59 protein-coding genes, 3 tRNA genes and 2 pseudogenes are annotated in these 56171 nt (G+C 53.5%); 14 read left to right on the top strand and 50 right to left on the bottom strand.

The window, feature by feature from the left end; all coding sequences use genetic code 11:
• The first annotated feature begins 2 nt into the window (after positions 1–2).
• On the top strand, positions 3–209 hold the full coding sequence (locus tag B1A75_RS15735; protein ID WP_011231175.1) for a hypothetical protein: 207 nt from the start codon (positions 3–5) through the stop codon (positions 207–209).
• Between the two features lie 154 nt (positions 210–363).
• Positions 364–1614 carry a trehalase family glycosidase gene (locus B1A75_RS15730; RefSeq protein WP_079936481.1) on the top strand — a complete coding sequence of 417 codons (1251 nt, stop codon included), beginning with the start codon at positions 364–366 and terminating at the stop codon, positions 1612–1614.
• A gap of 35 nt (positions 1615–1649) precedes the next feature.
• Here the strand turns inward: B1A75_RS15730 and B1A75_RS15725 are convergent, their stop codons facing one another.
• The 8 genes and pseudogenes from B1A75_RS15725 to chrA all read right to left on the bottom strand — a co-directional run bounded on the left by B1A75_RS15725 (position 1650) and on the right by chrA (position 8420).
• Positions 1650–2432: an ABC transporter ATP-binding protein gene (locus tag B1A75_RS15725; protein ID WP_011231172.1), complete on the bottom strand. Its 783-nt coding sequence runs from the start codon at positions 2430–2432 to the stop codon at positions 1650–1652.
• Positions 2429–3568: a nitric oxide synthase oxygenase gene (locus B1A75_RS15720; protein ID WP_371878469.1), complete on the bottom strand. Its 1140-nt coding sequence runs from the start codon at positions 3566–3568 to the stop codon at positions 2429–2431. The genes B1A75_RS15725 and B1A75_RS15720 overlap by 4 nt, the downstream gene beginning before the upstream one ends.
• 317 nt (positions 3569–3885) lie before the next feature.
• Positions 3886–4581: a YhgE/Pip family protein gene (locus B1A75_RS15715; RefSeq protein WP_254866647.1), complete on the bottom strand. Its 696-nt coding sequence runs from the start codon at positions 4579–4581 to the stop codon at positions 3886–3888.
• On the bottom strand, positions 4578–4823 hold the full coding sequence (locus B1A75_RS20375) for a YhgE/Pip domain-containing protein (RefSeq protein WP_254866646.1): 246 nt from the start codon (positions 4821–4823) through the stop codon (positions 4578–4580). The genes B1A75_RS15715 and B1A75_RS20375 overlap by 4 nt, the downstream gene beginning before the upstream one ends.
• A 117-nt stretch (positions 4824–4940) precedes the next feature.
• Positions 4941–6048, bottom strand: a pseudogene (tnpB, locus tag B1A75_RS15710) (IS200/IS605 family element RNA-guided endonuclease TnpB).
• A 269-nt stretch (positions 6049–6317) separates the two neighbouring features.
• Positions 6318–6752, bottom strand: coding sequence for a DMT family transporter (locus B1A75_RS15705; protein WP_074043731.1), 435 nt, complete (start codon positions 6750–6752; stop codon positions 6318–6320).
• 56 nt (positions 6753–6808) lie between these two features.
• Positions 6809–7009, bottom strand: a complete 201-nt coding sequence (locus B1A75_RS15700; RefSeq protein ID WP_239691237.1) for an acyl-CoA carboxylase — start codon at positions 7007–7009, stop codon at positions 6809–6811.
• 202 nt (positions 7010–7211) lie between these two features.
• Positions 7212–8420, bottom strand: coding sequence for a chromate efflux transporter (gene chrA, locus B1A75_RS15690; protein ID WP_079936479.1), 1209 nt, complete (start codon positions 8418–8420; stop codon positions 7212–7214).
• A gap of 74 nt (positions 8421–8494) precedes the next feature.
• On the opposite strand from chrA, the gene B1A75_RS15685 reads away from it, so the two are divergent.
• Positions 8495–9001 (top strand): QueT transporter family protein, encoded by a 507-nt coding sequence (locus tag B1A75_RS15685; protein WP_074043735.1) that lies wholly within the window; start codon positions 8495–8497, stop codon positions 8999–9001.
• A 10-nt stretch (positions 9002–9011) separates the two neighbouring features.
• On the opposite strand, the gene B1A75_RS15680 is transcribed toward B1A75_RS15685, so the two are convergent.
• Both B1A75_RS15680 and B1A75_RS20370 read right to left on the bottom strand, forming a co-directional pair.
• A complete protein-coding gene (locus B1A75_RS15680; RefSeq protein ID WP_074043736.1) occupies positions 9012–9269 on the bottom strand; it encodes a hypothetical protein in 258 nt (85 codons plus the stop codon).
• The gene (locus B1A75_RS20370) at positions 9266–9568 is read right to left on the bottom strand and encodes a hypothetical protein (RefSeq protein ID WP_074043737.1); all 303 of its coding nucleotides are present in this window, start codon (positions 9566–9568) and stop codon (positions 9266–9268) included. The genes B1A75_RS15680 and B1A75_RS20370 overlap by 4 nt, the downstream gene beginning before the upstream one ends.
• Positions 9569–9870: 302 nt before the next feature.
• Between B1A75_RS20370 and B1A75_RS15670 the strand changes: the two genes are divergently transcribed.
• Positions 9871–10314: an OsmC family protein gene (locus B1A75_RS15670; protein WP_074043738.1), complete on the top strand. Its 444-nt coding sequence runs from the start codon at positions 9871–9873 to the stop codon at positions 10312–10314.
• A gap of 191 nt (positions 10315–10505) precedes the next feature.
• Here B1A75_RS15670 and B1A75_RS15665 read toward each other — a convergent pair whose 3' ends face one another.
• The 17 genes from B1A75_RS15665 to B1A75_RS15585 all read right to left on the bottom strand — a co-directional run bounded on the left by B1A75_RS15665 (position 10506) and on the right by B1A75_RS15585 (position 23312).
• On the bottom strand, positions 10506–11717 hold the full coding sequence (locus B1A75_RS15665; protein ID WP_074043739.1) for an ABC transporter substrate-binding protein: 1212 nt from the start codon (positions 11715–11717) through the stop codon (positions 10506–10508).
• A 125-nt stretch (positions 11718–11842) separates the two neighbouring features.
• The gene (locus B1A75_RS15660) at positions 11843–12550 is read right to left on the bottom strand and encodes an ABC transporter ATP-binding protein (protein WP_074043740.1); all 708 of its coding nucleotides are present in this window, start codon (positions 12548–12550) and stop codon (positions 11843–11845) included.
• Positions 12543–13307 carry an ABC transporter ATP-binding protein gene (locus B1A75_RS15655; protein WP_074043741.1) on the bottom strand — a complete coding sequence of 255 codons (765 nt, stop codon included), beginning with the start codon at positions 13305–13307 and terminating at the stop codon, positions 12543–12545. The genes B1A75_RS15660 and B1A75_RS15655 overlap by 8 nt, the downstream gene beginning before the upstream one ends.
• A 3-nt stretch (positions 13308–13310) precedes the next feature.
• Positions 13311–14348, bottom strand: a complete 1038-nt coding sequence (locus tag B1A75_RS15650; protein WP_074043742.1) for a branched-chain amino acid ABC transporter permease — start codon at positions 14346–14348, stop codon at positions 13311–13313.
• Positions 14348–15211, bottom strand: a complete 864-nt coding sequence (locus B1A75_RS15645; protein ID WP_025039055.1) for a branched-chain amino acid ABC transporter permease — start codon at positions 15209–15211, stop codon at positions 14348–14350. Before B1A75_RS15645 ends, B1A75_RS15650 begins: the two co-directional genes overlap by 1 nt.
• 95 nt (positions 15212–15306) lie before the next feature.
• Entirely contained in the window at positions 15307–15897 is a 591-nt protein-coding gene (locus B1A75_RS15640; RefSeq protein ID WP_074043743.1) for a TetR/AcrR family transcriptional regulator, read from the bottom strand.
• Positions 15898–15917: 20 nt separating this feature from the next.
• The gene (locus B1A75_RS15635; RefSeq protein WP_074043744.1) at positions 15918–17087 is read right to left on the bottom strand and encodes a thiolase family protein; all 1170 of its coding nucleotides are present in this window, start codon (positions 17085–17087) and stop codon (positions 15918–15920) included.
• Positions 17088–17167: 80 nt separating this feature from the next.
• Positions 17168–17572: a MaoC family dehydratase gene (locus B1A75_RS15630; protein ID WP_079936478.1), complete on the bottom strand. Its 405-nt coding sequence runs from the start codon at positions 17570–17572 to the stop codon at positions 17168–17170.
• Positions 17569–18018, bottom strand: coding sequence for a MaoC family dehydratase N-terminal domain-containing protein (locus B1A75_RS15625; protein ID WP_074043746.1), 450 nt, complete (start codon positions 18016–18018; stop codon positions 17569–17571). Before B1A75_RS15625 ends, B1A75_RS15630 begins: the two co-directional genes overlap by 4 nt.
• Positions 18019–18036: 18 nt before the next feature.
• Positions 18037–18801, bottom strand: a complete 765-nt coding sequence (fabG, locus tag B1A75_RS15620; RefSeq protein ID WP_074043747.1) for a 3-oxoacyl-ACP reductase FabG — start codon at positions 18799–18801, stop codon at positions 18037–18039.
• A 36-nt stretch (positions 18802–18837) separates the two neighbouring features.
• The gene (locus B1A75_RS15615; RefSeq protein ID WP_074043748.1) at positions 18838–20016 is read right to left on the bottom strand and encodes an acyl-CoA dehydrogenase family protein; all 1179 of its coding nucleotides are present in this window, start codon (positions 20014–20016) and stop codon (positions 18838–18840) included.
• A gap of 180 nt (positions 20017–20196) precedes the next feature.
• Positions 20197–20940, bottom strand: coding sequence for an NAD-dependent protein deacylase (locus B1A75_RS15610; RefSeq protein WP_079936477.1), 744 nt, complete (start codon positions 20938–20940; stop codon positions 20197–20199).
• A gap of 189 nt (positions 20941–21129) precedes the next feature.
• Positions 21130–21879, bottom strand: coding sequence for an oxygen-insensitive NADPH nitroreductase (gene nfsA, locus B1A75_RS15605; protein ID WP_079936476.1), 750 nt, complete (start codon positions 21877–21879; stop codon positions 21130–21132).
• A gap of 135 nt (positions 21880–22014) precedes the next feature.
• Positions 22015–22848 (bottom strand): pirin family protein, encoded by an 834-nt coding sequence (locus B1A75_RS15600; RefSeq protein WP_079936475.1) that lies wholly within the window; start codon positions 22846–22848, stop codon positions 22015–22017.
• 203 nt (positions 22849–23051) lie between these two features.
• Positions 23052–23144: transfer RNA gene (locus B1A75_RS15595), tRNA-Ser, on the bottom strand.
• 11 nt (positions 23145–23155) lie between these two features.
• Positions 23156–23228: transfer RNA gene (locus B1A75_RS15590), tRNA-Ala, on the bottom strand.
• Between the two features lie 7 nt (positions 23229–23235).
• A tRNA-Pro gene (locus B1A75_RS15585) sits at positions 23236–23312 on the bottom strand.
• A 320-nt stretch (positions 23313–23632) separates the two neighbouring features.
• Here B1A75_RS15585 and B1A75_RS20010 point away from each other — a divergent pair.
• The gene (locus tag B1A75_RS20010) at positions 23633–23830 is read left to right on the top strand and encodes a hypothetical protein (protein WP_176202429.1); all 198 of its coding nucleotides are present in this window, start codon (positions 23633–23635) and stop codon (positions 23828–23830) included.
• A gap of 223 nt (positions 23831–24053) precedes the next feature.
• Here B1A75_RS20010 and B1A75_RS15580 read toward each other — a convergent pair whose 3' ends face one another.
• The 9 genes from B1A75_RS15580 to B1A75_RS15540 all read right to left on the bottom strand — a co-directional run bounded on the left by B1A75_RS15580 (position 24054) and on the right by B1A75_RS15540 (position 32451).
• Complete coding sequence (locus tag B1A75_RS15580; protein ID WP_011231139.1) at positions 24054–25034, bottom strand: ABC transporter permease; 981 nt, start codon at positions 25032–25034, stop codon at positions 24054–24056.
• On the bottom strand, positions 25027–25941 hold the full coding sequence (locus B1A75_RS15575; protein WP_011231138.1) for an ABC transporter ATP-binding protein: 915 nt from the start codon (positions 25939–25941) through the stop codon (positions 25027–25029). The genes B1A75_RS15580 and B1A75_RS15575 overlap by 8 nt, the downstream gene beginning before the upstream one ends.
• Complete coding sequence (locus B1A75_RS15570) at positions 25938–26735, bottom strand: SGNH/GDSL hydrolase family protein (RefSeq protein WP_079936474.1); 798 nt, start codon at positions 26733–26735, stop codon at positions 25938–25940. The genes B1A75_RS15575 and B1A75_RS15570 overlap by 4 nt, the downstream gene beginning before the upstream one ends.
• Before the next feature lie 9 nt (positions 26736–26744).
• Complete coding sequence (locus tag B1A75_RS15565; RefSeq protein WP_079936473.1) at positions 26745–27044, bottom strand: transporter suffix domain-containing protein; 300 nt, start codon at positions 27042–27044, stop codon at positions 26745–26747.
• Positions 27045–27268: 224 nt separating this feature from the next.
• Positions 27269–28225 (bottom strand): MBL fold metallo-hydrolase, encoded by a 957-nt coding sequence (locus tag B1A75_RS15560; protein ID WP_062898606.1) that lies wholly within the window; start codon positions 28223–28225, stop codon positions 27269–27271.
• A gap of 287 nt (positions 28226–28512) precedes the next feature.
• Positions 28513–29400, bottom strand: a complete 888-nt coding sequence (locus tag B1A75_RS15555) for a sulfite exporter TauE/SafE family protein (protein ID WP_011231133.1) — start codon at positions 29398–29400, stop codon at positions 28513–28515.
• A 266-nt stretch (positions 29401–29666) separates the two neighbouring features.
• On the bottom strand, positions 29667–31025 hold the full coding sequence (gene glnA, locus B1A75_RS15550) for a type I glutamate--ammonia ligase (RefSeq protein WP_013523716.1): 1359 nt from the start codon (positions 31023–31025) through the stop codon (positions 29667–29669).
• Between the two features lie 214 nt (positions 31026–31239).
• A complete protein-coding gene (locus tag B1A75_RS15545) occupies positions 31240–31629 on the bottom strand; it encodes a gamma-glutamylcyclotransferase family protein (RefSeq protein ID WP_021321941.1) in 390 nt (129 codons plus the stop codon).
• Between the two features lie 258 nt (positions 31630–31887).
• Entirely contained in the window at positions 31888–32451 is a 564-nt protein-coding gene (locus B1A75_RS15540; protein WP_021322406.1) for a thioredoxin family protein, read from the bottom strand.
• A 138-nt stretch (positions 32452–32589) separates the two neighbouring features.
• On the opposite strand from B1A75_RS15540, the gene B1A75_RS15535 reads away from it, so the two are divergent.
• The 3 genes from B1A75_RS15535 to B1A75_RS15525 all read left to right on the top strand — a co-directional run bounded on the left by B1A75_RS15535 (position 32590) and on the right by B1A75_RS15525 (position 35495).
• Positions 32590–33576: a coiled-coil domain-containing protein gene (locus B1A75_RS15535; protein ID WP_079936472.1), complete on the top strand. Its 987-nt coding sequence runs from the start codon at positions 32590–32592 to the stop codon at positions 33574–33576.
• A 261-nt stretch (positions 33577–33837) separates the two neighbouring features.
• Positions 33838–34842 (top strand): LLM class flavin-dependent oxidoreductase, encoded by a 1005-nt coding sequence (locus B1A75_RS15530; RefSeq protein ID WP_074043257.1) that lies wholly within the window; start codon positions 33838–33840, stop codon positions 34840–34842.
• 5 nt (positions 34843–34847) lie between these two features.
• The gene (locus B1A75_RS15525) at positions 34848–35495 is read left to right on the top strand and encodes an MOSC domain-containing protein (protein ID WP_079936471.1); all 648 of its coding nucleotides are present in this window, start codon (positions 34848–34850) and stop codon (positions 35493–35495) included.
• Between the two features lie 164 nt (positions 35496–35659).
• On the opposite strand, the gene B1A75_RS15520 is transcribed toward B1A75_RS15525, so the two are convergent.
• The 8 genes from B1A75_RS15520 to B1A75_RS15485 form a co-directional block, all read right to left on the bottom strand.
• Positions 35660–37462, bottom strand: coding sequence for an ABC transporter ATP-binding protein (locus B1A75_RS15520; protein WP_074043255.1), 1803 nt, complete (start codon positions 37460–37462; stop codon positions 35660–35662).
• Positions 37446–39182, bottom strand: a complete 1737-nt coding sequence (locus tag B1A75_RS15515) for an ABC transporter ATP-binding protein (RefSeq protein ID WP_074043254.1) — start codon at positions 39180–39182, stop codon at positions 37446–37448. Before B1A75_RS15515 ends, B1A75_RS15520 begins: the two co-directional genes overlap by 17 nt.
• Before the next feature lie 229 nt (positions 39183–39411).
• Complete coding sequence (locus B1A75_RS15510) at positions 39412–39837, bottom strand: STAS domain-containing protein (protein ID WP_079936470.1); 426 nt, start codon at positions 39835–39837, stop codon at positions 39412–39414.
• Positions 39838–39929: 92 nt separating this feature from the next.
• Positions 39930–40355: an ATP-binding protein gene (locus tag B1A75_RS15505; protein ID WP_074043252.1), complete on the bottom strand. Its 426-nt coding sequence runs from the start codon at positions 40353–40355 to the stop codon at positions 39930–39932.
• A 12-nt stretch (positions 40356–40367) separates the two neighbouring features.
• On the bottom strand, positions 40368–41813 hold the full coding sequence (locus B1A75_RS15500) for a SpoIIE family protein phosphatase (RefSeq protein WP_079936469.1): 1446 nt from the start codon (positions 41811–41813) through the stop codon (positions 40368–40370).
• A 228-nt stretch (positions 41814–42041) separates the two neighbouring features.
• Complete coding sequence (locus B1A75_RS15495) at positions 42042–43145, bottom strand: GerAB/ArcD/ProY family transporter (protein ID WP_079936468.1); 1104 nt, start codon at positions 43143–43145, stop codon at positions 42042–42044.
• 54 nt (positions 43146–43199) lie between these two features.
• Positions 43200–44402, bottom strand: coding sequence for a Ger(x)C family spore germination protein (locus tag B1A75_RS15490; protein WP_014195743.1), 1203 nt, complete (start codon positions 44400–44402; stop codon positions 43200–43202).
• Entirely contained in the window at positions 44399–46024 is a 1626-nt protein-coding gene (locus B1A75_RS15485; RefSeq protein WP_023634245.1) for a spore germination protein, read from the bottom strand. The genes B1A75_RS15490 and B1A75_RS15485 overlap by 4 nt, the downstream gene beginning before the upstream one ends.
• Before the next feature lie 125 nt (positions 46025–46149).
• Between B1A75_RS15485 and B1A75_RS15480 the strand changes: the two genes are divergently transcribed.
• The gene (locus tag B1A75_RS15480) at positions 46150–46377 is read left to right on the top strand and encodes a YczF family membrane protein (protein WP_014195741.1); all 228 of its coding nucleotides are present in this window, start codon (positions 46150–46152) and stop codon (positions 46375–46377) included.
• Positions 46378–46446: 69 nt separating this feature from the next.
• Here the strand turns inward: B1A75_RS15480 and B1A75_RS15475 are convergent, their stop codons facing one another.
• From B1A75_RS15475 to B1A75_RS15460, 4 genes are all read right to left on the bottom strand, one after another.
• Positions 46447–48156 carry an ABC transporter permease gene (locus tag B1A75_RS15475; protein WP_023634244.1) on the bottom strand — a complete coding sequence of 570 codons (1710 nt, stop codon included), beginning with the start codon at positions 48154–48156 and terminating at the stop codon, positions 46447–46449.
• Positions 48131–49030 (bottom strand): ABC transporter ATP-binding protein, encoded by a 900-nt coding sequence (locus B1A75_RS15470; RefSeq protein ID WP_014195739.1) that lies wholly within the window; start codon positions 49028–49030, stop codon positions 48131–48133. The genes B1A75_RS15475 and B1A75_RS15470 overlap by 26 nt, the downstream gene beginning before the upstream one ends.
• Positions 48996–49403: a GntR family transcriptional regulator gene (locus tag B1A75_RS15465; protein WP_015374759.1), complete on the bottom strand. Its 408-nt coding sequence runs from the start codon at positions 49401–49403 to the stop codon at positions 48996–48998. Before B1A75_RS15465 ends, B1A75_RS15470 begins: the two co-directional genes overlap by 35 nt.
• 120 nt (positions 49404–49523) lie before the next feature.
• Positions 49524–49802, bottom strand: coding sequence for a YetF domain-containing protein (locus tag B1A75_RS15460; protein WP_014195736.1), 279 nt, complete (start codon positions 49800–49802; stop codon positions 49524–49526).
• Between the two features lie 169 nt (positions 49803–49971).
• On the opposite strand from B1A75_RS15460, the gene B1A75_RS15455 reads away from it, so the two are divergent.
• The 5 genes and pseudogenes from B1A75_RS15455 to B1A75_RS15435 all read left to right on the top strand — a co-directional run bounded on the left by B1A75_RS15455 (position 49972) and on the right by B1A75_RS15435 (position 55574).
• A complete protein-coding gene (locus tag B1A75_RS15455) occupies positions 49972–51063 on the top strand; it encodes a GerAB/ArcD/ProY family transporter (RefSeq protein ID WP_042379468.1) in 1092 nt (363 codons plus the stop codon).
• Positions 51063–52598: a spore germination protein gene (locus B1A75_RS15450; protein WP_042379518.1), complete on the top strand. Its 1536-nt coding sequence runs from the start codon at positions 51063–51065 to the stop codon at positions 52596–52598. The genes B1A75_RS15455 and B1A75_RS15450 overlap by 1 nt, the downstream gene beginning before the upstream one ends.
• A complete protein-coding gene (locus B1A75_RS15445) occupies positions 52595–53743 on the top strand; it encodes a Ger(x)C family spore germination protein (RefSeq protein ID WP_079936466.1) in 1149 nt (382 codons plus the stop codon). The genes B1A75_RS15450 and B1A75_RS15445 overlap by 4 nt, the downstream gene beginning before the upstream one ends.
• Positions 53744–53803: 60 nt before the next feature.
• Positions 53804–54013: pseudogene (locus B1A75_RS20365) on the top strand (hypothetical protein); the annotation flags it as partial.
• Between the two features lie 268 nt (positions 54014–54281).
• Positions 54282–55574, top strand: coding sequence for a sensor histidine kinase (locus B1A75_RS15435; protein WP_079936465.1), 1293 nt, complete (start codon positions 54282–54284; stop codon positions 55572–55574).
• Positions 55575–55630: 56 nt separating this feature from the next.
• Here B1A75_RS15435 and B1A75_RS15430 read toward each other — a convergent pair whose 3' ends face one another.
• Positions 55631–55837, bottom strand: a complete 207-nt coding sequence (locus B1A75_RS15430) for a DUF6501 family protein (RefSeq protein WP_011231108.1) — start codon at positions 55835–55837, stop codon at positions 55631–55633.
• 233 nt (positions 55838–56070) lie between these two features.
• Positions 56071–56171, bottom strand: a 101-nt coding sequence (locus B1A75_RS19500) for a UPF0236 family protein (RefSeq protein ID WP_139761746.1), incomplete at its 5' end; no start/stop codon positions are given.

The following is a 56171-nucleotide window of genomic DNA, read 5'->3' as shown; positions in this document are numbered from 1 at the left end:
TCATGAGAGAGCCTTGGGAAGAACGCGGCGCCACTTCCAGCCTGCCGCGCTATACCCCGGGAATTGGCGTTCCCGATGAAATGAGCCCGATTCGCGACATCGCCCGCGGTTTTGAAAACGGTCGGCCGCCGGTCATGGAAGTCACGCCAGCTGACAGCCGCCAAACGGCGGATGATATCGATTTTCCGCCGGTTGACCGCGCGTTTTGAAAAAGTGGCAACAAGGGCGTCCTTGTTCGGTGGCCCTTGTTGCTCGGCTTCCGTTTTCTTCCTCTGCCATCGCCGTGCACTCGATTGGCGGCATGACCGGGTCGTTTTGGCCATATACATAGCCATATAGACCATTCCCATGGAGGGACAGCCGTTGCCGATTGAGCTTCCGGACATCACGGTCATTTGCCCGGATCCAGCCGTAGAGCATGTGTTTTCTTCCATTCACCAACGGTGGGAACAATTGGTCAAAACAAGCCCGCCTTACTCCAAAGGAGAACTGTTTTCCCTTCCGTTTCCATACGTCGTTCCCGGCGGGGTGTACCAGCAGCTCTTTTACTGGGACAGCTATTTCATTATATTGGGACTGAACATTTCAAGGCTGCACGAACTCGCCCGCAGCATCGTCAACAACTTCTTTTACGAGTTGAAAACGTTTGGAATCATTCCAAACAGTTCCGAACTGGCCCACTTAAGCCGTTCCCAGCCTCCGTTATTGACGTCGATGATCGAGGAGGTATGGCGCGGAGACAAAGAGTGGCTCCGCTCCGCTTACGAATGGACCAAAATCGAATACAAAGAAGTCTGGATGGACGAAACCACTCACTATCATCCCCAGATCGGCCTCAATAAATATTACGATCGGCTTGAGTCGATGCTGCGGGTAAAGGGGGAGGCGTATCTCCATTTTGACGAAATGTATATCCCGCCTGCGTTTTGGCATGAAAGGGTCGAGGCGGAGTCCGGTTGGGACTATACAGGCCGTTTTCACCGGCAATGCGGCTATTTCATTCCGGTGGATCTCAACGCTTTGCTTTATAAGTACGAAACCGATTTAGCGGCGTTTGCCCGCCTTTTAGCTTTAAACGGCGAAGCGGAACAATGGGAGCAGGCGGCTAAGCGGCGAAAAGACTTGATGAATCAATATTTATGGAACGAGTCGTTTGGCATGTATTTTGATTTTCATTTCCTCAACGGGCGGCAGCACTGCTATTATTCGTTGGCTGCTTTTTATCCGTTATGGGCTCGGGCGGCCTCTAAACAGCAAGCAGCGAAAGTCGTCCGGCATTTACCTTTGTTCCTTCAACCCGGCGGATTGGCTGCCTCCAATGTCCAAACCGGATTTCAATGGGATTTTCCGAACGGCTGGGCCCCGCTTCACTGGATTGTCATCAAAGGGTTGCAAAACTACGGCTATGACCTTGAAGCGCAAGAGATCGCCCGGCGATGGATTCGGCTTTGCACCAAAGTGTATTTGGAAACTGGCAACATGTATGAAAAATATAATGTGGTCGACATGAGCATCCGCACCATCGGCCGCTACCCTTCGCAAAAAGGGTTCGGCTGGACCAATGCGGTCTATCAAAAAATAGCGGTTGACCTTCTTGGGTGCACGGTATGTTGAGGCAGTCGGCCTAGGAACGGCTGCCAACGGCCGCCCTACCGATGGACGGACACCCACGGCCGGCCGTCTTCCCAATGAACGCGGATCGGAAGGCGAAACGCTTCTGAAAGCCGCTCGTCGGTTAACACTTCCTCTTTTTGGCCAGCCGCAAGGATGCGCCCGTCTTGCAAAAGCAAGACATGGGTAATGGAGTCGACGATTTCTTCGATATAATGGGTGACGTATAAGAGATGGCACGGCTGAGTGACGATCTGTCCGATCAATGCTAAAATTTCTTCGCGGGCCAATAAGTCAAGGCCGACCGTCGGCTCGTCCAAAATGAGCAGCTTCGGATTCGCCATCAACGCTCGGGCGATCAATGTTTTTCGCTTTTCTCCTTGTGACAACGTTGCGTACCGCTTTTCTTGGACAGCTTCGAGGCGGAAAGACTCGATTAACGATTGCGCTTTGGACCGATCGTCCTCAGTGACGGCATCGTACAGGCCAATCGTTGCAAACTTGCCGCTGATGACAATATCTTCGACTGTTTCGGCTTGCAAGGTATCATAAAACTGATCAAGCGAGCTGCTCACAAACCCGATATGCCGGCGCAATTCCCACAAGCTCGCCTGTCCAAACCGATAGCCCAATACTTCAACATCCCCGCGCGTTGGGTACTGATAGCCGGTGACGATATTGAGAAGCGATGTTTTCCCGGAGCCGTTTAGGCCAAGAATCGCCCATTGCTCGCCTTCTTTCACCTCCCAGTTTATATCACGCAAAATCATGCGCCCTCCTCTTGCCCATGACACATCGCGCATGCGGATGATGACGGTCATTGTTCCTCTCCCCTTTGTTGTTCGTATGGACGGTCCTGATAGAAAAAATTGGGCAACATGGTCGTGTTGTCATAAGTTCGGTGAAAAATGTGCGTTGTCGCCGGAGAAAGAGGCGGAATCAGCCATGTCCAATCGCCGGTGACATGGCGGCCGGCTGCTTTCTCTTGCTGTTCAAACAACTGAAATTGGCGCGCGGCGGTATGATGGTCAACGATGCTGACGCCCGCCTTTTTGTAGGAATACAAAACAGCGATATTCAATTCGACCAACGCCTTGTCTTTCCATAATGATGCGTTGGAGTTGGTGTCAAGCCCCATGCAAGAGGCCACTTTCGGAAGCATGTTGTAGCGATAATCATCGGCAAAATTGCGGGCTCCAATCTCCGTACCCATGTACCACCCGTTAAACGGTGCTGCCATATAGCGAATGCCGCCAATTTCTAGACACATATCTGAAATAATCGGGACCGCGTACCATTTTAACTGCAGATCGCGAAACCACGGAAACTCCGGATGTTCAATTGGCACCTCAAGCACCAATTCTTTAGGGATCGGTGTCCAAACAGGCTTCTGGCCGCCTACCTGGATCACCAAGGGCAACACGTCAAAAGGCGTTTTTTCCCCCTTCCACCCAAGCTGTTCACAGGCGCGGGTGAAAGTGAGGGAGGATGAGTCGCCGATGATCCCTTCTTCGGTTTCATAACCGGCATAACGAATCAGTTGATGATTCCAAATGCGCACTTCCCCATTTGGACGGAAGATCGTGATCGTCGGCCGGATTTTCCCACCATTGGTCGCAAACTCAATATGATGGAATAGATAAGAAAAAACCTCGTCTACGGTAACCGCCTCTCTCGCATCAATGACATAGAGCGATTGCCAAAACAAGCGGCCGATGCAACGGTTGCTATGACGCCAAGCCATCTTAGCCCCATAGCTTAACTCTTCGTACGTATGGCTGTATGTGCCGGTTTGTTCCACTTCCCAACGGATTTCGTTCAACCGCCGCTTCATTTCTTGCTCACTTTTTCCAAGCTCCCGATAGCTCACCGTGATAAACTGTTCTGCTTTTTTCATCAACTGCACATCATGCTGTCTGACCCTTGTTTGATTCATATCACTCTCGATGTTTACCATATATGCTTCTTTTTCCTCCACTTTCGATCGATTGGACTCTTCGCAGTCATTCCAATTCCAATCAATAAACAAATTCCCCCGACCCACCACATTTGCTCGATAAACATCGAAATCGCCAAAAAAATGAGCGCAAAACCAAGCAGTCGACGGATCGACATGATTCTCTCCCCTTTTCCCCGCCATCGAGCGCTCTCCCATCGCGCAAAAGCAGCAGTGAACAATGCTTGGGAGACGTCTATCCTACGGGGCAATTGAGAATGAAGCAACGCTCTCGTCCCTATTGTAACAGATGCTTCCATAAAGAGAACAGAAAATTTTCAATGAAACAAACCACTTTGAACAGCTTTTTCCTTCAGCACGCGCATCCATGGGTTTAATGAGCCTTTCAACAAAAGTCCGGCCAAAAGGGCGGCAACGGCAAACAAGAGAAGCCGCTTGACATCATGCTCAACATTTTCCCATACGATCCCGCCGACCGCCTCGCGCATTACATCAATGGCATAGGTAAACGGCAGCCAAGGGTTTAATTGCTGAAAGAACGGAGGAATCAGCTCAACGGGATACGTTCCTCCCGCTCCGGCAATTTGCAAGACGAGCAACACAATCGCCATCGCTTTTCCCACATTGCCGAACAAGGAAACAAGCGAAAAAACCACTGTCATAAAGACAAAACCGCACAAAAGGCCGAACGTCATGAACCATCCCGGCTCACGGACGAAAATATTCGGCAAGATGAAAGCAGCTCCAGCTGTCACGACCATCGCCTGCAAAGCATTCAGCGTCCAAAAGGTCAACAGCCGTCCGGCATATCTTTCCCGCTCATTCGCTTCCGAAAACGAAGAAGGATCCGTCGACAAGACGGAAACAAGCAACAAACATCCTACCCATATGGCCAGCACCGTGTAAAATGGATTCATGCCCGAACCATAGTTCGGCAACGGGAAAAGGTGGAACGTTTGCACGTCAACCGGGTGGGCCAAAAATGCACCTTTCGCCTGTGGATCTTGTTTCAACAAGCGAACTGGTGGTTGTTTTTTAAGGCCTTGACGATCTCATCGCCGGCGTGAAACCGGTGACCGGCCAACTCCGCCCCGCGGTCTTCGTTCACCACCCCAACCGGTAAATCATCTGTATGGGCATAAGGGTCAATCGAAGCCTCTACATTGATCCAAGCGTAAAGCGATGGAAGAACGATCAGACCGAGAGCCAATATGGCTGCGGCCCAGTTGGTCGTGAGATGTTTCAAATCGTTCACTTGAACGCTCTCCCACCTACGCTTATACTTAGAGGTGGGAGATTCTTGGGAACACCCGCCCCACGGCAGGCTATGAACCAAGCCATCCCCGTGCGTCCCACGGTTGAGCTGCCTTACTTACAAAGACAGCAAACGAAGCCCTTCATTCAGGATATTCCGGGCGGCGTTCTCGTCTCGATCGTGTTCGGCTTCGCATTTTGGGCACACCCACTCGCGGATGTCGAGCGATTTCACCTCAACCTGCCGATGCCCGCAGCACGAGCACCATTGGCTCGATGGGAACGTGCTCCCGACACGGACCACCGTCCGCCCGTACCATTTCGCTTTAGAGCATGTTGAGAAAGCGCCCCCACGCGGAATCGGAAATGCCCTTGGCCAACTTGTGATTCTTCTGCATGTTCTTGACGCGCAAGTCCTCCACGCACACCACTTGGTTTTCGCAGATGAGGCGGGTGGACCATTTGTGCAGGAAATCGTTCCGGCAGTTGGCGATTTTTTCATGAAGCTTGGCTACTTTTAAACGGGCTTTCTGCCAGTTCGAACCGCCCGGCTTCCGGCGGGCCATCACCCGCTGCCAGTAGGCGAGCTTTTCTTCATACCGGCGCCAATACTGGGGGTGTTCGATCTTTTCGCCTGTGGAAAACACCACGATATGTTTCAATCCCAAATCGACACCCACTTGCTTGTCCGTCGCCGGTAATGGAGGGATTTCCGTTTCCACCAAGATGGAGACGAAATACTTCCCCGTTCGGTTGCGACGAATGGTGGCGGAGAGAATGCAGCCTTCCACCGCACGGCTTTTGGCAAACTTTACCCATCCAAGCTTCGGGAGTTTCAAACGATGGCCATCCGCTTCAATCGATGGGCGTCCTTTCTTTGGGTAGTTGCACTGAGCGGTGTACGATGGATTCGGGTGTTTTTTGCTTTTGAAGCGGGGAGCGTTCGCCGTTCCATCAAAGAATCGGTCAAACGCCTCGGCCAACTGCTGCAGCGCGTTTTGCAAGGCGGTCGAATCGGGAACCTTCAGCCACGGAAGGGTTTTCTTCAACGCTGTCAATCGTTTGGAACACTCGTTGTAACCGAGTCCTTTTCCCGTGGTTTCATACGCCTGATTCCACTCGGCCAAAAAGTGGTTGTACACAAACCGGCAGCACCCGATCGTTTGGTTGATAAGCTCCTCTTGTGTTCGGGTGGGATACAGCCGAAAGCGATAGGCTTGATACATGATCTTCTCTCCTACATCAGGGAACGTGTGTTCTATTGCTATCCATTTTACACCTTCTGTTTTGTTCAGGCAAGAGGAAGATCGATGACGAATCCCGATTCCTCCCCCACTTACGCTCACGCGTGGAAGTGGGGGTCTTCTCGGTTCAGGATGATAAATGCGCCATGCCTGTTTCACTTTGATCCGCTTCCTTTTCTTTCAAGTCGATGATGCTGCTGTTAGTATGAGCGGATCACGGAAAACTAAACCAACTTGGCCAGTCCTGTTGTTCATTTGCGGAAAAAAAGCCAAAGCGCCAAAAACAAACAGGCTATAGCAGCGAGGCGCGTCATGTCAAACGGAATGCGCTGTCCCCCGAATAACCCGAAGTGATCAATGATCGAGCTCATGACGAGCTGGCCGGCGATCACGGCTGCCAGAGAGTTGGCGACGCCGACTTTCGGAACGATCAGCACCATGACAAACACATAAAAAGCGCCGAGAATGCCGCCCGTCAGCTGCCATTTCGGCACAGAAAACATGGCCAGCAATTCTCCTTTTCCGAAAAACAATTGCACTAAAAATAAGACGATCGTTCCGATTAAAAACGACACGAACGCCCCTTCCAACACACCAACCCGCTTGCCGAGGCCGCCGTTCACTCCTGCCTGTACGGAGACAGCCATCCCGGCCGTTAGAGCGAGCAGCATCCATACCCACTTCATCGGCTCCCCCTCCTTTTGCCTATATACGCCTGCGGATCAGGCGGCGAGCTTTCCTTTCAGCGCACAGCCCTACGCCATGCCGGCGCTCTTTTGTTTCTGCCGCCTCGGTATCGCTTCCATGCAAACGAAAACCATTTGATCAAGCTCATCACTAATACACTGGCGCCGGCCATTAAGGAAACGAGGTTGACGATCGACGCCATCGTGCTCGCCACGACGGTCGGCGGCGGCTGGCTTGCTTGCGGCGCAGATCGCACTCGGCGCCCTTGTTGTCTGGTTTGACCTCCCGCCTGCTATTGTGACCATCCATTTTCTCATAGCGTTTCTCTTGGCTGGCGCTGCTGTTGATCGATCTATGCATCTATTTGCATCTGCCGGCTATTGCAACGGCAAAGCCAAACACGTCGTTGTCCATTTTCGGACGATAATGAAAAGCCGCCATCATGGTGCTTAGGGCGATCAGCCGAGCCAAGCGCGCAGCCATCCGCCGACGAACGAAACAAGGACGACCGCCCATGCTGGCCACTTCCACACGACAAGAAGAAGAAAAGCCCCAAGGGAAAACGCCAAATCGGCCGGTCCCTTCACCGCTTTCGTCCAGATCGGGTCATACAGCGCCGCAAGCAAAATCCCGACCACAGCGGCGTTAATGCCAGCAAGCGCCGCTTGAAAGCGTGGATGATGGCGAAGCCAGTGCCAAAACGGAAACGCGCCAAGAACGAGTAAAAAGGATGGAAGAAAAATGGCTGTGGTAGCCACTAGCGCTCCCTTCCAGCCCAACGCCGCCATTCCAATATACGCGGCAAACGTAAACAGCGGCCCAGGGACGGCTTGGGCGGCGCTGTAGCCGGCTAAAAACTGGTTGGCGGTTATCCACCCTTGCGGCACCACTTCCGCCTCCAAGAGCGGCAACACCACATGACCGCCGCCAAACACGAGCGCCCCGGCGCGGTAAAAGCTGTCAAACAGCGCCAAAAACGGTGAATGGATCCAAGTGCGAATGAGCGGCAGCGCAACAAGCAACACGGCAAACAATGAAAGCAGCGTCAAACCGGTGGAACGACGAATGGAAGGCGGGATGCCTGCCGAAGACGAAGAAGGTGCGACGTTTTTTCGCAATCCAACAGCGCCAATGCCCCCCGCTGCGGCGATGACGGCTACTTGGCTCCACGCGCCCGGCACAAGAAGCACGGCGGCCGCCGCTATGATGGCGACCGTTGCCTCGAGGCGGCCAGAAGCGAATTTGCGCGCCATCTCCCATACGGCTTGCGCCACGACCGCCACGGCCGCCAACAGCAAGCCGTGCATCCAGCCGGCGTCACCCCAAGAATTGTGTTGCAGCCAAACAGCAACCAGGCTGAGGGCGACCGCCGACGGCAGCGTAAAACCAAGCCAAGCTGCCAACGCCCCCCAAACGCCGGCACGCATGAACCCGATGCCGATGCCGACTTGGCTGCTCGCCGGACCAGGGAGGAATTGGCATAAAGCGACCAAATCGGCATACGTTTTCTCATCAATCCATTTTTTTCGTTTGACGTACTCTTCGTAAAAATAGCCGAGATGAGCGACCGGACCACCAAATGACGTTAAACCGAGGAGAAGCGCTGTTTTTCCGACTTCCCAAACCGATCGCCGCCGGCTTGTTGCTTGTTGATCCGTCAAGGTCAACGAGATTCACTTCCTTTCGTTCATTCGTTTGTCGTGCTACAATCATATTATCATCAATGCGAGGAGAGGACGTTATGAACATTCGGATCATAGCGGCAAATGGCTTGATCGCCGCCGTGTATATCGCGGTGACGGCACTCATTCAGCCGTTTGGCTTTACGAATATTCAGTTTCGCGTGTCAGAAATATTGAATCACTTGGTCGTGTTCCGCAAAACATACGCCATCGGCATTGTGCTTGGCGTGTTTTTCGCCAACTGGTTTTTCTCGCCGATCGTCGCGTATGATCTCGTATTTGGCGTTGGCCAGTCGGTGTTGGCGCTGCTCATCACGATCGTCTCTATGCGGTATGTCCGAAATGTTTGGGCGCGCATGGCCGTCAATACGCTGTCATTTACTGTGACAATGGCCATTATCGCCTTCGAATTGAAACTGGCGCTCGGCCTTCCGTTTTGGCTTACGTGGCTCACGACGGCTATCGGCGAGTTGGTCGTCATGGCCGTCGGTGCACCGATCATGTATGCCGTCGGCCGTCGGATTGCTCCAGAAGCCTTCCGGGCCGCTGACGGCCGCAACGACTGACCAAGTGTTCCTACGGCATCGAGCGCACCGCCCACTCGATGATCAATGAACAGACGGCAAGCAGCACCGACGTCGCTGTCATCGTTTTTAACATGTACCGCAGCTTTGGCTGAATGTTTTGGCAAAAACGAAGGATGATGAAGCTCGTGACCATCCCGCCAGCCCATACAGCGAGGCCAATTTGGGTCGTGAGCACAGTCCAGTCGCTTATCCAGCAGCAAATGACAGCAACATGACAAGCCAAAAGCAAATACACGATCGTCCTCATGGTTCTTTTCCCACCTGATAGGAGTGCCGGGTTTTCGGAACGGAGGGCGACGACCGTTTCACCGTCTTTGCAGCCTCGAAGCTATGCCAACAAATCCCAACGACAATGATCGTTAAGCCGACGAGCGCCCAACCGTTTGGAAGCGGGGCGGATAACACGCCAAGCAAAATAAATAAGGAGATGAAAAGCGCCCGTTTTTCAATTGGGCGGCGCACAGTGACGGTTCCGGTTTCCGTCTCGATTTGTTCGGTGATCGCAAAAAAGAACGAAGCGGCAAGGCCGAGGGCCATTTCCCGCATGGTCGGTCTCTCCCCTCCTGTGATTAGATTCATCATGTGGCAGAGCAGTTTTATTTTATCGCATTATTGAAAATTTTTCTATTTGTTTTTTTGATTATTTAGAACATAGTTTTTTACGATAAGAAGTACACAATAAGAATTTATCAACCCGAAACAGTTCCGCCAGGCGGCAATCCTATCATCACCGCATCCATTCTTCTTTCCGTCACCTCCGTTTTCTTTAAATTCTTACTTGTCAAATAGGAATTTATGTATTATTCTTAATTTATCCATTATTCTTATTTTGTCAGGAGGTTTTTTTCATGCCTAAGCTTACCTTTTCCTCTGATGTCAAATGGTCTGGCGAAGGAGTACGCTCGGTGGCTGACATTAACGGCAAACAAGTCATCATTGACGAACCCCCAGTCTTGGGAGGCACCGATCAGGGACCGAATCCCGTAGAGCTGGTCCTAGCTGCACTAGGCGGTTGCATCAATGTACTGGTCTCTCTGTTTGCCAGCCATCACGGGGTCGAACTGAAAGGAGTTCAAGTACACGTAGAAGGGGATTTAGATCCCGATGGCTTTATGGAGAAAGCGGACGTTCGGCCTGGATTCTTAGAAATTCGTTACCATATTGATATCGACTCTCCTTCCGATCCAAAAAACGTCCAAGCTTTGATTGAACACGTTGAACGTGTCTGCCCGGTAAAAGACACCCTAAGGGGCGTACCCACGGTACCTATAACGAATCAAAAAACGTCATAATGCGAAAATGGAAAAGGCTGTCTGGAAAAAGTCGTGCGATGACCTTTTCAGACAGCCACTCTATTGCTCCATCCATATACCGCTCCATCTACGGATCCTTGAGAAGATGCACACTTCAGGGCTCATGCAAAGAACATTCCCATTGAAAGCCCGATGATAGGGTTCCTCTGCTTGTCAGTCTGCATCGTTTATTATTGTTTTAACTCAATCGGCACAATTTTTCCATTTTCCACCGCGGCAACGACGATTTCCGATTCAAAGCCGCCATCGTCGCCGATGCTTGGGACGTTATACACTTTCTTTTCTGCCGGAATGTTTTTCAAGCCGTCGTTCATATGTTCGCGGATGGCTTGCGGGTCATCGACGGTGCCTGCGGCTTTCATCGCTTCGACGAAAGCGTAAAGCGCCAAATAGTTGTAAGCGGCTTCCGATCCCGGATCTTCATTGAACTTCGCCCGGTAGTTTTTCACAAAATCCGGAACAGCCGGTTCGTCCGATTCGACCAGCGGCATGACGCCGATCGAACCTTCAAGCATGTCATAAGAGCCGGTCACTCGTTTCATCTCATCGAGTTTCGCTTGGTCCATAATGATAAAGCCGCCTTTAAAGCCAAGTTCGCGCGCTTGTTTCGCCACTTTTGCCGTCGGTTCCGACGGTCCACCGATAAACAAGACATCCGGCTTTTCTTTCAATGCATTCGTCACGATCGTAAAGAAGTCGGTGTCTTTCGTAAAGTCAATCGATGATTTGTAGACGACTTTTCCTCCTTGTTTTTCCCAATACGGCAACAGCTTTTCTGTCCAGTCTTTCCCGTATTGCGTAGCCGTCGGCAAGGCGGCGAGTTTTTTGCCAAACCGCTTCATGGCATAGTCGGTAAACGTCGGAATGTAGCCGTCATAGCGCGGCGGGATGCGCACGGTCAGCTTATTGCCCGTTTGTGTAATTTTCGGCTCACTCGTATACGCCGCGATGATGAAATTGTCCGTTTGGTTGAACACTTGCAGCGCCATGACGCCACCGCTGTGCGGCGTGAAAATGATCGGCGTATGATGCTCTTGCACAAGGCGTTTGGCGTTCGCCGCCGTTTCGTTTGGCAAATATTTGTCATCTAATGGGACGAGGTTAACTTTGTATTTCTTTCCTTTCACCTCAAAGCCGCCGCTGTTGTTGATTTCCTCGGCCGCCATTTTCAAGCCGTTTAACGTCCGTTGGCCATAATAGGCGGCCGGGCCGCTCAGCGGGCCGCTGTAGCCGATGTTGACCGTGCCCGTTTCACCGCCGCCTCCTCCGCTATTGTTTCCGCCGTTGGCGTTATTGCTGCTTGGCGAATTGTTGCACGCCGCAAGCATAAACATCATGATGGCCGCGATCATAGCGGCGATTGACCATTTTCTTTTTTTCATTCTACTCCCCCCTATCGATTATTTATTATTGTGAATATTTAGATAATATTTGGCACACCCGTTATTCACCCCCTTTCAGTGCCATCTCCTCTCCTTGCTTTCGCTGATGGACAGGATGAGGCCTATCATGCACCAATGTACGCCTTGCGGACATCGTCGTTGGCCAACAGTTCCTCCGCCGTCCCTGAGGCAACGATCGTTCCATTTTCAAACACATAGCCTCGATGGGCAATCGACAGCGCCGCATGAGCGTTTTGTTCCGCCAACAAAATCGTTGTTCCTCCCTCATTGATTTGCTTAATCGTCGCAAACATCTGCTCGACAATCAACGGAGCGAGTCCGATTGACGGCTCATCAAGCAGCAGCACGCTTGGGCGTGACATTAAGGCGCGGCCGATGGCGAGCATTTGCTGCTGGCCGCCGCTTAACGACCCGGCTGGCGCGTTTTGCTTGTCGCGCAAAATCGGAAACAGTTCGTATACATGTTCGATCGAGCGGCGGATGCCTTCTTTGTCCTTCCGATGGACGTAAGCGCCCATCAGCAAGTTTTCGTATACACTCATGCGCGGAAACAGTTTGCGCCCTTCCGCGCATTGCACGACGCCGCGCCCGACGATACGGTCAGGCGGCAGCGAATCAATGCGCTCGCCATCGAGGCGGATTTCCCCCCGCACTGGTTTGTGCAGCCCGCTGATCGTGCGAAACAATGTGCTTTTCCCGGCCCCGTTGGCGCCAAGCAAAACGGCGATCTCCCCTCGCTTGACGGAAAACGTCACATCGCGAATGGCCGTAAAACTCCCGTAGCGGACGGATACGTTCGCAACTTCAAGCAATGGCGCTCCCTCCTAAATACGCTTGAATGACCGCCTCGTTGTTTCGCACTTCCTCGGGCGTTCCTTCAGCGATTTTTTCCCCATAGTTTAACACCATAATGCGGTCGGCAATTTTCATGATCATCGACATTTTGTGCTCAATCAGGCAAACGGTCAGGCCGCCTTCTACCATTTTGACGATCAACTCCTCAAGCCCTTCCGTTTCATCCGGGTTGATGCCGGCTGCTGGTTCATCAAGCAGCACGAGCTCCGGATCGGTCGCCAAGGCAAGCGCGAACGCCACCCGCTTTTTCTGCTCCTGCGACAAGTTGGCCACCATCCGATCCGCCACATGGGTTAAACCGACAAAGTCGAGCACTTCCATCGCTTTTTCTTTGCATGCCTGTTCCTCGCGGCGGTGCCGTTTCGTGCGCAAAATGGCATCAAATAAGTTGGATGACGTGCGGAGACGATGGCCGATGATCACGTTGTCAATGACCGTCGATTGTTCAAACAAATGGGTCGTTTGAAACGTGCGGGCGATGCCGAGCTTCGCCCGTTCGTTCGCCGGCAAGCGGGTAATATCGCGCCCTTTGAACGTAATCGTCCCTGACGTCGGCCGGTACAAGCCGCTGATTAAATTGAAAAACGTCGATTTTCCGGCGCCGTTTGGGCCGATGATGGCATTGATTTTCCCTTGTTCGACGGAAAAGGTGACATCGTTGACCGCCAGGAGCCCGCCAAACCGCTTCGTCAATCGTTCAACGTGCAAAAGCATAGTTTATCCCTCCTCTGCGTGCCGCTCGCCTCGTCCTTGGCTCGAAACTGCCAGTTCCGCAGCAGCTCGGTTCGCTTCCGGCTCGAGACGGCGCGCTTCCTTCCGCTTCGCTTGATAGCGGATGAAGCCGCCGGCGATGCCATGCGGATAAAAAATGATGAGCAACGTCAAAATCGGGCCAAAAATAAGCATCCGATAGTCCTGCAAAAACTGCAGCTGTTGAGACAAAAACGTAACGAGCAACGTCCCGACGACCGGACCGGCGAGCGTGCCAATCCCACCGACAAGCAAATATGTCAAAAAGTCAAACATGACGCTTATATACGCGATATCTGGGCCGAGAAACCGGATGAACGATGCGTACAGCGCTCCGGCAAGCGATGTAAAAAAGACCGACAAGACAAATGAGGCGAGCTTGTTTTTCATCGTCGAGATGCCAAGCGTCAACGCGAGCTCCTCGCTGTTGCGAATGGCGATATACGTCCGCCCGGTCAGCGAGTAGACAAGCCGATACATGACAAAGATGACGGCAAACAAGAAAAACAACACCAAATAATATTGGGCGACCGGCGTTTGAAACGAGAGCGGACCGATGTCAGCCGGCGCCGGAATGCCGATGAAGCCGCGCACTCCGCCGGTTAAACTGTCCCATTTGTCAATGACCAAATAAATGATATAACCAACGCACAGCGTGTAAATGGCGAAAAAGTGCTCTTTCGTTCGCAGCGCGACAAGCCCGATGACGGCGCCAAGCAGCGTGGTGAACAAACAAGCAAGCACGAAAGCCAGCCAAAACGGCACGCCGACTTTCACCGTCAAAATGCCGAGCGCATACGCGCCCATCGCAAAAAACCCGGCGTGGGCAAGCGACAAATAACCGGTATAGCCAGCAAATAAATTCAATCCGTAAACAGCGATCATCCAAATAAAGGAGATCGTCATTATGTGCAAGTAATAGCTGTTAGTGACAAGCAACGGAAAGGCAAGCGCCAGCGCCGCAAGGACGGCGATCCATAAGCGCCGGTTAGCGAATACCGCCATTAATGTCCCTCCTTGGCAAACAGTCCGTTCGGTTTGACCGTTAAAATGATGACGAGGATGGCAAAAGCGATAATATCTTTGTAGTCGTTCGACACATACGTCGCTCCTAAGCTTTCGCTGAATCCTAAAATATAGCCGCCGACAATGGCGCCCGGAATGCTTCCCATGCCGCCGAGAATGATGATGACAAACGCCTTCAAGATAACAAGATGGCCCATGCCGGGAAACACGAGGTTGATCGGCGAAGCGAGCGACGCGGCAAGCGCGGCCAAACTGCCGGAAAGAAGAAATGTCATCATGGCGACTTTATTCGTGTTGATGCCGACCAAATTCGCCCCTTCGCGGTTTTGCGCCATCGCGATGATGGAAGCGCCGATGAACGTCTTTTTCAAGAAGAGGTAAAGCAAGATCATGATGATGACAGCGGATGCGATGATGAGGATGCGTTGAATAGTCAAGGTCAAGCCGAAAATGCTGACAACGTCGCCGTATGGGGTCGGCATCGTCTGATAGTCCGCCCCCCAGACGAACTGGGCGAATGCTTCCAAAAACAACAAAATGCCGATCGCCGCAATTTTGTCATGGAGCGGCGGTGCGTCGCGAAGCGGATAAAACACAAGCCGTTCCATCAATACACCGAGCATCCCGACCGCGGCCATCGACACGACAACGGCCAACCCGTACGGCAGCCCGGCTTTCGTCATCGCAGTGAGCGTGACATAACCGCCCATCATATATAACGCGCCGTGGGCAAAGTTTGGAATGTGCAAAATGCCATAAACAAGCGTCAAACCTAACGCGACAAGGCTGTAAACGCTTCCAACTGTCAGCCCGTTTAACAGCTGCTGGATGAATAGCTCCATCCCGATCCCCCTTTTTGTTTGCCGTTTGGCCAGACCATCAAAGCGGCGCGCCGATCTTTCATTCGGTCTGGCCGCCCGGATTGCCTGGCTCCGCCTCATTTCGACCGCTTTTCTCCAGCTCTTGGCGCCTTTATGCCGTGCAAAATGAAATCAACGAAAATGTCCGTCAGTTCTTCTTCAGAGATGTCTCCGTCAGGCCGGAACCAATAATAGCTCCAGTTGGTGATGCCAAGCAGGCCAAACGTGATCATTTCTGCATGAAGCGATGGCTTGAATTCCCCGCGGGCGATCCCTTCTCGAACCAGCTGTTCATACCGCTTGCGAAACAACCGCCGCTTTGCGCGGATTTCCGCCAAATGGTCATCAGCCAAATGCCGCATTTCGCGGAAGAAAATGCGGGCGCTTTTCTTCCGTGTGCGGATATTGCAGATGACCATATGGACGATGGCCCGCAATTTCTCCGTGCAGCTTTTCTCGGGATCTTGGACAATGCAGGCTTGCTGCCGAAGCAAATCGTCCAGATAGGAAACGCAAATGTCACATAGCAACTCCTCTTTGCTTTTGTAATAGTAGTAAAAAGCCCCTTTCGTTGCCCCGATCGCTTCGACGATTTCCTGCACCGACGTTTCTTTGAATCCTTTGCGTTCGAACAACTCTATGGAAACTTCCCTTAATTTTTCTTTCATCCTCCACGGTCTCCAATGCGTCATTCTCTTTCAATGATGGTCGCAATGCCTTGACCGCCGCCGATGCACGCGGTAATGAGCGCGTATTTCCCGCCGCGGCGCTTCAGTTCATACACCGCTTTTGTGATCAAAATCGCCCCCGTCGCGCCGAGCGGATGGCCATGGGCGATGGCGCCGCCGTTGACGTTCACTTTTTCGGGATCCATCTCAAGCTCACGGTCACAGGCGATCACTTGCGCGGCAAACGCTTCATTGATTTCAATGATGTCCATATCATCAAGCGTCAGCCCCGCCTTTTCAAGCACTTTTCTTGTCGCCGGCACCGGGCCGATGCCCATGATGTTCGGATCAACTCCGGCGACCGCATGGGCGCGGATGACGGCAAGCGGCTTTAAGCCAAGCTCCTCTGCTTTTTCCCGCGACATGATGACGAGCGCCGACGCCCCGTCGTTCAATCCGGAACTGTTCCCGGCCGTCACCGTTCCGCCTTCCAAAAACGCCGGCGGCAGTTTTGCGAGCGCTTCCATGGTTGTGTTTGGTCGCGGATGTTCGTCCGTATCGAAGATGAACGGCTCCCCTTTTTTCACCGGCACGGCAATAGGCACGATTTGCTCGTCAAATCGCCCTTCCTGCATGGCGCGCGCCATGCGCTGCTGGCTGCGCAAGGCGAATGCGTCTTGTTCTTCACGGCTGATGCCGTATTGTTTCGCTAAGTTTTCCGCCGTAATCCCCATCGGCGGATCGCCGATTTCTTTCGGAGATAGCTGCGACTTTCGAAAGCTCGGCGGCGTCGAGCTGTACGGTTTTTCCGGGCGGTCCATCAAATACGGCGCGCGGCTCATGCTTTCCACGCCGCCGGCAATATACACATCTCCGTCGCCGGCCCAAATGGCTTGCGCCGCTAAATTGACGGCGTTAATGCCCGAACCGCACTGCCGATCGACCGTCACCCCCGTCAGCTCAAGCGACAATCCGGTTTGCAGCGCGGTCAGCCGGGCGATATTGCCGCCGCCGCTTAGGACGTTGCCCATAATGACATCATCGACATGCTCCGGACCAATATTCGCCCGCCGCATCGCTTCTTTGATCACTTCCGCGCCGTAAATATGCGCCGGCAACGTCGCTAAAGCGCCACCTTGGCGGGCGATGGCCGTTCGTACGGCCGACACAATGACGGCATCCCGTCTCATCCTGACTCCTCCTCATCCCCTTTGTAGTACGAAACCCGGCAACTGGGCGTTCTCGATGTTACCGGGCTCGCTGCCTTGCTTCACTCATACAGAGAAAACACGGCTTCGCCCTTAATGACTTCTTTTCCATGCTGGTTGACGGCGGCGACGGCAAAGCGGATCGCTTTCTCGTCTTTTTCCTTCACCGTTGCTTTTAAGGTGATGACATCGTTTAAAAACACCATCGACTGGAAGCGGACGAAATAGTCTTGGACAAACCCTTCTTCGTAGTACGGCGTAAACAGCTTCGCGAGGTTGCCCATCGTCCACATGCCGTGGGCGATAATGCCCGGCAGGCCGGCTTTTTTCGCCTCTTCATCGATCGTATGAATCGGGTTGTAGTCGCCTGATGCGCCGGCGTATTTGATTAAATCGAGCCGGGACACCGGTGCGAGCGTTACTTCGGGAAGCGACTCTCCGACTTGCCATTTGCGGATGCTCGTCATACGCTCATCGCCTTTCTAACCGCCTCGTTAATGATAATCGTCGAGGTGGAAGTGAATAGAAGACGTCCATCAGCGTCCTCGCCGTTGTTCGCGATCACTAAAAAGCCAAGCAAACCCATGCTGCTTTGTTTTTCGTAATAATCTTTCACTTCGGCATAGCAATACAGCTCTTCACCGACAAACAACGGGCGCTCATAATGGAAGTGCTGTTCGCCATGGATGAGCCCTTTGGACGGCAATTTCAGCCCTTCAATGACGCCGTAGTCAAACACGCGCGGAAACGTCGGCGGCGCAATGTTGCGCCCGTAGCGCGACCGTTTTCCCGTCTCTTCGTCCCAATAAATCGGGCTCAGATCGCCGATCGCTTCAGCGAATTTTTTCACCGCTCCGCGCTCAACGACGTTTTTCACTTTCGCTGACCGTTTCCCGATGTCATTTTGGTACATGCCCCGTCCTCCTTGTTTTCAGCATTTCGGACCGCCGGCGACATACAGCACTTGGCCGTTGACAAACGACGACCGCTCATCGGCGAAAAAGGCAACCGCATGAGCAATGTCTTCCGGACGGCCGCTGCGCCCGACCGGGATGTTGGCGACGCTCGCTTGGATGAGCTGCTCAAACGAAATGCCAAGCCGCTCCGCTGTCGCTTTCGTCATGTCGGTTTCAATAAATCCAGGGGCGACGGCATTCGTCGTGATGCCAAACTTGCCAAGCTCAATCGCCAGCGTTTTCGTAAATCCTTGGATGCCGGCTTTCGCCGCCGAGTAGTTCGCCTGGCCGCGGTTGCCGAGCGCCGAGGTCGACGAAATGTTGATGATGCGGCCGTACCCTCTTTCCACCATATATTTTTGCGCGGCGCGGGCGCAGTAAAATGCGCCTTTCAAATGGACGTCCATCACCGTTTGCCAGTCGTCATCAGTCATTTTAAACAGCAAATTGTCGCGGATGACGCCGGCGTTGTTGACGAGAATATCGAGCGAACCGAACCGTTCGACCACTTCTTGGATCGTCGCTTCTACTTGTTCGCGGTCGGTGACGCTCGCGACTTTGGCGTAAACGTCATACCCTTTTTCCCGCAGCTCGGCAGCCGTCGCTTCAAGGGCTTCCGCGTTTAAATCAATGAACGCCACTTTCGCCCCTTCTTCGGCAAAACGGGTGACAATCGCTTTGCCGATGCCGCGGCTCCCCCCGGTCACAAACGCTACTCTTCCTGCAAACCGTTGACTCATCGGTTTTCTCCTCCCTTTCGGTAACGCTTTCATTTTTTAGAGAAACTGTCCAAGTTTGACATGCCCCTTAATTAAGTTGCGGGCGATAATGAGGCGCTGAATTTCATCCGTGCCGTCGTAAATGCGCCACAATCTCGCTTCACGATACCAGCGCTCGATCGGCATTTCTTTCGTGTAGCCCATGCCGCCGTGGATTTGCATGACGCGGTCGACGACGCGGTTGCCCATGTTCGCGCCAAACAGTTTCGCCATCGAGGCTAAATGGCGGTTGTCCTCCCCTTGGTCAAGCGTAAACGCCGCGTTTAACACAAGCCATTTCGCCGCTTCGATTTCTACCGCCGAATCGGCAATCATCCATTGGATCGCCTGCCGCTCCGCGATCGGTTTGCCGAATGTGACGCGCTCCTTCGCATAGTCGATGGCCATTTGCAACAGCCGCTCGGCCGCTCCGACCGCACGGGCGCCGACGACCCAGCGGGCGTAGCCGATCCACTCAAGTCCAAGCTTATAGCCGTGATGCAGCTCGCCTAAAATGTTTTCTTCCGGCACGCGCACGTTTTCGAAAATTAAGCTGGCTGGAGTGGAAGGTCCCATCGTATGTATCGGTTCCGAACGCCAGCCCATCTCGCGGTCGACGATAAAGCACGTCACCCCTTCGCGCCCGTTCGAGGCTTGGTGACGCTCTTTGTCGGTGATGGCGATCACCATGACGAAATCGGCGTCGTTGCCGCCGGTAATGAACGTCTTCTCCCCGTTTAACACCCACTCGTCCCCGTCTTTCACTGCCGTCATTTTAATGTTGCGCGTATCCGATCCTGCTCCCGGCTCGGTCATGGCAAAGCACGATTTTTTCTCGCCGTTGATCGTCGGGATCAAATATTTTTTCTTTTGCTCTTCATTCGCGTAATACAAAATGTTGTCCGCCGATCCGCCAAACTGGAACGGAACAAGCGTTTTCGACACTTCCATCAACACAATCGCCTGCATGACATGGCCCAAATTCGCGCCGCCGTATTCCTCCGGCGTGTTGATCCCCCAAAACCCCGCTTCTTTCGCTTTGAGCTGCAGCTCTTTTAATTTTTCGGGCGGGAGCCCAGGCTTCCCTTCGCGCTCATTGCGCAATACTTCATTTTCGAGCGGCATCAATTCTTTTTCGACAAACTTGCGGATCGCTTTTTGCACCATGCGCTGCTCGTCCGTTAAGCGCAAATACATGATTGTCCCCTCCGTTTTCCGTTACGCCTTTACGCTCGGCTCCACTCATCAAAATACCAACCGGTTGGTATGTTATCTTTATTATATTCGAATGTTCTGAAAAGTACAATACCTTTTTTTAATTTTTGTCCAACGGGAAAACACCATATGCGTTCTCCCGTTGGCATGGAATCTATCGATCTATTCCGCACGTATTTGCTCGCGCACGCTAGCGACCGTTTCCCCTATTCCGTCATAAATGACAAGGTCAAATATTCCGTCCATTCTTGTCGCTGTTTTGTTGATCAATACTTTCCTTGTTGCCGGCGATTCGGCGGCGACATAAAACGGGATTTGATTCACGGGCGCCACTTCCAAACTCGTTCCCATCGCCAGAAGCAAGTCGCTTGCAGCCGCCGCGGCAAACGCTTCTTCCATGTGCGGCACGAGTCCGCCAAACAAGACGACATCCGGTTTGACAATCGTCTGGCACTTTTCGCAGCGCGGCACCTCGTGGCGGTTGATAAACGACAGATCATACTTGTTGCCGCATGACGGACATGTCGCCGTCTGCAGCGTGCCGTGCAGCTCAATGACATTCGTGCTTCCTGCTTTCGTATGCAGCCCGTCAATATTTTGCGTCAAAATCGTCACCGTTTTGCCAATGTCCTCAAGCCAGCGGAGAAACCGATGCCCGTCATTCGGGGCAAAGCCGCCCATCAGTTTTAACGAAAACATCCGCTTGAATCGACGCCAAAAATCAACTGGATCTTTTTTGTAGTAATGCTCTGACAAATAATATTCAACATTGTCTTCTTGGGCGTAAAGGCCGTTTTCGCTGCGAAAATCAGGGATGCCGGACTCCGTGCTCATCCCGGCCCCGGTCAGGACGGCGATCGTGTTCGCCTCTTTGATCCATTGCGCCAGTTGCCGGATTTGGCCCACTCTCGTTCTCTCCTTTCCTACGAACCTCCTGGTTTTTCCAGTCTCGCCTTCGGTTCTTTTCGAGGCCATAACGTATAGCTGAAACTCCAGACAAAATCAATCACCAAAACCAATGTCCAACGGGCTGGCATAGTTTTCTCACAAATGGAATCGCCTGCAAGAAAAACCCCTCTTCCGAACGAAGAGAGGCTACCGTAAATTGAACCCTTTCCCTTTCACAAATTCTTTCATGTACATTCGAACCGGACGGCTTAACATACCGGCTATTTGCCCGGTCCATGTATCACGGCGGCGGCCGTTCGTCCGCTGCTCGTAGTATGCAGAAACGATTTCGTTGTAGCGCTGCAGATGCTCGATGAACCTGTCACGGTCTTGGTCGTATTCGTCCTCGTGATAAACGTGTTCAAACGGCAACCGCGGCTTTTTACCCGGCAGCTCAGCCGGATAGCCGACAGCAAGCCCAAACAGCGGAATGACCCGTTTTGGCACGTTTAGTAGCGCACACACTTCCGGCAAGTTGTTGCGCAACCCGCCGATATAGCAAATGCCAAGCCCCATCGACTCCGCGGCAATGGCGGCGTTTTGCGCCGCAAGCGCCGTGTCAATCAGCGCGACCATAAACTTTTCGGTGCTCTCAAGCGATGGAATAACGTCTTTTCCCTCGATTTCACCGATTAGCTCATGGCGATGAAAATCGGCGCAAAAGACAAAGAAATGGCCGTTATGCTCGACATAGGATTGATTTCCCGCCAACTCGGCGAGCTTCCGTTTTTTCTCCGGATCTTTCACGCCGATGATCGAGTACGCTTGAACGTAGCTTGATGTCGACGCCGCTTGGGCGCATTCAACGATCGTGCGGATTTGTTCGTCCGTCAACGGCCGGTCTTCAAAACGGCGGATCGAACGGTGTTGCAAAATCGTTTCGATGACTTGGTTCAATGTGTATCCCCCCTATTGCAAAAAACTGCCTCGTTCTCGGTGGACATGATAGTAAAAAGAGCCGAAACATGATCGGCCCCCTATTGACCATCTTGGCCGAAGGATCTCCACTCCAAAGCGAAAGTGGAAAGGAGGTCAATGTCCAAACCGCCCTTCTTGATAGTCGCGAATCGCTTCGCGGATTTGTTCCGGTGTGTTCATGACGAACGGCCCGTAGGCGACGACCGGTTCGTTTACCGGCTCGCCGGCGTAAAGAAGAAGACGGAGTTTTTCGCGGGCGGTCACTTGCAGCTCCGTTTCCTCGCCGCGGTTGTGGCGGCTGAAAAACAGCGCTTGCCCGGCCTTTCCTTCGGTGTTGTCGGCACCGAACGTGCCGCTCCCTTCCAAAATGTACAAAAAGCCGTTATAATGGCCCGGCAGATCTTGCACGATCGTCGCTCCGGGTTCGACGGTCATTTCCACCATCGTGACGGGAACGATGTTTTTCGTCGGCGCTTTGACGCCTTTCGATGAGCCGGAAAAGACGCGGATCGTCGCTCCATCTTCCTTGCGCACCGGCATGTCCTCGGCGCGCAAGTTTTGGTAGCGCGGCTCGGTCATTTTGTGCGCGCTCGGCAAGTTGACCCAAAGTTGCAAGCTGTGCACCGTCGAACCAGGAGCCGGGTCTTCTTTGTGGACAACGCCGCGACCGGCGGTCATCCATTGCACATCCCCAGGGCCGAGCGTGCCGTGGCCGGCTTTGCTGTCGAAATGTTCGAGTTCGCCGCTGATCACATACGTAACCGTCTCAATGCCGCGGTGCGGATGGGCGTCAAACGTTCCCCGCTCAAAAATGTCTTCCATCAGCAACAAAAACGGATCATACTCTTGCCAGTTCCCGGGCTCAAGCACCGGACCGCTGCGATGAATCGGACTGTTGGTCGTCATTTGCACGGTTTTCACGCGGCGAATGCGGCGTTGAATCGCCATAACCTCTCCTCCCTCATTTTTCGCAATCCCGGCCGCTGCCGGAAGGAGTGCGGCTCAATCGGCAAACCGCTCCTCCCCCTTCATCGTACCCGATTCAACCAAAAACAGGCAAATCATCCGCCTGAAAAATGGTTGCCATACAGCTCGCAAAAAAAAAACAAAAAACCTGCCGACAATCGGCAGGCTGGCGTTCATATGTATCATGGCGGAGGAGGAGGGATTCGAACCCCCGCGGGCTGTGACACCCCTATCGGTTTTCGAAACCGACCCCTTCAGCCGGACTTGGGTACTCCTCCGCAAAAAGAAGTGGAGCCTATCGGATTCGAACCGATGACCTCCTGCGTGCGGGGCAGGCGCTCTCCCAGCTGAGCTAAGGCCCCATATCAGTGGTCGGGAAGACAGGATTTGAACCTGCGACCTCACGGACCCGAACCGTGTGCTCTACCAAGCTGAGCTACTTCCCGACATAGGCTGATTTACCTTGCGACAATCTATATTCTATATGAACCTCAAAAGGAAAGTCAATAGTTTTTTTATCTTTTTTTCGCCACAACGGATGAAAATTTGTCTTTTTTCTGAAACGACCTGCATAGCTGCCGCTCCTCTTTTCCTATACTAATACTAAAAACACAGCAACCGTTTGACACTCCACACGGCTAAAGCCGTGGGATTCTTGGGTCGTTCGCGCCCTCATCCATTTCTGGTTCGGACAACGCCCAAGTTCAAGGGTGTGTCATCACCCCGTCCCATCGGGTTAGACTGTACCCCGATGGGCGGCGCACCTGTGACCAGTGCGCTAGGTTATGCGCCAAAACCTGAAATGGCTTTGGCGATATTGATCGCTCCGTTGAGTGATAGTGAAGTAACGATACTGTTGTTTTTGTTTTTCGATATTTTTGTTCCATATTATGGATTGTATCAGATTGGTGGTTATACCGCAACACTTAAAAACAAAAATTGTGGCTCGAATCAATCCCATTAAGTTAAGGGATTGCCGAGCACGCCGTCTTTCATCCCACGATGGAAACCGTGGGCTTTTCAGACGGCTTTCTCCGTAAAGTTTCAAAAGAAAGTTGCTATGGAGCCATCACGCGCTTGGACTCGCCGGCGTTCACGACGAGCAGCCGAACAGATAATGGCACCCCATCCCCTTTCACTGAAAAACCCGAGGAACGCCCCCTCGGGTTTTCGCCGCTCTGCCGTTTTCAATAGACATCTCGCCGCATAAAGACAAAAAAGGCGACAAGAAGCCCTGCAAGCCCCCAGACAGCCAGCACGGCCATCGAAAAGCCAAGCGTCATCCCCTCAATCGGCGGAGCCGCTCCTTTTATGTAATCCGTCAGCCGCAAATTGACCATAAACAAATATTTTGCCGAATGCCACGACGACACCATGTTCGACAAAATCGCGCCAGAAATCAATGCTGCCAGCATGATGCCCATCACCGCCGCCGTGCTCCTAAGCAGCACGGAAAACATAAACGTCAGTGTGCCGACGACAACGCTCACAAACGCTGCCAGCCCGAGCTCGATCAAAATGTATTTCCATTGCGGAATCATGTGGACATTCGCTGTATTGAGATCCTCTCCTTGCTGGACAAATCCGGTCAATAGCGGCAGACGGAAGCCGCCATATCCAAACACGAGTCCGGAGATGGCATACGACAGCACCGCCGCCATCAGCATAATGAGCGACACCGACAGGAGCAACGCGATATATTTGCTCAACAAAATTTTCCACCGCTTCACCGGCCGAACGAGAAGCAGCTTGATCGTTCCAGCGCTTGCCTCGGACGACACTAAATCGGCCGCAACCACCATCACTAAAAGCGGCAAAAACAAGTCGATGGCGTTTTCGATAAACGTGCGCATAAACGTCGGCGCTCCAGGGGCGGACGGATTAATGTTGTGCTCTAAGTAGTACTGCTGCTGCTTGAGGCGGATTTGCAAGTATTTCCGCCATTCCTCAGACATGCTCGGCGACTGCAAGCGGTTTTGCAAATCGACGATTTGCTGCTGCAGCTGCGTCCGCCAGTCGGTCGTGCCAAGCCGTTTTCTCAACTCTTCCGTCTCGCGGTATTGGGCGTATGTAAACAAGGCGACGAGCACCGCAATGATGGCGGCGATCACCCATAGCCGCTTTTTGCGGACGATTTTCAACATTTCATTATACACGAGCTTACTCAATCGTTTCGCCCCCTGTCAGCTCGATAAACAAGTCCTCGAGCGTCGGCAGCCGCGGTTCAATTTCCGAAACCGAGACGCCGGCTTGGACAAGCTTGGCGTTCCAAGCGGCTAGTCTCGACGGCTCATATGGCGTGACGATCGTCTCTTCATCGGCGCGCAACACCTCGGTTTCCGCCGCTAACAGCGCCCGCGCCCGATCCGTTGGAGCGGCTTTCCAGACGACGCGCGCCTGTTGGTTTAACAGCCGCTCAACCGTGTCCACGGCCAAGAGCCGTCCTTTCGCCATAATGGCGACGCGGTCGCACATCAGCTGAATTTCGCTCAATAAATGCGATGACACGAGAACGCTCAACCCTTCCGTTTCCGCCAAAAAGCGGATGAAGGCGCGCATTTCGCGAATGCCGGCCGGGTCAAGGCCGTTGGTCGGCTCGTCCAAAATGAGCACCTTCGGCTTTCCAAGCAGCGCCTGAGCGATGCCGAGCCGCTGCCGCATGCCGAGCGAATACGTGCCCACTCGGTCATGGATGCGCTGTTCAAGGCCGACGAGCTTCGCCACTTCCATGATCCGATCTGCACCAATTCCCGGCATCATGCGGGCGAAATGTTCAAGGTTTTCCCAGCCTGTTAAATACGGATACATTTCTGGGTTTTCGACGATGCAGCCGATCTGGCGGATCGCGTCGGTAAACTGGCGGTGAAGATCATACCCGCAAATCGCCACCGTCCCCGACGTCGGCCGAATGAGCCCGACGAGCATGCGGATCGTCGTCGTTTTTCCCGCGCCGTTCGGCCCTAAAAAACCGAATACTTCCCCCTCATGCAACTCAAACGAAATGCCTTTAATAATTTCCTTGCCGCGAATCGTTTTCCGCAGCTCTTTGACCGCTAACGTCACCTGTTTGGTCATTGCTCACCCTCCTCCGTCAACGTGATGAGCGAGGCGACGCGCTCTCCAATCCGCTTGTAGCCTGCCGCGTTTGGATGAAAATGGTCGCTGTACAAATAGTCGTTGACATGGAGGGCAAACAAATCAAACGTCGGCACCGCGACGATGTTCGGATAGCGGGCCGCCACTTCCGCTGATGCAAAATTCCAATCGCGCACAACCGCCGACGTCCATTTGGCATCGTCTAAATCGCCAAACGGGTTGTACAAACCGATCGCAAAAATGACCGCTTCGCTGTTGAAGCGGCGCAGCGCGGCGAAAATGCGGTCTAGGTTGGCTACATATCGCCGTTTCGCCTCATTCAGCTGCTTTCGATCCAGTTTCAACGCTTCCCCGCCTTGAAACAAGTCGTTGCCGCCGATGGTCATCACAATAAGATCCGCCATGGCGACTTGCCGCTGAATCTCAGGCTGGCCAAGCTGGCGAAGCAGTCCGTCAGAGCGAAGGCCGCGGATGGCCAAGTTCGTCACACGGATCGGCTTATCCGTTTGCCGGCGAAGCGCATCGACCATATAGCCGACATACCCTTTTCCGCTTTCATCGCCCGTTCCTCTCGTCAACGAATCGCCAAGAGCAACAATATCCATTTTCTCGTCATGTTGCCTTGTTTCAGCCGTCGGCGGCCGTTGTTCTTTCGTCGGCGGCTTGGCGGCCGAAAAAAACTGGTCTTGCACCGCCAATGCCAGGCCGCCAAGCCAAAGCACTCCAGACAGGGCGGCAACGGCTATGAGAAGCGCAACTGTGCTCCGTCGCATGCAACCACCTCATTTCTTCATCGTTGTCATCTCTCGCGATCCGTCTTGGCATTGTTCGCCATCATTGATTTGATCCGACAACCGCCGTTTTATTCGCCAATGTTTCAGATCCCAATACTTCTTCAGCTTCGACGCCGCTTCCTTTCCAACCAACAGCGCCCCGATCCAAAACATGATTTCCGCCGCCACAATGGCAACCGCAACGATCGACGCTTTGGCCGCAGTCGAAAACGGTAAAAATGGCGCGATGGGCGGAATGACCCAAACGACGAACGATGCGATGATGAACCCGACGCCAATGTGATGCATGACGGACCGCCTCTGTTTCACTCTTCCGTTCCCCCTTGCTCATTGACGCTCTTTCCAACAGGAATCAGGATCGCTTATTTCCACTCTAACATATACACCGCGATTTCACGAAATGATCCGCCTAAAAACCGAACACACACAAAAACAGTTTTTCCCGTTTTTCCAATTTTCGCTTTCCCGTCAAAAAAAGAAACCCAGCCGAATCGGCCAGGCCAATCGAATGATCACCGTTGTTTCTGCCAATAATCGATCAACCCCATCGCGCACACTTGCAAATCAAGCTCGATCGCCGCATGCGCCGACGACGAAGATGGAGCGCCATGATCATCAAGAAACGCCATCACTTCGCCGCGCAACCGGTGCGCTGCCATTTTCGCCTGCTCGGCAGCCGGCGCTTCCGGATGACGGTCGACCGCTTCTTTTCCCGCCGCCACGAACTTCGGCAGCCAAACGCGAAGCTGGCGGAACGCCTCCTGCGGGTCATCCAGCATGCCAAAATGGCCAAAATAAATGCGTTCCGGTCTCAGCTTCTCAAGTCTTGCCGCCGACTGCTCCATTGCCTCGGGATCAAATTGGTTCGGAGATGTTGAAGGCAGGCAAAACGTAAGCCCCGCTTCTTGCAGCTGCGGATAAAAAACGCCGATCGTATCGCCGGTGAACACGCCGCGGCTGTACGAATCATAAATCGAAACGTGATGGTTCGCATGCCCCGGCGTATCATAAAACACAAGCGTCCGCTCCGCACTCAACTCCAACGTTTCCCCGTCCTCTTTCACGATCAATCGCTCTTCTGGCACCGGAAGAATCGGATCAAAGAGCGACTCAAACTGCGCGCCGTACACCGCCTTCGCTCCAGCGATGAGGCGCGATGGATCAGCCAAATGCCGCTTCCCTTTCGGATGGACGACAACCATCGCATTCGGGCAATGCTGAAGAAGCAACCCCACGCCGCCCGCATGATCCAAATGAATATGGGTGACGATGATATAGCGAATATCAGACGGATCAATATGAAGCGCTTTCAACCCAGCAAGCAAATGCGGCACCGACGGGCTTGGCCCTGTTTCCACGATCGCCAAGTTCTCTTCGTGAAGCACGTATGTACCGGTGCGCTGCGGCATGCGCAAATCATACAAATCGATGAGTGAAATGCGGCGGCCGAGATCAAGCGGCTGTGCCATGTTCCCTCTCCCCCTTTGGTTGATGATGCAGAATATTTTAACATAGAAACCGGCTTCCCGCTACAGGGGTTGATAAAAAAGCAGCCCCTGCCCAGAGGGCAAGAGCCGCCTTCTCGTTTCAACTGTCGTCAACGGGGCAACAACTGCTCCGCGCGCTATTTTTGAGGGCAGGCGCTGTCGACCGTTGCCCTCCGCAGCACGAACAAGCTCCCTGATGCTCAACCCGATCGCATCCAACGCTGCCGCCAACGGAAAGACACTGTCGTTTGCCAAGCGCCCCCTAATGCTTACGACGCCAACTCCCTGCCAGTCGCCTTTCCTTTCCGCCCGTTTCGGATCGCCAGCCATACCGCCGCGGCCCAACCGATGACGATGAGGCCATAAACGGTCGGATACACCGGCGCAGGCGCCTCCCAAGCGTGCAGGAGCGTGCGGACGTTCGTCAAAATAATCAACCCGCCGACCAACACTCCAAGCAAATGGGACGGCAGTTTGCGCACAAGCCAAGCGGCGATCGGTGCAGCGACGACCCCGCCAGCCATGAGCGTCAGCACCCAGTGCCAGTTCACTTGCTCCCAACCAAGCGAAATGACGAATCCTAGCGTCGCCGACAGCGCGACGGCAAATTCGGATGTATCGACTGTGCCGACCACCTTGCGCGCTTCCATGCTTTTATTGGCCAACAACACCGGCGTCGCAATCGGCCCCCATCCTCCACCGCCGGTCGCATCAAGGAAGCCAGCCACCAATCCGAGAGGGACGAGCTGCTTATTGGACCACTGTTTTCCGGGCGTCGACGGCGCGCGGCCGTTCAACACTAAAAATCGATAAATAATGTAAAAGCCAAGCGCCAACAAAAACAAGGATACATATGGTTTAATCAAATCTCCCGGCAAGTTGCTTAAAAAGCATGCTCCGACAAACGCGCCGACCGACCCGGGAATGATGAGCCTAAAGGCCATGCGGCGGTCGACGTTGCCGAACTTCCAATGAGAGGCGCCAGACGCCGCCGTCGTCACCACTTCCGCCAAATGAACGGACGCCGAGGCGACGGCCGGAGCAATGCCGAACGTCAATAACAACGTCGACGACGTGACGCCATACGCCATCCCAAGCGAGCCGTCAATCAGCTGGGCGATAAATCCTACAAACACAAAAACGATCAGTTTTTTCATTGGTTTCCCTCCGTTTGCAATGGTTGAGCGCGTTACTTATAATTTAAATCTCATTATTCATAGATGTCAACTATGAATTTTAAAAAAATAAAAAATGCGATCATTTATTTTAGTCCCTGCTCGCAAGATGACGTTGCGAACACCGACGGCTTGGCGGCCGACGGACGGAAGGCGCCGCGCGGCCGTCCATAAAGACAAACAGCCGCCTGCAGAAAAAAGGCGCCCCGAATATGGCGACGGGACACCTTTTGGATGCTGGCTTTCGATCAGAACTTCCCTTGATACCGCTCGACTTCCCAAGCGTGGACCGCCGTGCGGTAGCTGTTCCATTCGTCTTTTTTCATCGCGACGTATTCGTTGAATACGTGCTCGCCAAGCGTCGCGCGGCCGATTTCTCCGCTTTCGAACGCAGCGATGGCCTCGCCCAAGTTTTCCGGCAAGTTGTCAATGCCAAGCTCCGCACGGCGTTCTTCCGACATATGGAAGATGTCTTCGTCAATCGGCGCCGGAGCGGTTAAGCCTTTTTCGACACCGTCAAGGCCAGCGGCAGCGATGATGGCATACGCCAAATACGGATTGGCCGACGGATCCGGGCAACGGAGCTCAACGCGTGTCGCAACACCGCGTTTGGCCGGAATGCGGATGAGCGCCGAACGGTTGGAAGCGGACCAAGCGATGTAGCAAGGCGCTTCATACCCTGGCACAAGCCGTTTGTACGAGTTGACAAGCGGGTTCGTGACCGCTGCAAAGTGTTTTACGTTTTTCAACAAGCCCGCGATGAATTGGTACGCTGTTTCTGACAACTGGTTCGCATCGTTCGGATCAAAGAACGCATTTTCCCCATCTTTGAAGAGGGAAATGTTGACATGCATGCCTGAACCGTTGATGCCAAACACCGGTTTTGGCATAAACGTCGCATGGAGACCGAACTTGCTGGCGATCGTTTTGACAACCCATTTGTACGTCGTCGCATTGTCAGCCGCACCGAGCGCATCGGCATATTTGAAGTTGATCTCATGCTGGCCTTCCGCCACTTCATGGTGCGACGCTTCAATCGTAAAGCCCATCGCTTTTAAGGCGCGGTAAATTTCAAGGCGAACGCGCTCGCCCAAGTCTTTTGGAGACGGTTCGAAATAACCGCCGCCATCATGAAGCTCGAGCGTCGGATTGCCGTTTTCATCAGCTTTGAACAGGAAAAACTCCAGCTCCGGACCGACCGAGATCGTATATCCTTTTTCCGCCGCCCGCTCGATCGTTTTTTTCAGCACGTTGCGCGGGTCGCCTTCAAACAGCGTGCCGTCCGGGTTGGTCACCGAGCAGAGAAAGCGCGCTTCCGCATAGCCTTCCTCGACCGTCCACGGCAAAACAGCAAACGTATTCAAATCCGGCAGAAGATACAAGTCGGAACGGTTGATCGGCGAGAAGCCTTTGATCGACGAACCATCAAACATGATTTTCCCTTCGACAACATCATCAAGCTGTTCAGCCGTCACGGTCACGTGCTTTAAAATCCCTTCAATGTCGACAAACTGCAAATGAAGAAGCTCAACGTTTTTTTCTTTGATCTTCTCTTTGATTTGTTCTAACAACTCCGTTTGTGTAGAGGAAACGAACGGTTTTGACATGTTACATTACCTCACATTCGTGCGTTTATTTTTCTAACATGATTTTATTATAGAAAAAGAGAAGCCGTTTGGCAACACTTTTTTATCAATTTTTCTGTATTTTTATAATGAATTTTTTTGCAAACGGTTTCAAATTAGACGAATATTTATACAAAAAAAGCCAGCCGAGGAGATAATCGTCTCCTCGGCCGACTTTTTCTATCCACTATTGATGTTACGTTTTCTCCTCACGCCGACGCCACGAGCCGGACGAAATGATCGGCAGGCCGGCGGCTTTTTCCGGCAAGTAAACGTAGACGTACCCTTCGATCGGCTGGTGGGCGTCGCGGACCCATATCCGCTCATATTCGTTATCGTCCCGTCCTTCGGCGTAGTCTTCAAGCTCATCCATCGCTTTGAGCCCTTCCTCCGCCACCGTCAACCATTCCCCTTCCACTTCCCCTTCTTCTCCGAGCACAAGCGCAGGGTACGGGCCGACGCTGTACAAACGGCCGTTCACCTTCCCTGGGCATACGGCGCGAACATAAGGAGCTACAACACAATGGTTGTCCTCGCCGGTCAGCAACGTTCCATACACAAACACTCGATATCGTCTTTCCGCCATCTCACTTTTCTCCTTTTGTTTACATAACATAGATTATGAAAACTTGAAGAAGAAAACAAAAACAATGGAAGCCCTGCCTCTCATCCATCCTTGCCGCTCCGTGGCGGCGCCAGTGTGAATTTGTCAAGCGGACAGCGGACAACGAAAAAGCCGCGCCAGCTCCATGAGCGGCAACGGCACGGCTTGCGATGATCCCGCAGCAAACGAATGACGCTTTCTTCATCATATCCGTTCGACAACGAGAAGTCAAGCAACAGTTTACGCGGATGGCTTCCATTTAATGCTGCAGCCGATGCTCGGCTTTTGCTTTTCCGGCACCGGACGGCCCTCCAACAAAGCATCCAGCGCGGCGCGGATCGATTCCCCGGTCACCGGAATGCCGTTGTTCGGCCGCGAATCATCAAGCTGGCCGCGGTAAACGCATTTCAGCTCACGGTCGAAAATATAAAAATCCGGGGTGCAGGCGGCGTCGTACGCCTTCGCCACTTCTTGCGTTTCGTCATACAAGTATGGGAACGGGTAGCCAAGCTCTTTAGCCACTTTTTTCATGTTTTCGGGCGAATCTTCCGGATATTGTTCAGCATCGTTGGAGTTGATGGCGACAAACGACACCCCTTTGGGCATATAATCGTTTGCTAGGCGAACAAGCTCGTGCTGTACATGCTTTACAAACGGGCAATGATTGCAAATGAACATAATGACAGTCGCTGCGTCCGATTTCACATCCTCAAGACGAACGACGTTGCCATCGATGACATTCGTGAGGGCAAACGGGGGCGCTTGTTTGCCAAGCGGAAACATATTCGATTCGACAGCTGGCATACCTAACACCCTTTCTTCCATTTTTTCTCTTTCTATTATACCAAAAGAGAGCGGAACGCCACAAATAAACCGCCCAAACCGACCGAGCGGCAGCGGCATATGATGCCACATAGACGAACGGAAAGGAGGCTTTTCCCATTGATTTACATGAACAAACAGATGACCCCGCGCGTGTACGGTGCAACTCCGCCTCCCTCCTCGCATTCGGTGTTTTATTACCGACGCGCCAAAACGGAACAAATGATTGAAGAGCAAACCCAGCTGCTTGAACAGTTGGCCGAGGCGTTCCTTCGCCTCAAGCTGGCGGTGGAGGAAGGACGAAAGCAGCAAGCCGATGATCGTGAGAAAATCGCCGATGCCTTGACTCGGCTTGAGCGTTCGCTTGCCGCCGGGCAAACGGAACAAGCCGAGCATAGCGGGCGTCTCGTCAAGGCGCTGGACGGCCTCAAGGGGATGGTGGCGGCAAGCCAAACCGAGCAAACGGAACTGTATCGCGAACTAACTGAAACCGTTTCGCGCTTCATTGATGCCTCTAATGCCGGGCAAAACCTGCAGGCGGAGCAAAGCAAGCAATGGGCAGCAGCGTTCGCCCGGCTCGAGCAATTGCTCGCTGCCGGACAACGAGAGCAAGCGGAGCTCGCCGAAACGCTGGCCCGCCTTGAACGATCGGTCAACGCCCACGAGCAGATGGAGCACGAACAGCGGCGCGCATGGGAGGAGCAGTTCGCAAAAGAAGAAACAGCGCGCCAAGCGGTCATCGAAGCGTTGATGGTGCAAAGTGAAGCGATGCACCGGCTTGAGCGGCAATCGACTGAGCGGGAACAAACAACCGAAGGAATGGCCGCCCGCCTGGAAGGGCAAGAAAAACTGTACCAAAAATTAGTGGAACAGCTCGAGTTGCAGCACGTCTTTCACCAGACAGTCATCGAGCGGCTTGAAGCGCAAGAGGCGGCGCAATACAAAGTGACCCGCCAGCTCGATAGCTTAAAAGAAGCGCTGTATGAACGATGCTCCTTTATCGTTGACAGCGTCAAACAACTGTTTTTCTCGTTCTTTTCCGGGCGGGGGCGCAGCCAAAAAATCGACCGCCAAGCCGCTGAACCAAAAAACCCGATCCGCTTGTAGAATGTCATCCTCTTTCGGCGTCTGCCGCCATCCGCCGGCTGAAACGGCGGACTGTTTTTTTGGCTGGCTGCCGTCGGATGGCAAAAGCAAATCAATGGACAACAAGAAACGAAACATCCCATAATAAGAACTAACCATTTTTATCATCTCGCGCCGAGAAGACCCCCACTTCCACGCGTGAGCGTAGGTGGGAGAGCGTTCAACCGCAAGGAAAAGAAAGCCTTGATACAATCAACATTTCTAGAGGGAGGAGAAATGATCATGCCGCTAAAGCTCAGCGTTCTTGATCAATCGCCAATCGCCGAAGGCATGACCGCGGAAGAAGCGCTTGAAAACACGGTCCGGCTCGCCCAGTTTGTCGAAGAGCTCGGCTACAAGCGTTTTTGGGTGTCCGAACATCACGACGCGAACAGCCTCGCCGGCTCGTCTCCAGAAGTGCTGCTTGGACACATCGGGGCGAAAACGTCGCGCATTCGCATCGGCTCAGGCGGGGTGATGTTGCCGCACTACAGTGCCTATAAAGTGGCAGAAAACTTCCGCGTGTTGGCTGGTCTAGCCCCCGGCCGCGTCGATCTCGGCATCGGCCGCGCGCCTGGCGGCATGCCGCGGGCGACGATGGCGCTCCAAGACGCCCGGCCGCGTTCAGCGGACCGCTATCCGGAACAAATCGATGACTTGCTTGGGTATTTGCACGATGCGCTTCCGCCCGTCCACCCGCTTTATGGCGTCAAGGCGACTCCGATTGTGCAATCGCCTCCGGACGTGTGGCTGCTCGGCTCCAGTTCGGAAACAGCGAAGCTGGCGGCGGAAAAAGGTCTGCCGTACGCCTTCGCGCAATTTATTAACGGCGAAGGCGGCGAAGAGTACATGCGGCTGTATCGCGACCGGTTTACCCCATCGCCGCTTTTGAACGAGCCGCGTACACTCGTGGCTGTATTTGCCATTTGCGCCGAAACGGATGAAAAAGCGGAATGGATCGCGGGAAGCCTTGACTTGACGCTGCTCATGATCGAGCAAGGGATGGCCGTCAACGGTACGCCGAGCCCAGAAAAAGCAGCCGCCTACCCATACAGCCCGTATGAACGCAAACGGATTGAGGACAACCGGAAGCGGATGATCGTCGGCAGTCCAGCGCGCGTCAAAGACGAGCTGTATCGGCTGAGCGAAGAGTATGAAACAGAGGAAATCATGCTCGTGACGATTACATACGACTTCAAAGATAAACTCGCGAGTTTCCGGCTCATCGCCGACGCTGTATGGGGGTGAACGCGATGCAGATTCTCTCCATTAATGTCGGGAAGCCGAAAACGATCCACATCGGCGGCCAGCGGATCACAACCGGCATTGACAAAACGCCGGTCACTCATCCCGTTGCGGTCGGCAAACAAAACTTGGCTGGAGATGGACAAGCCGACCTCGTCCATCACGGAGGAGAAGATAAAGCGATTTGCGCCTATCCGTCCGAGCATTTCGTCTATTGGGAAGAGCGATACGGCCGCCCGTTTACGGCGGGGGCGTTTGGAGAAAACTGGACGCTTCTCGGTTTGACGGAAGACGATGTGTGTCTTGGCGACATTTATGCCGCCGGCACGGCGCTCGTACAAGTGTCACAGCCGCGCCAGCCGTGCTCCAAATTGGCCTTCAAACATCAGCTGCCCGATTTGCCGAAAGCCGTCTGCCAGACAGGAAAAAGCGGGTTTTACTTTCGCGTTCTCAAAGAGGGCGTCGTCGCTCCAGGCGCGCCACTCGTTCTCGTCGAGCAGGGCGCGTGGGCGCTATCCATCGCGTATATCAATCACATTTACTATCACGAGCGCGACAACACCACCGCCATGAAGCAAATCGCCAGCCATCCGGCCTTATCCGCAAGCTGGCGCGAAGCGTTTCAAAAGCGCCTCTCCGAGCGAACGCGTCCTTAAGCCTATGTTGGCAAGACACGCCCGACACAAGCCGGCGTTTCACACAGCGATAGAAAGACGCCCTGATCGTCGACCCTCGCGACACATGGCTTTGTTCAACGATCGGGGCGCTCGTTTTCGGTTCGGTTCAGCGGAAGAGCGACGTCGCCGCGCAGGCCCACTCCTCATCGGGCCACATGCACACTGCGCAACCAATAGCGCTGATACAATTGGAAATAAAATCCTTTTGCAACCAGCAGCTCTTCATGCGTCCCTTGCTCGATCACTTTGCCTTCGTTGAGCACAAGGATGCGGTCGGCATGTTGAATCGTGTTCAACCGATGGGCAATGACAAAGCACGTCCGGCCGTTCATGAGCCGCGCGAGCGCTTCTTGAATGCGCACTTCGGTCACCGTATCGATGTTGCTCGTCGCTTCGTCCAAAATCAAAATGGACGGGTCGGCGATCATCGCCCGAGCGATGGCCAACAGCTGCCGCTGCCCTTGGCTGATTCCGCCGCCTCCTGGGGCCAAAACGGTGTCATAGCCGTCCGGCAGCTTCATAATAAAGGAGTGGGCGTTCGCCTGGCGCGCCGCCTCCTCGACTTCTTCATCGGTCGCCTCAAGCCGGCCGTAACGAATGTTGTCGCGGATCGTTCCGGCGAACAAAAACGTATCTTGAAGCACAAACGCCATATGCCGGCGCAAACTCGCCCGCTTGATCGTCCGGCTGTCGCGCCCGTCAATCAAAATCACTCCTCGATCTGGATCGTAAAAGCGGGTCAACAGCTGCAATACGGTCGTTTTGCCGGCTCCAGTTGGGCCGACAAGCGCGACCGTCTCCCCCGGGGCGACGGAAAAGGTGACGCCGTCGAGCGCCGGGCGCTGTTTGTCGTAGGAAAAGACGACTTGACGAAACTCGATGCGTCCATCAAGCCGGTCCAAGACCGCCGCTTCCCGCTCGTCTTCCTCTTCTTTCGGCAAATCCAAAATTTCCAACACCCGCTCAGCGCCAGCCAACGCCGACAGCAGTGTATTCCATTGGTTGGCCAAGTCGTTAAGCGGTCGGGTAAACTGGCGGGCGTATTCGACAAACACGACGATCGTCCCGACCGATATCGCTCCTTTGGCCGCCAGCCATCCGCCGACGCCAGCGATAAGGGCGAAGCTTACGTTGTTTAAAAAGTTCATCAGCTTCGGGATGAAGCCGGAATACGTTTGCGCCCAAAACCCGGCTTGTTTCAGCTCGGCGTTTTTGCGCGCCAATTCAGACTCCATCCGCTCTTCTTGGGAAAACAGCTTCACGACTTTCTGTCCGGAAATGACCTCTTCGATAAAGCCGTTCATCTCACCGAGCGCCCGTTGCTGCTCACGGAAACGCACCCGCGTCCGGTTTGTGATCCAGCGCATGCCCACATACATCAGCGGCACGACAACAAGCGTTACGATCGTCAACACAACGCTCTGTGAAAGCATTACCACTATAGCGCCCATCAAAGTCAACGTGCTCGAGACGACCTGGACAACAGTACTGTTAAATGTCTGGCTCATATTGTCGATGTCATTTGTAATCCGGCTCATCAGCTCCCCTTGCTGGCGGCGGTCAAAAAACGAAATCGGCAGCTCATGAAAATGGCGAAACAACCGCTCTCTGATCGCATGCACCGTCCGCTGGCCGACATCGATCATCCAATAGTTTTGCAAAAACGTCGCCGCGCCAAGGGCAATATAAATGGCAAGAAGCAAAACGAGCGTCGCTAAAAAACCGTCCGTCCTCCGCTCGACGATGTACACATCGACCGCCCAGCCGATGACGTACGGGCCGGCGAGCGCCAGCGCTGAGCTGGCGACAACCATGGCCATAGCCGCAAACAGCTTTCGCTTTTGCGGAGCGATAAATGCCCAGAGCCGCCGCAAGGTGCCGACGCTGTTTTTTGCCCGCTGGTTCGCCCCGAAGCGCGCTCCGTGAGGACTATGCCGTAGTGACATCCATTGGTCCCTTCTTTCCTTCCTGCGTCGCGACAATGCGACGGTATAACTCGCTTTCCGCCAACAATTGTTCATGGCTTCCTTGCGCGATCAGGCGGCCGTCTTCCAAAAGCAAAATCGTATCCGCCGCCATCGCTGTGCTCACCTTTTGCGTCACCATCACCGTCGTGCACGCATACCGCCGCAACGCTGCGAGCAGCTTTGCTTCCGTCTCTGCATCGAGCGCGCTTGTGCTGTCATCCAAAAGCAAAATGCGCGGTTGCCCAACCAAGGCGCGGGCGATTGACAGCCGCTGCTTTTGCCCGCCTGATAAATTGACGCCCTTTTGGCCGATCAGTGCGTCGTATCCATCCGGAAACCGAGTGATTGTTTCATGAATTTGCGCATCACGAGCCGCCTGCACGATCTCTTCCATCGTCGCTGTCATCTTGCCGAAGCGGAGGTTGTCGGCGACCGTTCCGGAAAATAGCAGCACTTCCTGCGGAACAAATCGAACATACATTCGCAGTTGTTCGACAGAAAACTCGCGCACGTCGATGCCGTCGATCAACACTCGCCCGGCGCCTGGTTCATACAGCCGGGGGATGAGCTGAAGAAGCGTCGATTTGCCGGAACCAGTCGCCCCTAAAATAGCCGCCGTTTCTTGCGCGCGGATGACAAACGATACGTCAGAAAGCGCGTCATGTTCGCTGTCTGGATAGCGGAACGAAACGTGCTCAAAGCGAATTTCCCCGCGCCGGACGATCGGTCCATCGGCTCTGTGCTCCCCGCTTCGCTCTTCCGGCACCTCAAGCAGTTCAGCGAGGCGGGCGGCCGAGGCGCGCGCCCGCGAGAACGCCATGGTAATAAACGTAAACATCGACAACGCCGCCGTCGCCCGCGTCGCGTAGTTGACGACGGCGACGACTTGCCCGGCGCTCGCCGTCCCGGACTCAACATCCAGGCGGCCGAAAAACAGCAGAGCGAGAATGGCCGTGTTCATCAAAACCAACAACACCGGGGTGATCGTCTCGATGAGGCGCAGCACGCCCATCGTCCGCTCCATGAGCGCATCGTTCGCCGCCATAAATCGCTCTTGCTCGTATTCTTTTCTCATCCACGCTTTGATGAGGCGCATGCCGGCCAAATTTTCGCGCATCACGCCGTTGACGCGATCAAGCGCTCGTTGGACGGCGGAAAAGGACGCCGCCGCCCTTTGCACAATCCACAATAAAAAAGCGGCGGACAGCGGAACGGCCACCGCCAAAACGAATGCTAGGCGCGCATGAACAACAAACGCCATCGCGACGCCAAAGACGACCAGAAGCGGTGCACGAAAGGCGATGCGCAAACTCATAAACAACATGTTTTGCACTTGGGTCACATCGTTCGTCATCCGGGTGATGAGCGAGGCCGGCGACAGCTGTTCGATGCGCGCAAGTGAAAACGATTGGATTTTGGCAAACAGCGCCGTCCGCAGCGCAAATCCGTACTCCTGACCGACGTAGGCAGCGGCAAATGAGTTGGCGATGCCCGAGGCAAACGCTAACAGCGACGCCCCGAGCATCACTGCTCCCCACGTGAAAATGGCCGCAACATCCTGTTTCATGACGCCATCGTCGATGATTTTCCCCATCAACAGCGGCTGCCAAAGCTCGATGATGAGCTCGATCAACATAAACAACCAAGCTAACGCCATCCACTTCCGGTATGGCCGCAAATAGATAAGCACCCGCCGCATGTTTGCGACACTCTCCTCTCCGTTGCCACTGCGGCGCCGAGCCGCCCGTCATCACCTATTTGATTTCATTCTAAACCCGAAAGATTGATTTGACAATGGTTATGCATTGATTGGTGATGCTCCCGGCCAAGACGGGCAAAGCCCCCGGGCGAACGTGCGTCGCTCGGGGGCTATTGACGGCGATACGAGAACAACGATCTGTTGTCATGATGGCAGCGCACCATGCCATCTACAATTCGCACCGACGCCAGGCCGAATACAACGCCTCTTGGCTCATATGGTCGAAAGAGCTTGGCGGTGCAAGGGACAACAGCTGTTGTTCATCGTCAACGATCGGCAACAGCCGGTCGAGCTTGGCTATCAGCAAAATCTTTTCTATAGCGGCGTTATCCCGGACGACGATGGCCATGGCGCGGCCGGCGCTGACGATTTGCTTAAAAAAGCGGACAAGGAGCGCTAATCCAGTGCTGTCCAAAAATTGAAGGCCGCTCACGTCGACGACGACAAGGCGGTGCTTGACGGCAGCCACCGCCGTCGCCAGCTTTTGTTCCGCCGCGAGCTGTGTATCGTAGGCGAGCCGTCCGGTTAGCTTGATGCATTCGTATGCGCGTTCTACAACTGTTTCCAATTCAAACGACAACCGATGCTGTTTCATTGTATCCCCCTATCGTTGACCAGCCATGCCCTGTCCCCGCCACCACCCGCATTCGTTCCGATCACATGAGTGCGTCATTGCACCAAAGCCCGCTATGTCGCGTTCCGACTCATTTTCATGACAAGCATCCACCGGCCGCCCTTCCGCTCAACCCACATAACGTCATCCATAATCTCGCGGATGAGCAAGAGCCCTCGCCCCGATTCGGCGAGCAATACATCGGAGAGCGTCATTTGATCGAGCTGCTCGATCACTTCCACCGGAACGCCGCCGCCCTCATCCTCAACCGCCACGGCTACATCAGCGCTTGTGACGAAAAAGGAGAGCGAAATCGTCCCCGCCTCCATCCCCGCCCGTTGAACAGCTTTGACAGCATTGACGACCGCTTCATGCACCGCCAACACAAACAATTCCGCATCACGGACAGCAAACAACGAAGCAGCCTGCTCTGCAAGGAGATGGCAAACCAAAACCGCTTCCTCGTCCGCCCGGCAGCGCACGATCCATTCACACACCACAAAGCGTCCCGCCTATCCATGAACAGTGATGGACAATAAGCAAATGTCGTCGGAAGGGCTGACGAGCGGCGGACCTTGGCTGATTAAACGTTCGAGGAAGCGTTTATCCGGCAAATGGCGGCACATTTGCGTGCATGAGCGAATTTTTTCAATGCTTTGCAAAATCGATGGGTCGATCTCCTCTAAAATACCGTCTGTATACAAAAGAAGACGGGCCCGCTTGTCGTAATGAATCACCTCTTTTTCAAACGGCAAGGAAAACGGGCTGCCGATCGCCAAACCGCCTTTGTCCAACTCGTGGACGCTTCCGTCGTCAAAAACGAGCAGCCCAGCCGGATGGCCGGCGTTGGTATATTCAATTTTTCGCTCTTTCGTGTCAATCACTAAATAAATCATAGAAAACAGGTGACGGATGTCGTTTGCCTCATCAGGAAACAACGTTTGCACATGCTTTTCCAGCTCGCTCGCCACTGAGACCGGATCGATGACGCGCACGATCAACCCGCGCAAAAGCGAACGGAGCAGCATGCTCACCAAAGCCGACGAAATGCCGTGGCCCATCACGTCGATGACGATGACCCCGTAGCGGTATAAATCGATTTGATAGCAAGCGTAAATATCGCCCGACAGGTCATCGGACGGAATATACACAGCATCCATCGTCACCGCCTCGTTTTGAATGAGCGGCGTCAACAAGTTGTGCTGAATTTTTTTCGCCAGCTCGATCTGGCGCCGCCGCTCAGCCTCTTTTTGCTTTTGCTTCGTCTCATCTTCGACAAGGACGATATATCCGTCCGCCTGAAGCACGGGAATGACCGTATAGGCGACATTGGCGGACGTGCCGTCCCGGCGCTGCACCATCCCTTCGCCGCATCGCTGCTCTTTGGGAGGAAACGGAAGCCATGTTTGGCTGCCGCAACGAAAGAGCGACCATATCGGGCGGCCGACCGCCTCTTCTTTTCGGCGCCCAAACAGCCGCTCTGCACTAAGCCCCCAATCTTGCACGGTTCCGTCCGCCGCCACCGGAACAACAGCGAACGGGGCGGAATCGTAAATGACCTCAAGCAACTCAGACGGCGTCGGTCGATCAGCCGGAGGCATAGCGGTTTGTTCAACAAAATGCCAAACGAGCCATTCTCCCTCGCTGCCTGACAACCGATAGACGTTCATCCAGCTCATGTATGCTTTCCCGCTTTTCGCCACATGGCGCGCTTCTCCTTGCCAACATCCGTCCTTTTTTACCGCCTCGGCGATGCCGTCCAACAACGCGGCCGACCATTCGGCTGAAAACAGAACGCCGACCGGCCGCCCGACTAATTCGTTTTTGGCAAATCCGAGCCATCTTGGCGTCGGTTCGCTGACCGCAACAATCGAAAGTTGACGGTCGGTAATCACCATGCCGCTGCCCAACTGTTCCGCGTCTAGCTGATCGATCGCCTGTACATTCGCCTTCACCATCGTTCAACCCTTTTTCGTTATAATCAAAATCAATAGCCTTCAGCTGACACCGGCTTCCCGAAACAAAAACGCGCATCGGCGCCGGGTTGTTTCCACCCCGCCTTCGGGTTGCATGTTCAGCACCACTTTTCGCCCCATTGTTCCTCGTAGGAACAGGTTATTGTTGTATTCGTGTTTTTTTGCGGTTTTTCCTGCTTGCTGCCGCATAAATCTTCTAGTCCGTTTTTCTTATTTTGCCGATGATCCAAACCGCCGGCGAATCGCCGCAATCACAAGCAAGAGCACCGGAATGATGATTTGCAGCGGGATGTGCAGATAGAACGTGACAATCTTTAATCCTTCATGAATATGCTCCACATAGTTGCTTGCCATCGCCACGGACCACAATAAGACAAGCGCCCCAAACGGATAAACAAGCCGCTGGTGGTTCGAAAACCCGAATACATGAGCCACCCCCACGACGCCGGCATAAAAAAAGATGGAGACTTTGAAAAACCCCCCGATCACTAGAGCGACCATAAAAAAGACATCAAGCCGCTCTAAAAAGTGAGCGACTTGAATGCGGCGGATCGTATCGAGCAACGGAAACGATGAACGTGACACCGCATCAGCTCCCAAGACGGCCGTATTAACGGCCATAATGATCGCCAGGTTGATCCCGGTCAACACCATCCCGGCAACGGCGGCCCGCCGCGCTTTTTCCGGACGATTCAAGTATGGAAACAGCATGGTAAACACGATCATTTCGCCAAACGGCACGTACAACGTTTCCGTGAACACCGTTTTCCACACCCGTTTCCACCCTTCCTCTAATACCGGTTGGAGCTGGGTGAGATCAACAACTCCGGAAGCGATAACTAAGATGAATCCAACAACCGCCAGTATTTGCAATAACGTATAAAGCAGTTCGCCGGTGCGCGCCAATACTTCGATGCCTTTATAGGCGCTGTACATGACCGTCATAGCCATAAGGGCATTCAAAACAAACAGCGGTGTTTCCGGATAGGCAAACGTGAGCAACAGTTCGCCAAAATCACGCAACACACGGGCGGCGATATAGAAAAAATAGGTAATATAGAGAACCGCCAACAACTTGCCGAGCGGCTTGCCGACGATATGTGTCACATAGGAAGTCAGCGGCTGATCGGGGTAATAATGAAACAAACGCTCGTAAACCAAAAACAGCAACAGCCCAAGCGCCAGACCGAGCAAAATGGTGATCCACACATCTTGCTTGGCGCTGACGCCGAGCGGAATGACGATCGCACTGCCATGCTCAAACAACACAATCAGGACAAACAGCTGGCGCATATTGATTTTACTATGTTCCATCTCGCTCCATCGCTCCTCACTCCACCGTATCCAAGTTTTTTGAGCCGAAAACGCTTATTTGATGTATGGCGTATTCCGCAATCCCGTGCGCCGAATGTAAGCATCCACTTTCACTGTCACCTGAAGATGAGGGAAATAGCGGTCATCCCACTCTTTTTTGATTCTTTTCCACAGGCGGGGGTGGGCGCGATGCACCGCCTCGCCAAAACCAAAAACATCAGTTTTTTCATACTGGGCCGTTTCAATCGCCTGTTTCACTTCCCGTTCAATATCCCGGCCAATGGCCTTTTCCAATTGGAACAATTGCCGGTAGTCATCCAAACGAATCGGAACGTATGCTTCACTGATATCTCCTTCCGTTTGAATGTGAACCAAAATCGATGGCCTTCCCTTTTTCCATTGGGGCTTGACTTCTGTTTTCACCCGCACGGTTCGATAGCCAATCGCTTCTTTTTTTCCATTCCAGGGGATCGTGATATTCGTTTGTTTAATTCGATCCAGCACCCAAAGCACGCCCCTTGATGTCGACCCGCTCACCCAGCGAACAAGGTGATCTTTTTTAAATAATGCCAATCCGTCCAAACTGATTCGGACGTTCGGGACCGATGTCTGGACGTTGGTTTGCCGTTTGCCGCGCTGGGGATCCCCTTCAATGGTAATACCGGTCATCACCGGATTTCTTCCGGCTCCAGACAAGCTACGAATCGCCCACCAGACATCGGTGTTGATTGTCTGCCCCCAGGCCATCTCGGAAAACTCCAACGTCTTAATAATTTGGTTGGCGGAAATTTTATCAATCGGTGTCAACACAGCTAGCACATCTTTCGCCGAATGGCCACGGGCAACAACCAGCCGTGAGGTCGTGCGAAACTGGTTGTTCCGTTCCATCGCATCGAATACCCCATTCAACCCCTCACGCGCCACCTCTTCGCCGATGACCACCAAGTTCGTATGGCCATAATACAGAATGCGTGACAACTTCTTCGAGGCTTTTCGGCTTGCCTCGACCAACGTGTCTCCGGTCGACGTATACATGGAAACGGGCACGCCGGCCGCCCCGCCGCCACGCTGGGTCGCGCCGGCGACGTTGCCCGGGTTGACGACTTGAAACGAGGCCAAATATCTGCCGTCTTCTGTTTTATCAAGGCCAACGGCAATGACAAACGCTAAGTCAGGAAGCTCCTTTTTACTCCAACAACCAGCCAGCAACAGCGCACAAACAAAAAAGGACACAAACATGGCGATAGATCGTTTCATGATCCATCCTCCTTTTCCCGGCGTGTTGGTGCCGGAGGCTGCGGTTTCTGACCCCCTGATTGGCGAATGATATTTTTCTGGTTAATCAGGCGCGGCCGCTCGCGGTACATCCATGTCGGGATTCGAAACAGGGTATCGCCCATATTAGATGGGGTGAACGGAGCGAGCGGCGACATGTATGGCACCCCAAACGAACGCAAGCTGCATAAATGGAGAATCATGACCAACAACCCCATCATGATGCCGTAAAACCCGAACATCGCTGCTAAAAACATCAACCCAAAGCGGATGAGACGGGCTGAAATGGCGATGGCAAACGACGGCGTCGCAAAGCTGGCGATCGCCGTGATCGAAACGACGATCACCATCGCCGAGGAAACGAACCCAGCTTCCACTGCCGCCTGCCCGATGACCAAGGCGCCAACAATCGACACCGCCTGTCCGACTGCACGCGGCAGCCGAATCCCCGCTTCACGCAAAATCTCAAATGTCACTTCCATCATCAACGCCTCGACAAAACCAGGAAACGGTACGGCCTCACGCTGGGCGGCAATGGCGATGACAAGCTGAGTTGGGATCATTTCTTGGTGAAACGTCGTCGCCGCTATATAAATGGCCGGCGCAACGAGCGAGAGAAAAAAAATCAATACGCGCAAAAAGCGAAGAGCAGTGGCGATATCAAAACGGGCATAATAATCCTCTACCGCTTGAAAAAATTGGATAAACAAAGCCGGCACGATCAAGATAAACGGCGTCCCATCAATAAAAATCGCTATCCGTCCTTCCAACAGGTTGGCGGCTACCACATCGGGACGCTCGGTATGATAGATCGTCGGAAACGTCGTAAACGTTTGATCTTCGATTAATTGTTCAATATAACCGGACTCAAGCACGCTGTCCGTATCAATGCGGCGCAGGCGCGCTCTCACTTCCTCGATAACCTCGTCATTGGCAATGCCTTTGATGTACATGATCGCGACATCCGTTTGCGTCACGGTGCCGATTTGCATCGTTTCCATCCAAAGATTGGGATTTTTAATGCGGCGGCGGATCATCGCGGTGTTCGCGCGCAACGACTCCGTAAATCCCTCGCGCGGCCCGCGGACGGCGATTTGCGTCTGCGGTTCCTCGATCGAACGATATTGGCCGCCTTTGGTGCTGGCGCTGACAGCGGACGGCACCCCGTCCAACAAGATGATGGTCTCTCCGGAAAACAGCTCCAAAAACAGGTGTTCCCAATCGACGACATGCTTCACACCGCCCACCGCGGCCAACTTTTGTTCGATCCACGGAAACCATTCTTTTTCTGTTAATGACAGTGGAAATGACGCCTCCAGCAGCGGCGTCAGCAAAAACTCGTACACATGTTTTTCGTCAACAAGGCCATCCACAAAGACGATGGCTGCTTTGATTTGCCTCTCTTGGCCCAGCGAAAACCGACGGATGACGACATCGCTGCTTTGTCCAGTCGTTTGGCGGATGATGTCAAGGTTGACGGCTAATTCAGCTGACATCGGCTCTTGCGGGACGTCCGCCGCCTCGCCGCTATGGTCCGGTCCTTCTTGTTTCACCCCGTCATTGATCTGCTTTTTTTGTCGGCCCATTCCCCATTGAAACAGCATGTTTTTCCTCCTCACTCCGCTTCCTTTTTATCCCTCATTATGGACACGAAATCGGGAGGACATACGCCCGTGAATCGCTTTTGGATCAATAGAAAAAACTAAAGAAAAACAGCAGGTGGAACGCCATGAAACTAATTGTTGTTTGGCTGATGTTTGCCTTGCTCGCCATAGGAACGATGGTAAGCATGGATCAGTTGATGGGGATGACCTTGCATCAATCGTTGCATATCGTGCTGAATCCCTTTCGGGTAATGGAAACGCCGGAACTATTTATTTTATCCTTGTTCATTTTTTTGCTGTTGCTCGATCTATTGAACGTTTGGATGTGGAAACGAAAAAACAAAACGTCTTGACCAACAGCCGGGGGCAAAAAGAGGAAGGTGCCCCAAAAGCAACGGGACACCTTTTCTCTTCATCGGGCGTTACCTTTTCTGTATTTGCTCCCAATGATGCTGTTGTTGCAACCACTCGCGAACATGGGTGCTGTGTGAAGACAAGGGAACGGTAAACGAATCGCCGTCGCTTTGCAGCAATTCAATATTCCCCTGCCATGTGCTCCCCCCGCCGATGATGTCCTCCACCGGCTCATTCCACAAATCTTGTTTGAGCGCCTGGACAAACGACTCAATCTCCTTCGGCTCGGCAAGCACAACCTCTGCCCGCCCGGTTTCCACATTTCGGATCGTCACCTGACGGATCGGCGCATAGCCGCTTGGGCGAAGCAGCAAATAATATTGCTGCTTATATTCTTTTGAGCCCATGATGCGCTGAAAATACGGCATGTACGGTTCAATCGGCACTACGTAGCGGCGGAGGAGGCGCGTGCCGTCTTTTAGCACATAGCCGATCACAACTGTCCGGATGTTGGCAAACCGAGGCGGCGACGGCTGATCGTGCACAAGCTGCTCATGGAACGCCCTTACTGCCTTGATGTTTTCTTGGCTGCGCAAAAACTGGTCAACCTCTTCAAATGAGCGGCCTATCATTTCAGGATGTTCAAAATTCATGGCCGATTGGCCGAAATATACTTGTTTGATGTCCGCCAGCGCCGGCACGCGCTGTTCGTAACCGAGGGGATCGAAATGAACAAGCAGGCAGATGACCCCCATCGCTCCCGCAAACGCGATATATCCTTTCCAACGGTGAAAGACGCGCCACGTTTTCGCAATCACCATCTGGGCAATGGCATACCCGATCAAGGAAAAGCTGATATAGCCGAATATCGTCCAGTTCCACTTGCTTTCTACGTTTCCGAAATAGAAACCGCCAACAAGCCAAGAACAAAATGCCACTCCATACACAAACAGCGGGCGAAGCACTGAAAAGGCGAGCGCCTGCCCGGCCGCTTCCGTCGGCCGCCGCTCGTACAGCCAAATGGACAAACTGAAAAATAGAAGCGACAACAGCAGCAACATCCCGATTTCTCCCGCACTCATCGCTTGATCCGTCAGCATCGCATAACGAATCGGCATCACCCACTGTTCCAGTTCGCTTGATAAATAGTACATATCCGGAAATCCGTATAATAATAGCGACAAGTTGCTAAACATAAGGACCATGATGCCGGCCGGAAAAACGAGAAAAATGTTTGTCAACACAATATGAAGCACCGATTGGCCGACAAGCACCCCCATAACGATGCTAAAAGCAAAAATAACCGTTTCCATCACCAGCGTCTCACCGAACCAGCGCCCTACATCCGCCGCCCCAATCGGCCACGGGAGATCGAGCCCATACAGGCATCCAATGGCGGCCAACGCGGTCACGGCAAGCGGCACAATTAAAAGCATCCAGCCAAATAGCACTTGCCCCACAAGCAGTTCGGTGCGGCGGATTGGCAAGCTATGGATGAAATCAGCCGACCGTTTCTCGTGCATGTAGCGAAGCACACCGGCCGCCGCCAAGATCGGGACAAGCCAAGCAATCAACGTCTCGAACCCGTTGGATATATAGTATACGTTCTTCCATTGCGGCACATTTCCGACTTTTGGATCATATTGCGAGTACGAAAGCCCAATCGGCAATACGATCGCCGCCAGCCATAACAGCAGATGAATGATGGCAATCCAGCCGATTTGGCGAACATTTTGCGTCCACATGGCGCGGTTAGCCGACAACCGTTTCGCGGACATCGACAACATCCCCCATTTCATACACAAAAATTTCTTCCAACGACAACGGCAAGACGTCAAGAATGAGCGGAGCAAACGAACTCACCGTCTCTTCGATGGATCGTTTCTCGCCGCGGACGACAAGAAGAACGATGCTGCCGCGCTCCTCGCGATGCACGATGTCAAGGCGTTCGGCCAACTCGCTCGGAAATCCGCCGCGAAACGCGACTTGAATTTTATGCATCCCGGCGCGCAGCTCGTTTAAATCGCGCTCCATCCGTACGGTCCCTTGCGCCATCAATCCGACGATGTCGCATAAATCTTCGAGCTCGCGCAAATTGTGCGACGAAATGACGACCGTCATCTCCCGTTCGGCCACTTCTTCTATGAGCAGCTGCTTCACATGACGGCGGACGAATGCATCGAGCCCATCAAGCGGCTCATCCATAATGAGCACATCCGGCTGGACGGAAAAGGCGAGCCAAAACGCCGCTTGGCGCTGCATGCCTTTGGAAAACTGCTGAATTTTTTGATCAACATCAAGCGAAAAAGCGGACCGCAATTCTGTAAACCGCCCGCGGCTGAACGACGGGTACAGTTGCTCGTAAAAATCCGCCATTTGCCGAATCGTCGCGTGCGGAAAAAAGTAGACAAAGTCCGGCAAAAACAAAAGGCGTTGCTTCACCCGGACATTTTCCCACACATCCTCCCCGTCCACTGTAATCGTTCCGCGATCTTGGCGGAGAATGCCGGCCATCATCTTTAGCAGCGTCGTTTTCCCGGCGCCGTTCGGGCCGAGCAGCCCGTAAATCGATCCTTTTGGCACCATCATGTTCGCGCCCTTGACAGCGGCAAATCGATCAAACATTTTCGTCACGTCCACAAGTTGAATCACGATTCTCCCCCTCTTTCTCTCCTTCTCGAACCCATTGCCATAACTGCTCATTTGTCACCCCTAAAAACCGTGCTTCCTTGACAAGGCGGACAAGCTGCTCACGGACCGCAGCGATCGCCTCGATGTTTGGTTCTTTCGAGCGCGGGGCAACGAAGCTGCCTTTCCCTGGAATCGAATAAATCCAGCCGTCGCGTTCCAGTTCGCGGTACGCTTTTTGAATCGTGTTCGGATTCACCATCAGCTGTTTCGCCATCGTCCTGACCGATGGCAGCTGATCGTGCGGCTGCCATAGTTCGCGGACGATCATTTCTTTCATTTTGTCAATCAGTTGTTCGTAAATCGGCTGGCGACTGCGGATATCAAGCTCAAACATCTCCCCTCCTCCTCTCATTGTCACAACCGTACTATAACTAATAGTACACATAAAACAGAAGAAAGGCAAGAGTTTTTTCCAAAATAAAGAAAGAATCCATCCCTGGATTCTTTCTTCCTCTCATTCCGACGCCGTCGGCCGCCGCGTTGACCGTTGCCGCTCGGCGGGCTGATACGTCTGAACAAACAGCCCATCTCCTTCGAGCCACTCGGCGATCAACACGTCTTTTGGCGAGGCAATTCCTTGTTTTTGCAGTTTGGCGGCCAGCCATTGCTCCGTTTTCCCAAGCTCCGCTAATTCGTCTGCCAACAGCTGGCCATCCCGGATCAGCGTCACCGGGACATACACCGGGTGGGGTGGCAGACGGAAATCTTCACGCCGATCGTCAAATGAAGCCATTTCATGCTGCGCCCCCCTTGCATGCCGTTGATGTTCGCCCTTTCTTCCCTGTATTGTGCCCCCTGCCGCCTGAGAAGTTTCGCTGTTGGTTTGCCGTTTGCGCGGATAAATTACCCTAGACTGGAAACACTATCGTTCTAGAGATTGCATGGAAAGAAAGGGATCCATGATGAACGGACAGCCGCTTAGCGTCCTGCAACTATTATTCATGGTCATGCTGTCGGTCGGGCTGATGAATCATGTCATCATCATCCCCTTTATGCTTGAGGCCGCCCACCGCGATGCGTGGATCGCCGCCTTGGGAGCGTTGGGAGGTTTGCTCCTCTGGCTGCCGCTGCTTTATTTCACCATCCGACAACTGAACGGCGAGCGGCTGTTTGACTGGCTCAAGGCCCGATTTTCGAGCGCGGCTGCTTATGCGATGGCCGGTGTCAGCAGCGCATTCTTGCTTCTTCATAGTTTTGTCACGTTAAACGATACGGTCACGTTTACCACCACCTCTTATTTGACGGCGACGCCGAGATGGGCGCTGATTTTGGTCATCGTGGCCGTTTGTTTTTATAACTCGTACCAAGGCATCGACTCGATTGCCAACACTTCCATGATCATTTGCCCGTTCGTCATCGTGTTTGGTTTTTTCGTTATGCTCTCGACCACGCCTCATAAAGATTATTCACTGCTCAGACCAACGCTTGAACATGGTGTTGGACCTGTGCTCAACGGCATGATGTACGCCGGAGCGGGATATGTGGAAGTGATCGTTCTATTGTTTCTCTCCCATCGCCTGCCTCGCCCATTTTCATGGAAGGCGCTTGCCGCCATCGCTGTTTTCACAGCCGGGCTGAGCATCGGGCCGACGATTGGCGCCATCACCGAATTTGGCCCCGAGCAGGCGACGCGCCTTCGCTATCCGGCGTTTGAGCAATGGCGGATGGTCAGTTTAGGGACGTACATTGAGCATGTGGACTTTCTGTCGGTCTATCAATGGCTGTCCGGCGCCTTTATCCGCATCTCCTTATCGACAGCGCTGATTGTGGAATTGTTTCCGATCCGCCATCCGCAAACCCGCCGTTGGGTGCTCATTGTCCTCTACTTGGCGATCACATTGGCGGCGCTGGCGCCGGTCAGCGATGAACAGTTTTTGCATTTTGTCAAACATGGGGTGCTGCCGGCATCGCTGCTGTTTAGTCTTGCGCTGTCCGTTGTGTTAAGTGGTTTCGCTTTGTTGGCATACCGAAAAAAGAAAAGAGGGATGACATGATGAAACGACCCATGCGCGCCGCCGAAGGCAAGCGGTTGAAAGACGATTACACAGGGCTCGAGACCGTCATCATCTCCGAAGAGGCGTTGCGCACGATGTACGCCAAATGCCCTGACGTCATCATGACGGAAGCCGCGATTCCATCCTCTTTGCCTGACGGCTCGGCGGCTGTGGTGCACTTGCTGTTTATTTATTGTGAAGAACTGTGCGATACGCAAATGCTGCAAAAGGCCATTTATCCGATGTTCCGCGAGCTGTGCGAACACCATCCATGCTTTTCGGCCGCCGACATCGAGGCCCGCAAACCGGCGGCGCTTGAGTATATGGGAAAAGAAGTGCGGATCGATGATCTCAACTTCAAGCTGTTTAGCGGTGATTTGCTCATTTATTTTCACGAAGCCGATGTCTTGTACACGATGCCGCTCGCCAGCCCGCCCAACCGCGATCCGGAAGAGCCGAACACGGAAGTATCGATCCGTGGACCCAAAGATGGATTTATTGAAGAAATCAGCAAAAACGTGGCGCTCATCCGCAAGCGGCTGCGCTCGCACCGGCTCGTCTATGAACCGTTTGTCATCGGCACGCGCAGCCAGACAAAAGTCGGGCTCCTTTATGTCGATGATATTGCCAACACGACCATCATCGATGAGGTGAGAAGCCGTCTGCTCAGTTTGTACATCGACTCGGTGACAAGCACCAATCAAATTGAGGAGTGGTTGTCTGACACCCGGTTTTCTTTGTTCCCGATGTTCGGTTATACCGGGCGGCCCGATTTTGCCGTCAATTCGCTCCTCAACGGCCGTTTTATCATCTTGGTCGACGGGGCGCCGACCGCCTTGATCGGCCCGGGCAATTTAACGTTTTTGCTGAACACGTCGGAAGATAACAACACGTTTTTCTTGTTTGTCGTATTTCAGCGCCTGCTTCGGCTCGTCGGCACTTCGGTCGCCATTTATTTGCCGGGCGCCTGGGTCGCCTTGACCTCCTTCCATCCGGACCAGCTTCCGTTCACCTTGCTGGCGACGCTCATTTTGTCGCGCCAAGGAGTGCCGCTTCCGGTGCCGCTGGAGATGTTTGTGATGATGATTTTGTTTGAGGTGTTTAAGGAAGCCGGGATGCGTCTGCCAATCGCCATCGGGCAGACGCTGTCCGTCGTCGGCGGCTTAATCATCGGCCAGGCGGCGATCAACGCGGGGCTTGCCGCCCCGGCCACACTCGTCATCGCCGCCATTTCCGTCATCTCGACATTCACGCTCGTCAACCAAAACATGGCCGGCAGCGTCACCTTGCTGCGCTTTATTGTCCTGACGGCCTCCACCGTTCTTGGCCTGTTTGGCTTCATTCTGTCGCTGTTTTTCATCTTGACTTATGCGGTCAACTTGCGCACCTGCGGCGTTCCGTACTTGACGCCGCTGGCGCCGCCCTCAAAAGATATCGGGAAAGTATTTATCCCGAGCACATGGAAACAGTTCCGCACGCGCGACCGCATTGTGCGTCCCAACGATCTCATTGCGAAAGAGAGGGAACAAAAATGAGGAAGCGGCTCTTTCCCATCATCGCTTCCGTCATCTTGCTCAGCGGCTGTTGGGATACGCGCAACATCGATCATATTGTGTATATTCATGCCATTGGGGTGGATTATAAAGATGGTCAAGTGGTCGCCTACGTTCAGCTGGTTGGTTTCACCGCCCTCGCCAAAGTCGAGGCCGGAGGCGGCAAAGAGAAAGCGGCCGTTTCCATCGGCAAAGCCGCTGGCGAAACGTTTAATATCGCGACCGACAAAATCTATCCTTCCATTCAACAAAGGGTGTCATGGGGCCATGTAAAAAGCATTGTCTTTACGAAACGGGCCTTGCAGAAAGGCATCGTTGCCGATGTGATCGACGTGCTGAACCGTTACAACGAAATTCGCCATACAGCATGGGTGTACGCCACCGATGAGCCGCTGTCCGAGCTGTTTGAAGCGACGCCGTTGTTGAACGCTTCCTCGTATTATTCGCTGTTGTCCAATCCGGAAGAAATCTTTCAACAAAGTTCGTTTATCCGCCCGATCCGGCTCAGCCGGCTGATTGTCGATATGGATGAAAAAGCCGATACGGCAAGGCTTCCTTATTTAACGCTCGACCGCCGGCGCTGGATCGAAAATAAAAAGCCGAAACCGATGCTCGCTGTTTCCGGCGTGTGTTTTGTCCACCATTACAGCCTGCAGCAATGTGTCCGCCGTTCCGATCTAGAGGGACTTCGCTGGCTCGAACACGACATTCGCCGCACCCCGATTTATGTCAAACAAAAAGGGAAAACGGTCGCCTCTCTTGTCGTCCGGGAACCGAAAACGAAATGGTCGATCAAAGTGAAGGATGGAGAGCCCGCTTTTGATGTCCAAGTGCAGGCGCAAGGCGCCATCATCGAACTGCGCAAACCGCTCTCGCGAAAACAACTGACCAAACTGGCGGAACAAACGGTGAAGCAGGAGATCCGCCGCTTGTATGAACTTGGCAAGAAGCAGCAGATCGATATATTGAATCTGTCGGAGCAGCTGTATCGCCAGCGGCCGGATATTTGGAAACAACATCAGTCCAATGGCCTCATCCCGCTCGGCAACAACACGCTGTCCGTGAGCGTCAAGCTCGCGATCGGGGCATCCGGAAAAGAAAAGTTGAATTACCGGGCCGGTGATTGAAAATACAATAGGATCAAGTATAATTAGGAATATTAGATATATTTTGAACAGGGGAGAACGATGAACACCCATACAGAGCGAACGAGCGCCGCAAGAATGACCGTCTACCCGATTTTGTTCGCCATCAGCCTCGGCCACTTTTTGAACGATGCGATGCAAGCGGTCATCCCGGCGCTCTTTCCGATTTTGCGCTCGACAATGGAGCTGTCGTATGCGCAAATCGGCTGGGTCGCCTTTGCCTTGAACATGACATCATCTGTCATGCAACCGGCTGCTTCCGAACCATGTCGGCCTGGCGTCCGGACTCATCGTCGGCCTGGCGTTTGGCATGGGGGCGCTTGGTGCGGTCGTGCTCGGCAAAATCGCCGACTTGTCGTCGCTCGGCACATGAATGGGGCTTTGCAGCGTGCTGCCGCTCTTTGGCGTCTTGGCGGTTTGGCTGCCGAAAGATCGGACATAGCCAATGCATATTTTTCTTTCAATCTCTTTTCGCTATAATGGAAGGTGATAAGGTCCATTCAGTTAGGAGATTTTTCGTATGGCGGGTTTATACATTAACCAGCACGTCCTGAACAACTTATTTTATATTTTAGTCACGATCTTTGCCTTTTCGTTTATTTATGACCATAGTCGAGCGATCCGGCAGCGCCCGCTCTATGGCCAGGCGCTGCTTGGCGCTTGCTTGGCGTTGGCGGCCGTTTTGTGCATGAAATTTCCGATTTACATGGATCCGCTGTGCGTCCATGATTTCCGGCAAATTCCGTTTTTGCTTGGGACATTGTATGGCGGCGGCGCGGTCGGGGCGGTGCTGTTTGTTGTCTTGATGCTGGCACGCACCGTTTTGTACGGATTTCAGCCGCTCACGTTGATCGTTTACGCCATCATGTTTGCCATAGCGGCGGCCGCCTCGCCGCTGTTTCGCAAGCTGCCGCGGCCGAGCAAGCTCGTTATGTCGCTTTGGCTGACGTTTTTGCTCGCGGTGCTGACGACATTTGTCGCCGTGATGATTGCTGATTTTCCGGTAACGAGGCCGTATATCGCGTATTTCATTATAATGCCGCCATTCGTCATGATGTTCGCTGTCTATTTGATGGAGACGCTTCATGAGGCGCAGCTCGCTCGGGCAGAGCTGATGAAGATGGAAAAAATGCAGATCGTCAGCCAAATGGCAGCCAGCATTTCCCATGAAATCCGCAACCCGCTCACCGTCGTCAAAGGATTCATCCAGCTGCTGCAAACTGGTCGGCTGCCGCGCGAAACCGAAGAGCGGTACATTCGCATCGCCTTAGAGGAACTCGAGCGGGCGGAAGCCATCATCCGCGACTATTTGACGTTTGCCAAACCGGCGCCAAAAGAGACCGAGCCGATTGATGTCGCCACCCAGCTTCAGAAAGTGCTGCAAATGATTACGCCAATGGCGCATATGCATTCGATCCATGTATCCTCTTCCCTCGAACATGGTGTCGTCATCGGAAACGTACAATATTTCCAACAGTGTTTTCTCAACTTGTTGAAAAACAGCATTGAGGCGATGCCGAACGGCGGCACGCTCCATGTTGCGGCCGAGAACCGGGGGGCATCAGTCGTCATCACCATTTCCGACAACGGCGTTGGCATGACGAAAGAACAAGTGCGCCGCTTCGGCGAGCCATACTTCAGCACAAAAGAAAAAGGCACTGGGCTTGGTGCGATGGTCGCCGTCAAAATCATCGAACAAATGGGAGGAACGTGGACGATCGAAAGCGCCGTACAAAAAGGGACGACGTTGACGATCACGCTGCCGGCAAGCCGGTTGCGGCCGCCGACGGCGGAACAAAGCGCCGCCGGCTGATCGAAAAAACGGATGCCCTGTTTCGGACATCCGTTTTTTCTTGGCTATTGGCGCGATCACTTGACTTCCTCAAAATAATCTTTGTAAAACCCGCCGACTTTTCCGCTGTTGTCGATGACAAAATAAAACTCGTCCGTTTCGCTTTTCACTTCATATACTTTGCCCGGCGTCAACACATTGCTGACCATGTACTTTTCCGCGTTCGTGTGAACGCACTTTACTTTTTTGATCGTCGGCCGGGTCGCCCATGTGTGATGAATCATGGCGTCATCCCCTTATCTAGATGGTGTTCTCTTTTTTATTGTAGCGGGACGGCGCGCCGGCTGCAACTTGGAATTCCCGCTCGAGTCAGTCAAGACTTTGTGGAGAACATTTTTTCGGTTCACTACGGGTGTTGTCAATCACTAGTTAGCGAACCATTTTCAGGAATTGATATCGTAAGCGCTTTCGGACTCTCATCCCTCATCTTGAGGTGATGATATTGTATTCCATTTTTTTACACCCAACCAAAATCCCGAAGCGCCGACAACGCTCGATGGATCGGCGTCCCGGATGACCGCTGCAGACACGGTAGATTCTGACGCACCACATCTGCCC

It is taken from the genome of Geobacillus sp. LEMMY01 (assembly GCF_002042905.1).
Taxonomy (GTDB): domain Bacteria; phylum Bacillota; class Bacilli; order Bacillales; family Anoxybacillaceae; genus Geobacillus; species Geobacillus proteiniphilus.
This window is presented reverse-complemented; position numbering and strand designations above follow the sequence as displayed.

Bases quoted from the DNA above. Each gene is read 5' to 3' on its own strand.
- B1A75_RS15735 (WP_011231175.1), top strand. From the start codon at position 3: ATGAGAGAGCCTTGGGAAGAACGCGGCGCCACTTCCAGCCTGCCGCGC.
- B1A75_RS15725 (WP_011231172.1), bottom strand. From the start codon at position 2,432: ATGACCGTCATCATCCGCATGCGCGATGTGTCATGGGCAAGAGGAGGG.
- B1A75_RS15720 (WP_371878469.1), bottom strand. From the start codon at position 3,568: ATGGTAAACATCGAGAGTGATATGAATCAAACAAGGGTCAGACAGCAT.
- B1A75_RS15705 (WP_074043731.1), bottom strand. From the start codon at position 6,752: ATGAAGTGGGTATGGATGCTGCTCGCTCTAACGGCCGGGATGGCTGTC.
- B1A75_RS15685 (WP_074043735.1), top strand. From the start codon at position 8,495: ATGAACATTCGGATCATAGCGGCAAATGGCTTGATCGCCGCCGTGTAT.
- B1A75_RS15680 (WP_074043736.1), bottom strand. From the start codon at position 9,269: ATGAGGACGATCGTGTATTTGCTTTTGGCTTGTCATGTTGCTGTCATT.
- B1A75_RS20370 (WP_074043737.1), bottom strand. From the start codon at position 9,568: ATGCGGGAAATGGCCCTCGGCCTTGCCGCTTCGTTCTTTTTTGCGATC.
- B1A75_RS15670 (WP_074043738.1), top strand. From the start codon at position 9,871: ATGCCTAAGCTTACCTTTTCCTCTGATGTCAAATGGTCTGGCGAAGGA.
- B1A75_RS15665 (WP_074043739.1), bottom strand. From the start codon at position 11,717: ATGAAAAAAAGAAAATGGTCAATCGCCGCTATGATCGCGGCCATCATG.
- B1A75_RS15655 (WP_074043741.1), bottom strand. From the start codon at position 13,307: ATGCTTTTGCACGTTGAACGATTGACGAAGCGGTTTGGCGGGCTCCTG.
- B1A75_RS15650 (WP_074043742.1), bottom strand. From the start codon at position 14,348: ATGGCGGTATTCGCTAACCGGCGCTTATGGATCGCCGTCCTTGCGGCG.
- B1A75_RS15645 (WP_025039055.1), bottom strand. From the start codon at position 15,211: ATGGAGCTATTCATCCAGCAGCTGTTAAACGGGCTGACAGTTGGAAGC.
- B1A75_RS15640 (WP_074043743.1), bottom strand. From the start codon at position 15,897: ATGAAAGAAAAATTAAGGGAAGTTTCCATAGAGTTGTTCGAACGCAAA.
- B1A75_RS15635 (WP_074043744.1), bottom strand. From the start codon at position 17,087: ATGAGACGGGATGCCGTCATTGTGTCGGCCGTACGAACGGCCATCGCC.
- B1A75_RS15630 (WP_079936478.1), bottom strand. From the start codon at position 17,572: ATGACGAGCATCCGCAAATGGCAAGTCGGAGAGTCGCTTCCCGAAGTA.
- B1A75_RS15625 (WP_074043746.1), bottom strand. From the start codon at position 18,018: ATGTACCAAAATGACATCGGGAAACGGTCAGCGAAAGTGAAAAACGTC.
- fabG (WP_074043747.1), bottom strand. From the start codon at position 18,801: ATGAGTCAACGGTTTGCAGGAAGAGTAGCGTTTGTGACCGGGGGGAGC.
- B1A75_RS15615 (WP_074043748.1), bottom strand. From the start codon at position 20,016: ATGTATTTGCGCTTAACGGACGAGCAGCGCATGGTGCAAAAAGCGATC.
- B1A75_RS15600 (WP_079936475.1), bottom strand. From the start codon at position 22,848: ATGGCGATTCAACGCCGCATTCGCCGCGTGAAAACCGTGCAAATGACG.
- B1A75_RS15575 (WP_011231138.1), bottom strand. From the start codon at position 25,941: ATGACCAAACAGGTGACGTTAGCGGTCAAAGAGCTGCGGAAAACGATT.
- B1A75_RS15570 (WP_079936474.1), bottom strand. From the start codon at position 26,735: ATGCGACGGAGCACAGTTGCGCTTCTCATAGCCGTTGCCGCCCTGTCT.
- B1A75_RS15565 (WP_079936473.1), bottom strand. From the start codon at position 27,044: ATGCATCACATTGGCGTCGGGTTCATCATCGCATCGTTCGTCGTTTGG.
- B1A75_RS15560 (WP_062898606.1), bottom strand. From the start codon at position 28,225: ATGGCACAGCCGCTTGATCTCGGCCGCCGCATTTCACTCATCGATTTG.
- B1A75_RS15555 (WP_011231133.1), bottom strand. From the start codon at position 29,400: ATGAAAAAACTGATCGTTTTTGTGTTTGTAGGATTTATCGCCCAGCTG.
- glnA (WP_013523716.1), bottom strand. From the start codon at position 31,025: ATGTCAAAACCGTTCGTTTCCTCTACACAAACGGAGTTGTTAGAACAA.
- B1A75_RS15545 (WP_021321941.1), bottom strand. From the start codon at position 31,629: ATGGCGGAAAGACGATATCGAGTGTTTGTGTATGGAACGTTGCTGACC.
- B1A75_RS15540 (WP_021322406.1), bottom strand. From the start codon at position 32,451: ATGCCAGCTGTCGAATCGAATATGTTTCCGCTTGGCAAACAAGCGCCC.
- B1A75_RS15530 (WP_074043257.1), top strand. From the start codon at position 33,838: ATGCCGCTAAAGCTCAGCGTTCTTGATCAATCGCCAATCGCCGAAGGC.
- B1A75_RS15525 (WP_079936471.1), top strand. From the start codon at position 34,848: ATGCAGATTCTCTCCATTAATGTCGGGAAGCCGAAAACGATCCACATC.
- B1A75_RS15520 (WP_074043255.1), bottom strand. From the start codon at position 37,462: ATGTCACTACGGCATAGTCCTCACGGAGCGCGCTTCGGGGCGAACCAG.
- B1A75_RS15515 (WP_074043254.1), bottom strand. From the start codon at position 39,182: ATGCGGCGGGTGCTTATCTATTTGCGGCCATACCGGAAGTGGATGGCG.
- B1A75_RS15510 (WP_079936470.1), bottom strand. From the start codon at position 39,837: ATGAAACAGCATCGGTTGTCGTTTGAATTGGAAACAGTTGTAGAACGC.
- B1A75_RS15500 (WP_079936469.1), bottom strand. From the start codon at position 41,813: ATGGTGAAGGCGAATGTACAGGCGATCGATCAGCTAGACGCGGAACAG.
- B1A75_RS15495 (WP_079936468.1), bottom strand. From the start codon at position 43,145: ATGGAACATAGTAAAATCAATATGCGCCAGCTGTTTGTCCTGATTGTG.
- B1A75_RS15490 (WP_014195743.1), bottom strand. From the start codon at position 44,402: ATGAAACGATCTATCGCCATGTTTGTGTCCTTTTTTGTTTGTGCGCTG.
- B1A75_RS15485 (WP_023634245.1), bottom strand. From the start codon at position 46,024: ATGCTGTTTCAATGGGGAATGGGCCGACAAAAAAAGCAGATCAATGAC.
- B1A75_RS15480 (WP_014195741.1), top strand. From the start codon at position 46,150: ATGAAACTAATTGTTGTTTGGCTGATGTTTGCCTTGCTCGCCATAGGA.
- B1A75_RS15475 (WP_023634244.1), bottom strand. From the start codon at position 48,156: ATGTCCGCGAAACGGTTGTCGGCTAACCGCGCCATGTGGACGCAAAAT.
- B1A75_RS15465 (WP_015374759.1), bottom strand. From the start codon at position 49,403: ATGTTTGAGCTTGATATCCGCAGTCGCCAGCCGATTTACGAACAACTG.
- B1A75_RS15460 (WP_014195736.1), bottom strand. From the start codon at position 49,802: ATGGCTTCATTTGACGATCGGCGTGAAGATTTCCGTCTGCCACCCCAC.
- B1A75_RS15455 (WP_042379468.1), top strand. From the start codon at position 49,972: ATGAACGGACAGCCGCTTAGCGTCCTGCAACTATTATTCATGGTCATG.
- B1A75_RS15450 (WP_042379518.1), top strand. From the start codon at position 51,063: ATGAAACGACCCATGCGCGCCGCCGAAGGCAAGCGGTTGAAAGACGAT.
- B1A75_RS15445 (WP_079936466.1), top strand. From the start codon at position 52,595: ATGAGGAAGCGGCTCTTTCCCATCATCGCTTCCGTCATCTTGCTCAGC.
- B1A75_RS15435 (WP_079936465.1), top strand. From the start codon at position 54,282: ATGGCGGGTTTATACATTAACCAGCACGTCCTGAACAACTTATTTTAT.
- B1A75_RS15430 (WP_011231108.1), bottom strand. From the start codon at position 55,837: ATGATTCATCACACATGGGCGACCCGGCCGACGATCAAAAAAGTAAAG.